The 42,583-nt window shown below is 44.8% G+C and carries 45 protein-coding genes, 1 tRNA gene and 1 rRNA gene; 25 read left to right on the top strand and 22 right to left on the bottom strand.

The features are described from left to right. The 8 genes from L3V32_RS22940 to L3V32_RS22905 all read right to left on the bottom strand — a co-directional run. Positions 1-222 (bottom strand): 16S ribosomal RNA (locus L3V32_RS22940); the annotation flags it as partial. Positions 223-707: 485 nt separating this feature from the next. Then, positions 708-1,961 (bottom strand): HD-GYP domain-containing protein, encoded by a 1,254-nt coding sequence (locus tag L3V32_RS22935; protein ID WP_012841389.1) that lies wholly within the window; start codon positions 1,959-1,961, stop codon positions 708-710. Positions 1,962-2,089: 128 nt separating this feature from the next. Then, positions 2,090-3,088, bottom strand: coding sequence for a LacI family DNA-binding transcriptional regulator (locus L3V32_RS22930; RefSeq protein ID WP_006742369.1), 999 nt, complete (start codon positions 3,086-3,088; stop codon positions 2,090-2,092). 105 nt (positions 3,089-3,193) lie between these two features. Then, positions 3,194-3,949, bottom strand: coding sequence for a chitin disaccharide deacetylase (gene chbG, locus L3V32_RS22925; RefSeq protein WP_006742368.1), 756 nt, complete (start codon positions 3,947-3,949; stop codon positions 3,194-3,196). An 18-nt stretch (positions 3,950-3,967) separates the two neighbouring features. Then, entirely contained in the window at positions 3,968-5,290 is a 1,323-nt protein-coding gene (locus L3V32_RS22920) for a 6-phospho-beta-glucosidase (RefSeq protein WP_237285319.1), read from the bottom strand. 10 nt (positions 5,291-5,300) lie between these two features. Continuing rightward, positions 5,301-5,612, bottom strand: a complete 312-nt coding sequence (locus L3V32_RS22915; protein ID WP_237285320.1) for a PTS lactose/cellobiose transporter subunit IIA — start codon at positions 5,610-5,612, stop codon at positions 5,301-5,303. 51 nt (positions 5,613-5,663) lie between these two features. Next, positions 5,664-6,998 (bottom strand): PTS sugar transporter subunit IIC, encoded by a 1,335-nt coding sequence (locus L3V32_RS22910; protein WP_005397441.1) that lies wholly within the window; start codon positions 6,996-6,998, stop codon positions 5,664-5,666. A gap of 88 nt (positions 6,999-7,086) precedes the next feature. Beyond that, a complete protein-coding gene (locus tag L3V32_RS22905; RefSeq protein ID WP_025767645.1) occupies positions 7,087-7,392 on the bottom strand; it encodes a PTS sugar transporter subunit IIB in 306 nt (101 codons plus the stop codon). A 247-nt stretch (positions 7,393-7,639) separates the two neighbouring features. Here L3V32_RS22905 and L3V32_RS22900 point away from each other — a divergent pair, with 247 nt between their 5' ends. Continuing rightward, positions 7,640-8,923 (top strand): carbohydrate-binding protein, encoded by a 1,284-nt coding sequence (locus L3V32_RS22900; protein WP_046873617.1) that lies wholly within the window; start codon positions 7,640-7,642, stop codon positions 8,921-8,923. 199 nt (positions 8,924-9,122) lie between these two features. Here L3V32_RS22900 and L3V32_RS22895 read toward each other — a convergent pair. Continuing rightward, positions 9,123-9,207: transfer RNA gene (locus L3V32_RS22895), tRNA-Leu, on the bottom strand. 190 nt (positions 9,208-9,397) lie between these two features. Then, complete coding sequence (locus tag L3V32_RS22890) at positions 9,398-10,063, bottom strand: SDR family NAD(P)-dependent oxidoreductase (RefSeq protein ID WP_104969819.1); 666 nt, start codon at positions 10,061-10,063, stop codon at positions 9,398-9,400. A 227-nt stretch (positions 10,064-10,290) separates the two neighbouring features. On the opposite strand from L3V32_RS22890, the gene L3V32_RS22885 reads away from it, so the two are divergent. Both L3V32_RS22885 and L3V32_RS22880 read left to right on the top strand, forming a co-directional pair. Continuing rightward, positions 10,291-11,559: a DUF2254 domain-containing protein gene (locus L3V32_RS22885; protein WP_005397451.1), complete on the top strand. Its 1,269-nt coding sequence runs from the start codon at positions 10,291-10,293 to the stop codon at positions 11,557-11,559. Positions 11,560-11,743: 184 nt separating this feature from the next. Then, positions 11,744-12,223 (top strand): RDD family protein, encoded by a 480-nt coding sequence (locus tag L3V32_RS22880; protein ID WP_074191859.1) that lies wholly within the window; start codon positions 11,744-11,746, stop codon positions 12,221-12,223. Between the two features lie 87 nt (positions 12,224-12,310). Here the strand turns inward: L3V32_RS22880 and lptG are convergent, their stop codons facing one another. Together lptG and lptF are read right to left on the bottom strand one after the other, a co-directional pair. Further along, on the bottom strand, positions 12,311-13,381 hold the full coding sequence (lptG, locus tag L3V32_RS22875; RefSeq protein WP_005397455.1) for an LPS export ABC transporter permease LptG: 1,071 nt from the start codon (positions 13,379-13,381) through the stop codon (positions 12,311-12,313). Positions 13,382-13,384: 3 nt separating this feature from the next. Next, positions 13,385-14,485 (bottom strand): LPS export ABC transporter permease LptF, encoded by a 1,101-nt coding sequence (gene lptF / locus L3V32_RS22870; RefSeq protein ID WP_006742363.1) that lies wholly within the window; start codon positions 14,483-14,485, stop codon positions 13,385-13,387. Between the two features lie 200 nt (positions 14,486-14,685). Here lptF and pepA point away from each other — a divergent pair, with 200 nt between their 5' ends. From pepA to L3V32_RS22845, 5 genes are all read left to right on the top strand, one after another. Beyond that, the gene (pepA, locus tag L3V32_RS22865) at positions 14,686-16,194 is read left to right on the top strand and encodes a leucyl aminopeptidase (RefSeq protein ID WP_005397459.1); all 1,509 of its coding nucleotides are present in this window, start codon (positions 14,686-14,688) and stop codon (positions 16,192-16,194) included. A 115-nt stretch (positions 16,195-16,309) separates the two neighbouring features. Continuing rightward, the gene (locus tag L3V32_RS22860) at positions 16,310-16,759 is read left to right on the top strand and encodes a DNA polymerase III subunit chi (protein ID WP_046873623.1); all 450 of its coding nucleotides are present in this window, start codon (positions 16,310-16,312) and stop codon (positions 16,757-16,759) included. Between the two features lie 96 nt (positions 16,760-16,855). Beyond that, positions 16,856-19,714: a valine--tRNA ligase gene (locus L3V32_RS22855; RefSeq protein ID WP_237285318.1), complete on the top strand. Its 2,859-nt coding sequence runs from the start codon at positions 16,856-16,858 to the stop codon at positions 19,712-19,714. Between the two features lie 202 nt (positions 19,715-19,916). Continuing rightward, positions 19,917-20,321 carry a DUF2061 domain-containing protein gene (locus L3V32_RS22850; protein WP_005397464.1) on the top strand — a complete coding sequence of 135 codons (405 nt, stop codon included), beginning with the start codon at positions 19,917-19,919 and terminating at the stop codon, positions 20,319-20,321. Between the two features lie 115 nt (positions 20,322-20,436). Continuing rightward, complete coding sequence (locus L3V32_RS22845) at positions 20,437-21,342, top strand: bifunctional helix-turn-helix transcriptional regulator/GNAT family N-acetyltransferase (RefSeq protein ID WP_006742361.1); 906 nt, start codon at positions 20,437-20,439, stop codon at positions 21,340-21,342. Positions 21,343-21,361: 19 nt separating this feature from the next. Here the strand turns inward: L3V32_RS22845 and L3V32_RS22840 are convergent, their stop codons facing one another. Beyond that, complete coding sequence (locus L3V32_RS22840) at positions 21,362-22,162, bottom strand: hypothetical protein (protein WP_104974782.1); 801 nt, start codon at positions 22,160-22,162, stop codon at positions 21,362-21,364. 166 nt (positions 22,163-22,328) lie between these two features. Further along, positions 22,329-22,742: a ribonuclease E inhibitor RraB gene (gene rraB / locus L3V32_RS22835; protein ID WP_005381081.1), complete on the bottom strand. Its 414-nt coding sequence runs from the start codon at positions 22,740-22,742 to the stop codon at positions 22,329-22,331. A gap of 583 nt (positions 22,743-23,325) precedes the next feature. Between rraB and arcA the strand changes: the two genes are divergently transcribed. From arcA to L3V32_RS22805, 6 genes are all read left to right on the top strand, one after another. After that, on the top strand, positions 23,326-24,546 hold the full coding sequence (gene arcA, locus L3V32_RS22830) for an arginine deiminase (protein WP_006742359.1): 1,221 nt from the start codon (positions 23,326-23,328) through the stop codon (positions 24,544-24,546). Between the two features lie 156 nt (positions 24,547-24,702). Then, positions 24,703-25,707, top strand: a complete 1,005-nt coding sequence (locus tag L3V32_RS22825; protein WP_012841385.1) for an ornithine carbamoyltransferase — start codon at positions 24,703-24,705, stop codon at positions 25,705-25,707. 99 nt (positions 25,708-25,806) lie between these two features. After that, a complete protein-coding gene (locus tag L3V32_RS22820; RefSeq protein WP_031780631.1) occupies positions 25,807-25,902 on the top strand; it encodes a hypothetical protein in 96 nt (31 codons plus the stop codon). Between the two features lie 87 nt (positions 25,903-25,989). Further along, positions 25,990-26,919: an aspartate carbamoyltransferase gene (gene pyrB / locus L3V32_RS22815; RefSeq protein ID WP_005397473.1), complete on the top strand. Its 930-nt coding sequence runs from the start codon at positions 25,990-25,992 to the stop codon at positions 26,917-26,919. A gap of 15 nt (positions 26,920-26,934) precedes the next feature. Continuing rightward, positions 26,935-27,396: an aspartate carbamoyltransferase regulatory subunit gene (gene pyrI / locus L3V32_RS22810; RefSeq protein WP_005381086.1), complete on the top strand. Its 462-nt coding sequence runs from the start codon at positions 26,935-26,937 to the stop codon at positions 27,394-27,396. Between the two features lie 128 nt (positions 27,397-27,524). Further along, entirely contained in the window at positions 27,525-27,914 is a 390-nt protein-coding gene (locus tag L3V32_RS22805; protein ID WP_005381087.1) for a RidA family protein, read from the top strand. Positions 27,915-27,999: 85 nt separating this feature from the next. Here L3V32_RS22805 and L3V32_RS22800 read toward each other — a convergent pair whose 3' ends face one another. The 8 genes from L3V32_RS22800 to mlaF form a co-directional block, all read right to left on the bottom strand. Beyond that, positions 28,000-28,725 carry a 1-acylglycerol-3-phosphate O-acyltransferase gene (locus L3V32_RS22800; protein ID WP_005381088.1) on the bottom strand — a complete coding sequence of 242 codons (726 nt, stop codon included), beginning with the start codon at positions 28,723-28,725 and terminating at the stop codon, positions 28,000-28,002. A gap of 146 nt (positions 28,726-28,871) precedes the next feature. After that, complete coding sequence (murA, locus tag L3V32_RS22795) at positions 28,872-30,137, bottom strand: UDP-N-acetylglucosamine 1-carboxyvinyltransferase (protein ID WP_053809365.1); 1,266 nt, start codon at positions 30,135-30,137, stop codon at positions 28,872-28,874. A 9-nt stretch (positions 30,138-30,146) separates the two neighbouring features. Further along, positions 30,147-30,401 (bottom strand): BolA family iron metabolism protein IbaG, encoded by a 255-nt coding sequence (ibaG, locus tag L3V32_RS22790; protein WP_005396230.1) that lies wholly within the window; start codon positions 30,399-30,401, stop codon positions 30,147-30,149. 3 nt (positions 30,402-30,404) lie between these two features. Further along, positions 30,405-30,725, bottom strand: coding sequence for a lipid asymmetry maintenance protein MlaB (locus L3V32_RS22785; RefSeq protein ID WP_005396231.1), 321 nt, complete (start codon positions 30,723-30,725; stop codon positions 30,405-30,407). Next, positions 30,725-31,363 (bottom strand): phospholipid-binding protein MlaC, encoded by a 639-nt coding sequence (gene mlaC, locus L3V32_RS22780; protein ID WP_134648101.1) that lies wholly within the window; start codon positions 31,361-31,363, stop codon positions 30,725-30,727. The genes L3V32_RS22785 and mlaC overlap by 1 nt, the downstream gene beginning before the upstream one ends. Positions 31,364-31,365: 2 nt before the next feature. Then, complete coding sequence (gene mlaD, locus L3V32_RS22775; protein ID WP_012841383.1) at positions 31,366-31,854, bottom strand: outer membrane lipid asymmetry maintenance protein MlaD; 489 nt, start codon at positions 31,852-31,854, stop codon at positions 31,366-31,368. Between the two features lie 2 nt (positions 31,855-31,856). After that, entirely contained in the window at positions 31,857-32,648 is a 792-nt protein-coding gene (mlaE, locus tag L3V32_RS22770; protein ID WP_005396234.1) for a lipid asymmetry maintenance ABC transporter permease subunit MlaE, read from the bottom strand. Further along, entirely contained in the window at positions 32,638-33,441 is an 804-nt protein-coding gene (gene mlaF / locus L3V32_RS22765) for a phospholipid ABC transporter ATP-binding protein MlaF (RefSeq protein WP_005396235.1), read from the bottom strand. The genes mlaE and mlaF overlap by 11 nt, the downstream gene beginning before the upstream one ends. A gap of 374 nt (positions 33,442-33,815) precedes the next feature. On the opposite strand from mlaF, the gene L3V32_RS22760 reads away from it, so the two are divergent. The 11 genes from L3V32_RS22760 to mgtE all read left to right on the top strand — a co-directional run bounded on the left by L3V32_RS22760 (position 33,816) and on the right by mgtE (position 42,578). Continuing rightward, the gene (locus L3V32_RS22760) at positions 33,816-34,781 is read left to right on the top strand and encodes a calcium/sodium antiporter (protein WP_005396236.1); all 966 of its coding nucleotides are present in this window, start codon (positions 33,816-33,818) and stop codon (positions 34,779-34,781) included. Positions 34,782-34,810: 29 nt separating this feature from the next. Then, positions 34,811-35,782: an arabinose-5-phosphate isomerase KdsD gene (gene kdsD, locus L3V32_RS22755; protein ID WP_005396237.1), complete on the top strand. Its 972-nt coding sequence runs from the start codon at positions 34,811-34,813 to the stop codon at positions 35,780-35,782. 86 nt (positions 35,783-35,868) lie between these two features. Next, the gene (gene lptC, locus L3V32_RS22750; protein WP_005396238.1) at positions 35,869-36,432 is read left to right on the top strand and encodes an LPS export ABC transporter periplasmic protein LptC; all 564 of its coding nucleotides are present in this window, start codon (positions 35,869-35,871) and stop codon (positions 36,430-36,432) included. Next, positions 36,413-36,907: a lipopolysaccharide transport periplasmic protein LptA gene (lptA, locus tag L3V32_RS22745; protein WP_237285316.1), complete on the top strand. Its 495-nt coding sequence runs from the start codon at positions 36,413-36,415 to the stop codon at positions 36,905-36,907. The genes lptC and lptA overlap by 20 nt, the downstream gene beginning before the upstream one ends. Position 36,908: 1 nt before the next feature. Further along, positions 36,909-37,634 (top strand): LPS export ABC transporter ATP-binding protein, encoded by a 726-nt coding sequence (gene lptB, locus L3V32_RS22740; protein WP_005396240.1) that lies wholly within the window; start codon positions 36,909-36,911, stop codon positions 37,632-37,634. Between the two features lie 50 nt (positions 37,635-37,684). Continuing rightward, positions 37,685-39,154, top strand: a complete 1,470-nt coding sequence (locus L3V32_RS22735) for an RNA polymerase factor sigma-54 (protein ID WP_005396241.1) — start codon at positions 37,685-37,687, stop codon at positions 39,152-39,154. Positions 39,155-39,178: 24 nt separating this feature from the next. Further along, a complete protein-coding gene (gene hpf / locus L3V32_RS22730; protein ID WP_005381114.1) occupies positions 39,179-39,466 on the top strand; it encodes a ribosome hibernation promoting factor in 288 nt (95 codons plus the stop codon). Between the two features lie 2 nt (positions 39,467-39,468). Next, positions 39,469-39,915 (top strand): PTS IIA-like nitrogen regulatory protein PtsN, encoded by a 447-nt coding sequence (gene ptsN / locus L3V32_RS22725; RefSeq protein WP_005381116.1) that lies wholly within the window; start codon positions 39,469-39,471, stop codon positions 39,913-39,915. 14 nt (positions 39,916-39,929) lie between these two features. Beyond that, positions 39,930-40,793 carry an RNase adapter RapZ gene (gene rapZ / locus L3V32_RS22720; RefSeq protein WP_085344291.1) on the top strand — a complete coding sequence of 288 codons (864 nt, stop codon included), beginning with the start codon at positions 39,930-39,932 and terminating at the stop codon, positions 40,791-40,793. Positions 40,794-40,795: 2 nt separating this feature from the next. Further along, positions 40,796-41,071, top strand: coding sequence for an HPr family phosphocarrier protein (locus L3V32_RS22715; protein WP_005396244.1), 276 nt, complete (start codon positions 40,796-40,798; stop codon positions 41,069-41,071). Positions 41,072-41,219: 148 nt separating this feature from the next. Continuing rightward, a complete protein-coding gene (gene mgtE / locus L3V32_RS22710; protein ID WP_006742352.1) occupies positions 41,220-42,578 on the top strand; it encodes a magnesium transporter in 1,359 nt (452 codons plus the stop codon). The last annotated feature ends 5 nt before the right edge of the window (positions 42,579-42,583 follow it).

Genomic DNA, 42,583 nt, shown 5'->3' with positions numbered 1-42,583 from the left:
CCGAAGGTCCCCCTCTTTGGCCCGTAGGCATCATGCGGTATTAGCCATCGTTTCCAATGGTTATCCCCCACATCAGGGCAATTTCCTAGGCATTACTCACCCGTCCGCCGCTCGACGCCGTTATCGTCCCCCGAAGGTTCAGATAACTCGTTTCCGCTCGACTTGCATGTGTTAGGCCTGCCGCCAGCGTTCAATCTGAGCCATGATCAAACTCTTCAATTTAAGATTTTGTCGGCCCAATGAATACTGAACATTACATAAGTAATGTTTGAATTGACTGTGCTGAATCTTTCGACTCAATGGTCACTTCGTATCATTGAAACCTAATTTGAAGCCGAAGCTTCTAATTGGATTATCATCAACGAGTGCCCACACAGATTGATAGGTCTATATTGTTAAAGAGCTTGCTTATCGAGAAGTTTTTCTCTCAAAGCGGAGGTGCATTCTAGCGAGATAATTGAGAGTGTCAAACACTTTTTTTCAACTAATTTTCGTAGAAGCTTTTCACCTCTTCGACTCTGCTGAAGCCTTGTGGCGTCTGCCGTGTCGATGGATGCGCATTATAGGGAGAAGATTTTCTTTGGCAATACTAAAAGTACATTTTTTCTAAAAAAACATGCCAAGTGGATACTTTCCATCCAACCTAAAAATTACCCCGAAATAACACTCAAGATTTCTACAGCTTACCCACAAAAATCTGTGGATAACTACTCATCACTATCGAAGAAGTAAGAAATGCGTGAACGCGGATTAAGATACTCTTTGATTTTCTCCGGCAATTTAGACGGATGAATCGCGTTAACTATCTTTATATCCTTTGATGCAAGATCAATGATTGGTGCCTGCGTCCTTGGCACTGATGGGTCGTAAACCAATACATTTGGGAATAATAGATGCGATGCATTCACTGAGATAACCAAGCCCACCATATTATTGGAAAGCTGAACCACAGTGCCTGGAGGAAACACGCCCATAAACTTAATCAGGATATTCAGGTTTTCTTCTTTATATAGGTGTTTACAGTTCTTATATAAATGAGAGAGTGCGGTATAAGGAATTTTTTGCTCTGAGACTATAGGTGTATGACACAAGTTATCAAATGCGTTAGCTACAGCAATAATTTGAGCAAACTCGTTGATCTCATCTCCTTTCAGACCTTTGGGATAGCCAGACCCATCTCTTAGTTCATGGTGCTGTGCAATCACAACTCTTGCAACTTCGGGAAAACCTTCTATTTGACTCGCAAGGTCTACTCCATATTTGGTGTGCAACTTTAAGTAGTTAGTTTCTGGTTCCGTCAGCGGTGCTTGCTTTCTTAATATTGCGGTAGGAATTTTTATTTTCCCGATATCGTGGAATAGCGCTGAGAATGAAAGCTCTTTCAACTGCGCAGCTGAGTACCCCTTAGCACGGCCAATCATCATGGCGATAACAGCAACGTTCAACGAATGGAAATAAATATCTTCAAACTCATTTTTACCGTTCATCAGGTGTAGAGTGACATTATCATCACACATTAACTTCTCGACGATATCTTCAATAAGAAGCTTCGCTTCATCAACGGCAGCTGTTGGACGATTACGAATTTTCGTCATGACCGAGCGCATACGCGCAAGAGAGCGCTCAAACTCTTTTTCGCACTGGATAACGCGTCGACGATACGCACTTAACTTTTCTATGCGGTTTTGTTTTTCTTGCCAAAGTTTTTGAGTTTCATGATCTAGCGACGCTTCATTCGTTACTCTATCAGCTTGTATCTGGTCGACTGGAAGTGGTGCGGCATCACTTTGCTCTGGATTAAAGTAAACGAACTTTACACCGAGGTGACGGATCATCTCGACTTGTTCTTGATCTTTAATCTTAAAACTATTGAGTAGAAAAGGGTGATCGTTCCACTTTAGCGGAAGACGGATATGTAATCCGGGTTGAATACGATCGACCGTAAGTTTAATGGCTGCCACTTATTCACTACTGATTTACGTTGCCTAAGAGAGTTAGAATACTAGTAAATTTTGTGAATAAATTCATCAGTAAGTATCAAAACATCAGATGGTCATTTCTAATTACTCATTTAATGAGCAAAAGCAAGCTACTTTAAGGTTCGATCTGCTTTGCGTATTTTAAGCTGAGCCTCGAACGTTGGCTTATCTATTATTTCTTGACCTTTGACTAATCCCATTAATGTTTGTACCGCTACACGGGCCATATCACTGATAGGAAAGTGCACTGCCGACACTGTAGGATAAAGGCTTTCACAAAGGTCGACACTGTCAAAGCTAGTTAAAGAGATTTGCTCCGGTACTGAAATATTGTGCTCGTGTAAGTACTGCATTGCACCGACCGTCATTTCCTCACTGCAAGAAAAGACTGCAGTAACTTCAGGGTGTCGTTGTAAAATTGCAGCCATTGCATCATAACCACTTTGCCGACCATAATTCCCTTCTTCACACCAGCTTTCGTCAATATCGATACCTGCGTCCTTCATCGCGTCAACGTACCCAAGCTTTCTTAATAAACTATTATGACGTTGGGATGGACCGGTAATACAGGCGATTTTTCTATGACCACCAGCTAAAAGATGCTCGACGGCAATACGGCTTGCATGATGATGATTAAAAGTAACGCAACGCTCTTCTATTCCTTCAACATAGCGATCCAGAAGAACGAAAGGCGTAGGCTGTTTTGCTAATTCACGTAAATCATCATCTGACAAATAACGACTATGGAGGACATAGCCATCACAACGCAGATCATTAAAACGCTGAATGGCTTCCTTTTCACCTTCTGCAGAATGATGTCCTTGAGCGGTAATCAGAAACTTTTTATGAATATCCAGCTCAGTCTGAACCTGCTCCATCATCTCTCCAAAGAAGCCCCCCGTATAGTAAGTCACCAATAAGCCAACCATATTACTGGATGAGGTTGCGAGTGAACGAGCAATCGCACTCGGGCGATAATTCAGTTGCGCCATAGCTTGCTCTACTTTTTTTCGAGTTTCTTCGCGAAACTTCCCCTCCCCATTAATGATTCGAGAAACGGTAGAGCGATTTACACCGGCGAGTTCGGCGACATCTTTAATCCTTGCCATAATGCTATTGGGTCCAACTGCAATTGTTATTAAATATCCGTTTGTGTAGAACGGCTGCCAGCAATTCGTAAGGTGCTTATAGGGGGCGAAGCTGGCAGCCTTTAATCATACACCGACCATTTGATTGGTAGAAACGAGCTCAGAGTAATCCGTGACAGCTATACCATGTTGAGCTAACTGTTCTTTTAAAATGGGAGAGGTTAGAACTTGTAACTCTAGCTCTCGCTGAAGCGCATAACCACTCTTTAAAATCAGCGCTTGATCGGCCTCTGCCGGGTGGCACATCACCTCAACCAAATCATAGTTTGTCTTTAGACTCAATAAATGCGCCATCAAACCATCTAAACTTACTTTTTGATCGTAAAACTCGTCAGTAAAGACATACCTTGTTGTCATCGATTCTTGACACAAGCCAGTGCCCCGCAGTGGCACTCGGTATTCACTCGCTACCTCTTTAATAACGGGCAAAATTTGAGGGTGAGTATGCGCGTGATGATGGCTATCTAAGTGGCTTAGCTCTAACCCAAGCGATAAAAAATGTTCCACCTGAGCTTTTGCTTCGTCATAAATGACCTGAGTTTCGAAGTCCTGCTTACCCCACAGTTCGTCGTATTTGATAAAATGCGCTCGACCGTTGGTCAAATTAGGGTGCCCAGTTAGAGGCACTCCCGCTGTAAACCTAAGATGAACACCAATTCTCAAGTCTGGATTATGGCGAGCCAACTCTAAAGCATGCTTCTCAGCATCCATACCGACCATCATGGTGGTTGAATGAACAACACCTTGCTGATGAGCTTTTACGATGCCGTTATTTACACCTCTCGTTAAACCAAAATCATCAGCATTAAAAATGACTTTCATTGGCGCCCTTCCTTAGTACTACAACGTCGTTAGTTTAAATTGAGGTAAATACGGAGCGTTCACCGCTAGGATATCATCCAGAATTGACTTGGCACGACCAATGTCTGGCACCAATGGGTTGTTGGTTAATGCCATGAGCGCTTTGTCATAATTACCTTCAACAGCAGCGTCTATTGTCAACTGTTCATATGCTTTGACTTGATAGAGTAATCCTTTGATATTGTTTGACAGCTCACCAACCGCAAGAGGTTTCGCGCCCCAACTACCAATCACCGCGCTACACTCAATCACAGCATCGTCGGGGAGGCCGTTAATCGCTCCGTTATTTAAGACGTTAACAACATGAATACTATTACGATTGTTATAAATTGAATCAACCAAGTTTAGTGATGCATCTGAGTAATAAGCCCCACCCCGCTCTTCTAACTCTTTCGGCTTATGATCGAGATTAGGATCTTGATAGAGCTTGAATAGCGCATTTTCTGTTTCCATTACCTGCTCAGCACGAGTGCCCTTTTCACCCGCGCTTTGTTTCTCTTCAGCGAGCATAGCATCGGTTTGATAGAAATAACGATGGTAAGGACATGGTATCGCCCCCAGCGCTTTTAGAAATGCGGGATCCCACGGTTCTTCCCAGATGTTCTTCATGCTGAAGTTAGCACCATCACCGACTTTCTCTAATACTGTTTGAGTAATATCTTCTCCATTGAGCCATGCTTTGTGCACCCAAACGAGATGGTTTAATCCGGCAAACTCAAGTTGTAGCTCTTTTGGCTCGCACTCCATCATTTCTGCGATCATCATTTCCATCGAAACCGGCACATTACATAAACCAATACTCTTTACTTTGGTGTACTTACTGACGGCTTCAGAGACCAAACCCGCAGGGTTGGTGAAGTTGAGCATCCATGCATTGGGTGCCAACTCTTCAATATCTTTACATATATCAAGAATAACCGGGATGGTTCGTAGTGCTTTAGCAAACCCACCAGGGCCTGTTGTTTCTTGGCCGATGACGTCGTATTTAATTGGAATTCGCTCGTCATTAGCACGAGCAGTAAGGCCACCCACACGGAACTGCGTCATCACAAAGTCCGCATCTTTTATCGCAGCACGACGATCAAAGTCTGCTTTTATCTCAATCTTTGCACCTGCTTTATCAACCATTCGCTGCGCTAGACCTTTGATAATCTCAAGCTTCTCAGCTCCTGACTCAATGTCCACAAAATGAATCTTCTTAACGGGTAAATATTCTAAGCGCTTAATAACCCCTTCAACCAGTTCAGGGGTATAGCTACTACCACCGCCAATAATGGCAAGTTTGATCGCCTCTCTAGACATTTTTCTCCCCTTATTTGTTCGAGATTTTTTTGTTCAGTGCAACGATTTCTACAGCCATTTCTTGAGCCAAAATCGTGGTCATTAAGTGATCTTGAGCATGTACCATCACTAACGTCACCGGGACTTTCCCTTCCCCCTGATCTTCCTCAATCAACTGAGTCTGAATTAAGTGGGCTTTGTTAATGCACTCTCTTGCTTGAGAGAGCTTCTCCTCAGCCGCATCAAAATCTTGTTCTCTAGATAAACGCAACGCCTCGTAGCTCAAACTTCTGGCTTCGCCAGCATTGCAGATGATCTCCATTACAACCAATTCTTGTTCCATCATTTTCTCTCCGAAGATCGGGCCGCGGCAATTACGGCCCATTAAGCACAGTTAAGCAGTAACGCCTTCGCCTGAAGGTTGCGCCTCATCTTTAGTTTCTTTCGTCGTTGGTAGTTCTTGCTCCAACATTTGCTTCTCAAACATTTTGAAGAATGGGAAGTAGATAATTAGATCAAGAATCAATAAACCAATGACGAGCAATACTGGCGCAAAGGTCCAACCGCTACCCCACGAAGCACCTATCAGTGCAGGTGTTGTCCAAGGCGTTGTAGCGACACCCATACCCACAAAGCCGACATGCACAGCAAAGTACGCAATCGTAGCGTTGATGACTGGAGCGAAGACGAACGGGATAAACAAGGTCGGGTTCATCACAACTGGGCTACCGAAGATCACAGGTTCATTGATTTGGAAGAAGCCAGGCACCGCACTCATTCGACCAATACTCTTTAGGTGAACAGAACGGCTAAATGACATCAGCATAACAAGAGCAAGTGTTGCACCAGAGCCACCGATAAAGATGTAAAAATCCCAGAAAGGCTGAGTAAATACGTTTGGAATCGGTTCACCTGCAACAAAGGCTTCGATGTTGGCACCAATGTTGGTCAAGAAAATTGGAGAAAGCAGCCCCACAACAATTGCAGCACCATGGATACCCGCAAACCAAAGTAGTTGGCAAAGCAATAGAGCGCCAATAATGGCAGGCAATGAGTTAGACGCACTAATTAAAGGCTTAAAGACTGCCATGACCGCATCTGGAATCAGCATGTCGTACTGGGTTTGCACGAAAAGGCTAAGTGGGTATAAGGTAATGAATATCGCTAAGACTGGTAACAGCACTTCAAATGATCGTGCAATCGCCGGTGGAACTTGCTCTGGCATGCGAATCGTAATGTTGTGCTTTTTCATAAAACGGTAGAGCTCTACCGAGAAGAATGCACACATCACTGCGGTGAAGATCCCGGTTCCTCCCATGTGTGACATAGACAGCGCGCCATCTTTAGCTGGGGCCGCGATGAGTAAAAAAGACATCAGCGACAATACAGCACTCGTGATCCCATCCATCTTGTAAGCCTTAGCTAAGCTATAAGCAACGCCGAGCGAAACAAAAATGGTCATGATACCCATCGACATGTTGTAGGGCATCATTATGGTATCAAAATGTGTGGTGGCGAAATCGAGCCAAATTCGACCAAAAGTAAAGGTCGTGTCTTCGGCAAATGGTGGGAATGCAAAAATCAAAATGAAACTACCGACAATAATAAACGGCATTGCAACTATAAAACCATCTCTCATTGCTCGAACATGGGGCTGATTCCCCACTTTTGCTGCTATAGGGGCTATATGCTTTTCGACTGCGCCTATAATTGCGTCATAAAGCTTCATAGAATCCATCCTTATTTTAGGCAAAAGAATCCCGCATCAAATATTTATATTTGATGTACAGTTATCTTTTTTAATTTAAAACTATGGTTTAGTTAATTAATTCTAATGCTTGCTCTAGTACTTCCTCTCCCTTCATCATTCCATAATGCTGAGGAGAAATCGCATCAATGTTTTTACCATGCTCTTGCGCCGTTTTTCTTAGCTCTTCTAGCTGAAAACGTACTTGAGGCCCGAGAAGACAAACATCGTACTCTTTAATTGCATCTTCAAATGCATTCACTGACATCGCATCAATTTTGCACTCAATTCCTTTATTTTCAGCAGCTTGCTCCATTTTTTTAACAAGCATACTGGTTGACATCCCTGCGCTACAGCATAAAAGGATCTTTTTCATAGCCTTACTCCCGTTGTGTAAATTTCAACCTGCAAAAACTGTAGCAAAAATAACCAAGACAAAAAAGCGCAACCGGTTGCATTATTCGTGAACACAATCCCAATTTAGAAAATACGACCTGTTTTTTAGTAATTATTTAGGTCTAGGATAAAAACCAGGAAATAAATTAAGACACCACATTAGGTTTCAAATTATCAATATATTACTACTGACAACGTCGTTATTAATTTCTAAAAAGGAATAGAGAATGAAATTTAATAAATTGGCTATTGCAACGCTTGTAAGTGCCGCACTATCACAATACTCATTTGCTCAAACCGACTCTAAAGGCACCATTTATCTAACGTTTGATGATGGACCAATCAATGCGTCTATTGACGTTATTCAAGTACTTAACCAAGAAGATATCAAAGCGACGTTTTACTTTAATGCTTGGCACTTAGACGGAATTGGTGATGAGAATGAAGACCGTTCGCTAGAAGCCTTAAAGCTCGCATTAGACACTGGTCATATTGTCGCGAACCATAGTTACGATCATATGGTTCATAACTGCGTTGATGAGTTTGGACCTAATAGCGCAGCAGAATGTAATGCTACCGGCGACCACCAGCTTAACTCGTACCAAGATCCTGTTTACGATGCCTCAATGTTTACGGAAAACTTATCTGTGTTAGAGAAGTATTTGCCTAACATTACAAGCTACCCGAATTATAAGGCAACAGAGTTTGCTAGACTGCCCTACACCAACGGCTGGCGCGTAACTAAAGACTTCAAAGCCGATGGATTGTGTGCAACGTCTGATGACTTTAAACCTTGGGAACCAGGCTACGTTTGTAATATCAACGACCCATCAAACAGTGTGAAAGCCTCAATTGCGGTACAAAACATTCTGGCTAATAAAGGCTATCAAACACATGGTTGGGATGTGGATTGGGCACCTGAAAACTGGGGGATAGCAATGCCAGCCAACAGTCTAACAGAGGCAGAACCTTTCCTAGGTTACGTAGATGCAGCATTGAACAACTGTGCTCCTACCACCATCAACCCTATCAATTCAAAAGCACAAGAGTTTCCATGTGGTACACCACTCCACGCAGACAAGGTCATTATTCTAACGCATGAGTTTTTGTTTGAAGATGGTAAGCGAGGAATGGGTGCAACCAAGAATTTACCTAAATTAGCGGAATTTATCCGACTAGCAAAACAAGCTGGCTATGTATTCGATACGATGGATAACTACACACCAAACTGGCAAGTTGGTCATAGCTACAACGCTGGCGACTACGTCCTACATTTAGGCACCGTTTACCAAGCAGTGACCAGCCATAACGCACAGCAGGACTGGGCACCTTCCCCAACCTCTAGCCTTTGGACCAATGCTGATCCGGCAACAAATTGGGAAGTGAATGTTTCATATAAAGAGGGAGATGTAGTGACGTACTCTGGCAAACGTTATCTCGTCAACGTCCCACACGTCTCTCAAGCCGATTGGACACCTGACTCACAGAACACCTTGTTCACAGCTCTATAAGCTGTTCCCTACTATTATCATGTAGTAGCTTGCGCGAGGTAATCCCTCGCGCTTTTTTATTTTTAGAAAAGTAAAAATGGAAAGCAGTAAAGAGTGGACTGACTGGGCCTGGCATTCCTGACGCCACGCTGGATTTGAATTCACAAACCCTAGATACAACAAAGCCCCGACTTACGTCGAGGCTTTATCATATGAATTATGGTACCGGTGGGCGGACTTGAACCGCCACGCCCGAAGGCAACGGATTTTGAATCCGTCGTGTATACCAATTTCACCACACCGGCATCTTTGGGCTATTGCCCTTTGATGATTGGCATTATACGGAAGCTTTTGACCTGCGCAAGCAGAAATACCTTAAATAACTATCGTTTGCTGATAATTTCGCCACAAAGTGTGACAAAGCTGTACTGATAAGAAACGTACGCTCCATTTCCTACTACTGATCCAGGTGAAAATGAGTATACGCAACTCTTTTTAAATTCTATTCACTGTAATATCAGAAACATAACCATTCCCAATGCTCGACAAAGCCGTATGGAGCATCTCGGCAGCATCTTCCGCTTGCATGAAGTGACTCGTGTCCATCGTGTTGCCGCTTGTCTTCCAGAATTCCGTATCCATACCACCAGGATAAACCGCGATAATTTTCATCGGCTTTCCTTTTAACTCCAAACGAACCGACTCGATTAATCCTTTGACAGCCCACTTCACAGCACAATACGTAGACTCTTGCGCTTTTGGTTGTTGAGCGGCTGTGGACATGATCATGACCACTTTTATCGGTTGATCTTTGTAACGCTTTACTAACTCTCTTAACACATGAATCGCAGAATTCAGGTTATTATCAATCAGTTTTTGAATCTCTTCCGGCTCCTGCTCTTCCAGTTCGCCAAAATAACCACTTCCTGCACTATGAATGACCATTTCAGGCGGCTGTTTCATCCCATCAAATAGGTGTTTCACATCTTGATGCAGTGAGAGGTTGCAAGCTTGATATCCGACGTTATGAGAGAGTTGTTTAGCTAATGCGGATAGTTTTTCTGTGTTTCTTCCTATGATATACGTCTCTTTGTCTTCCGCATCATAACGCTTTGCCAGCTCTGCCCCTAAACCGCTACTTGCACCTGTAATTACAATCATGGCTACCTCTTTTCTATCACATACTTTTAATGTATCTATCAATTAAGGTAACAGAATCTTGGTAATTCACACCTCAAGAACACCGTTCTTTGAAGCAAGCGGCTTTCTTACTCTCATGATGCATGAAATTCCAAGTAGAACGAGGAAGATTTAACCTATGCTTAAGCAAGAATAACGTTCTGAATTTTCTATCGACTTTCGGGTAAGAACTGAATAGGAGCATGCGAATGACTGGGTCAAAATGGCAATGGTTACTGAAGCAAATGACGCGCAAATTGTGGGTTCGCACATCACTTTATGCCTTACTTGCTGTCGCCACCGCCCTAATATCCATTGTTTTAAACCAGTTCATTACTCTGCCTCCTGCAATCAACGTCAGTAAGGATTTGCTTAACAACATATTAAATATCCTCGCGACTTCCATGCTTGCGGTGACCACATTCTCGCTCAATATAATGGTCTCAGCGTACAGTGCCGCTAGTGCAGGGGTAACGCCGCGAGCGACAAAACTGTTGATGGAAGACAGCACAACACAAAATGCTTTGGCGACCTTTCTTGGCTCTTTTCTATTTAGTTTGGTAGGCATTATCGCGCTAGGCATTGGCGCCTATCATCAACAAGCACAAATTTACCTATTCATCGTTACCATCGCCGTGATCGTGATGATCATACTCACCTTGCTACGTTGGATTCAGCACCTTTCCGTACTAGGGAGAGTCAGTGAAACTACCTCCTACGTGGAACAAGCTTTGTTAGATGCGATAAGAAAACGTGGTCGGGAACGCTGGCTAGGCGCTCACCCATGGAGCCATCCAGAACATAAACCCAGAGGAAGCAAGCCTATTTTCAGCCAAGAAATTGGCTACTTACAGCATGTTGATATGCATCATCTCGATAGTATTGCTGAAGCAAACCAATGCACCATCTATCTTGAACGACAACCAGGAAGTTTTGTGTATGTGAGTCAACCATTGGCTTGGGTTTGTGGAGCGTTGCCAGACGAAAACGAAATAACTGCGGCCTTCACGATTCGAACGGAGCGTTCCTATGATCAAGATCCTCGTTTTGGATTAGTCGTCATGGCGGAGATCGCCTCACGAGCTCTCTCCCCCGCAGTGAATGATAACGGTACCGCGATTGATGTTCTTGGGCGTTCTGTACGAGCGCTTTCATTATGGGGAGAGTTACTCAGCGAACCTCCCACCAAGACTCGATACCCTAGGCTATTTGTGCCCGCATTAAGCTGCCAAGATTTATTTGATGATGTCTTTTTGCCAATCGCGCACGATGGTGCAGCGCAACTCCAAATACAGATTCGCCTACAAAAAGCCTTGCTAGCTCTCTCTAGTATGCACCCCAAGTTGTTTTTATCACCTGCAACCAAGCTATCAGAAAAAGCTTTAGAGCTCTCCTTGAGCCAGCATTATACCGAAGATGAGAAACACCAACTCTCTCATCTGTCTAATCTAGTTACAGACCAAAAAGCTAATGGTTAGGCAAGTAAAATTCAGTTGAAATAGGTTACCGAAAGGCCTTGTACGTCATGGTATATATTCATAACACACAGCAGAAAAGTCACTTCGTTTAAGCATAATTAAAGACTCTGTGCGTTAGGTCTCTTTTCTCTTGGTGAGGGAATCTATATTCTGACGCACAATTTTTAAGGTAAGTGATGGAATAATGACAACGTCTACAACTCTTCCACCTGCTGGTCTCTTTCGTCGACTTGCAGCGTTGATTTACGACACATTGATTATTATCGCAATTGAAATGATGGCCGCAGGTATTGTTATGGCCGTTGTATTTGCACTAAATGCAGCAGGGCTGTTGAGCTATGGCGAGTACGCAGATGCCGCTGATATGCTCGGGAAGCACCCTATATTAAGCCCTCTGTTTACACTGTATCTTGCGGTTGTGTGGATATACTTCTTTGTCTTCTTCTGGACGCGAGCAGGACAAACACTTGGGATGCGCGCTTGGAAACTTCGAGTTCGCAATGCCAAAGACGGCGCGCCGATTACAGTCACTCAAGCCCTGATTCGCATTGCAACATCTGGCTTTGGTTTGGCAAACCTGACTGTACCGATTGATCCCAAGAAACGTGGGTTCCACGACATTTGGGCAAAAACAGAGGTTGTTGTGTTGCCTAAGGCAAACTAACTTATCCGGGAATACAAAAAAGGAAGGCATAATGCCTTCCTTTTACATTTAGTCCGATGAAACATGGTTTATTCGGTGATACTTCAGCTACAGCTTTCTTCTCAGCAGCGCAATCGCAATCGCTAAGAACACTAGGCTCGGGGCCAATGCACCAAACACAGGGGATATGCCATACACCAAGCTTAATGGGCCAAAGAACTCACTGGATATATAAAAAGTAAACCCGGCAACCACGCCCGACAATACCCTTGCCCCCATGGTCACACTTCTGAGTGGACCGAAAACAAACGATAGCGCCATCAACATCATCACGGCAATTGAAAGCGGCTGTGTCAACTTACGCCAAAACGCCAATTCATAGCGAGACGCATCTTGCTCTGATGCTTTCAGATAGGTCACGTAATCATACAAACCGCTCAGTGATAACTCTTCAGGCTTTACCGTCACCACAGCTAGCTTATCTGGAGCCAATGACGTATGCCATTCCATCTGTTCGATGTCTTGCTTCGAAATCACGTTTTCATTTTTCATATCCGTGATTTGTACGTCGCGCATCAACCAGTTGTTATCTTGTTGATAGTCGACTTCTTCGGCGAAAATAACTTTTTGTAGATTCTTATCATCATCAAAACGCCACATATTTAAAGCATAAAGCTTGTCGTCTTCGACTTTACCTATAAAGATAAAGTCGTTTGCGTCACGAGCCCAAACTCCAGAACGAACTGAGACAATACTACCTCCAGATATCGCAAAGGATCGTAGGTCACGAGCCATCTTTTGTGCTTCTGGAGCGCCCCATTGCCCTAACGTCATAACGATAAGCATAAGTGGCACCGCCGTTTTGAGCACGGATAACCCGATATCCAACTTTGAGAAACCAGCAGCTTGCATCACCACCAGCTCAGAGCTTGACGCCAACATACCCAAACCAATCAGGGCACCGAGTAATGCTGCCATTGGGAAGAACATTTCGATATCACGCGGCACACTGAGCAACACAAAGTACAACGCATGAGTGAGGTCATACACGCCTCGCCCTACTTTACGTAACTGTTCTACGTATTTGATGATGCCCGATAAGCCAACAAACGTCGCTAAAACCAAGGCAGTGGTAGAGATGATGGTTCTACCGATGTAAAGGTCTAAGATTTTGAACACAGCTTACGCGAGCCTCTTCTTACGGAATTTGTCTTTTATTCGTCGAGCAGCAACGCTGTCCATCATATTCGCCATGATTGCGACAATCAGTAACATCGCATTAATTGGCCACATGCCGATTGCCGCCGGAATGTCACCATCTTCTAATGCAGATTTTGTTGCACTAATCGCCAGGAAATACGCTAGATAAATAAGAATCGCGGGCCCCATTTTGGCAAATCGTCCCTGACGCGGATTCACCGCCGACAAAGGAATAACCAGCATAGTTAAGAGTGGAATACACACAAATAACGAAATTCGCCATTGCAGCTCTGCTTGTGCTTCTGGGTCTGGGTGTCCAATCAAATCAACCGTTGGGTACGCTTCCCAATCTCGCCCTTTCTTTTTGACCTCACGCTGGCCGATAACGCCTTCGTATTCATCGAATTTTGTGATCATATATTCAACGCGAGTCGGCACACCTTCATAACGCGTGCCTTCTTTCATGGTGATGACCTGACGGCCGTCCGACAGTTCTTTTACTTCACCAGAGGACGAGAACATCACACTCGGCAATACTGAATCTCTCGGGCGCATCTGCGCGACAAAAACGTTGCTCAATGTATTGTCTTTAATGTCATCAATGAACACAACCGATGAACCATCTGGCGTGCCTTGGAATTGCCCTTTCTTTAGCAAGTCAACGCTGTTTTCTGCCGCCACTTGTTCATAAAGTTGCTCTACACGGTCTTGAGACCACGGCGATAACCACAATGCATTGAAAGCCGCTACAGCAGAAGTAATCAGTGCTAAGTACAAGGCCGCTTGTACCAGGAATTTGTTACCAATACCTGTCGCGTTCATCACGACAATTTCGCTCTCTGCATACAGGCGACCAAACGTGATCAATATGCCGATATACAGACTCAAAGGCAGCATTAACAGACCCATTGCTGGCATGTTCAAACCAACAATCGAGAAAATCAATCCAGCAGGAATATCCCCATCAGAAGCATCAGCAAGAACACTTATGAATTTCTGGCTTACAAACACCAAAAAAAGTACGAAAAAAATCGCAAATTGGCTCTTGAGTGTTTCGCGGATCAAATATCTAACAATAATCACGCTGAAATTACCTATACAAAACTTGTTTTTTTGGTCGAATCACTATAGTTTCCCGTTGAACCATTTATTTTTTTAAAAATTATAAACTAGATGTTAGTCGCTTAATCAGCTCTGCATGTAAGCCTGGAGCTAAAATTCAACAAGTAAGCGATCATTATCTAACATTTAGAGCAATTTGTCTTCAGGATGTAGGAGTACGCATGGAGTTCAGTGTAAAAAGTGGCAGTCCAGAGAAACAACGTAGCGCATGTATCGTTGTTGGTGTGTTTGAACCACGTCGCCTTTCTCCAGTAGCCGAACAACTTGATAAAATCAGTGACGGTTACATCAGTTCACTACTTCGCCGTGGTGATCTAGAGGGTAAACCTGGTCAGATGCTGCTACTGCATCAAGTACCAGGTGTTTTGTCAGAGCGCGTTTTACTTGTCGGTTGCGGCAAAGAGCGTGAACTTGGCGAGCGCCAGTACAAGGAAATCATTCAAAAGACGATCAGCACACTTAACGAGACAGGCTCAATGGAAGCGGTATGTTTCCTAACTGAACTGCATGTTAAGGGTCGTGATACATACTGGAAAGTGCGCCAGGCTGTAGAAGCGACTAAAGATGGTCTATACACATTTAATCAATTCAAGAGCGTTAAACCTGAGACTCGCCGCCCACTGCGCAAGCTTGTTTTCAATGTACCAACGCGTCGTGAATTAAACTTGGGTGAAAAAGCAATCACTCATGGTCTCGCTATCGCATCTGGTGTCAAAGCCTCAAAAGACCTTGGCAACATGCCGCCAAACGTAGCTAATCCAGCTTACCTTGCTTCTCAAGCTCGTCGTCTAGCGGACGATTACGAAACCGTAACCACCAAAATCATTGGTGAGCAAGAGATGGAAAAACTGGGTATGACCTCTTACCTAGCAGTCGGTCGTGGTTCTAAAAACGAATCTATGATGTCTATCATCGAGTACAAAGGTAACCCTGACTCAGATGCAAAACCTATCGTGCTTGTAGGTAAAGGTCTAACCTTCGATTCAGGCGGTATCTCTCTAAAGCCGGGTGAAGGTATGGATGAGATGAAGTACGACATGTGTGGTGCGGCATCGGTATTCGGTACAATGAAAGCGCTAGCGAAGCTAAACCTACCAATTAACGTTATTGGTGTTCTAGCAGGCTGTGAAAACATGCCTGGCAGCAATGCTTACCGTCCAGGTGATATCCTAACGACAATGTCTGGTCAAACTGTAGAAGTTCTGAACACGGATGCAGAAGGTCGTCTTGTTCTTTGTGACGCACTGACTTACGTAGAGCGTTTCGAACCAGACTGCGTGGTTGACGTTGCAACCCTAACTGGTGCTTGTGTTATCGCACTAGGTCACCACATCAGTGGCGTTATCTCTAACCACAACCCTCTTTCTCATGAGCTAGTTAACGCTTCAGAGCAAGCGAGTGACCGTGCATGGCGTCTACCAATGGCAGATGAGTACCACGAGCAGCTGAAGAGCCCGTTTGCGGATATGGCAAACATTGGTGGCCGCCCTGCTGGTACTATCACTGCGGGTTGCTTCTTATCTAAGTTCGCGAAGAAGTACAACTGGGCTCACGTCGATATCGCAGGTACTGCGTGGAAATCAGGCGCAGCGAAAGGCTCAACGGGCCGTCCTGTCTCAATGCTTGTCCAATTCCTTTTGAACCGCAGCGGCCAAGAGACAGAAGAGTAATTTCTGAACAAAATCTAAAAGGGCCGCAAGGCCCTTTTTTATTATCCTAATTTTCTAAAATGAAAATGGGATTTAAGATGGTCTTAGGAAGAGACCCAAGGCAAGTGAGAGAATGATGCAAACTGCAACCTTCTACATCATTAACGAAGAGAGCCCGCAAGCAACGGTGGCTGGCTTTGAAGAGTACATTGTGTTTTTGGCGCAGCACTTTGCCCGCCAAGGCGCTAAAGTGTATTTAAACTGCCAAGACAAACCACACGCCGAGCAGCTCGCTGAAGCCTTTTGGCAAGTTGATGCAGACAAGTTCATGGCACATAATCTCGTAGGCGAAGGACCGAAATACGCCACCAATATTGAGATCGGCCATAACGGTGTAAAGCCGTCTTGGAATCGTCAATTGGTAATTAATTTGGCGGAAAATGAGACAACCTTTGCGAACAAGTTTGCTCAAGTGGTAGACTTCGTGCCCTGCGAAGAAAAAGCTAAACAACTCGCAAGAGAAAGATATAAAATTTACCGTCAAGCAGGTTACCAGCTGCAAACGATCGAAATTCAATATCCTTAACGGTCAATCCTTATAGTTAAGGCGATCTTGTTAAGATCCCTCACTTATAAAGATTGACTAAGATTCAACCATCAACGTATCCATTAAAAGAGCGCTATGGAAAAGACATACAACCCAACTTCAATCGAACAAGCTCTGTATCAGACTTGGGAAGAGAAAGGCTACTTTAAGCCACACGGTGACACTACTAAAGAATCATACAGCATCATGATCCCGCCACCGAACGTCACTGGTAGCCTACACATGGGCCACGCGTTCCAAGATACGATCATGGATACGCTTATCCGTTGTGAACGTATGAAGGGTAAAAACACCCTTTGGCAAGTAGGTACTGACCACGCTGGTATCGCAACTCAGATGGTTGTTGAGCGTAAGATCGCTGCAGAAGAAGGCAAAACAAAACACGATTACGGTCGTGAAGCTTTCATCGACAAAATCTGGGAATGGAAAGGCGAATCTGGTGGCACTATCACTAAGCAGCTTCGTCGTCTTGGCGCATCAGTAGACTGGGACCGTGAGCGCTTTACGATGGACGATGGTCTATCTAACGCCGTTCAAGAAGTATTCGTACGTCTATACGAAGACGATCTAATCTACCGCGGTAAGCGTCTGGTTAACTGGGATCCAAAGCTACACACAGCGATTTCAGATCTAGAAGTAGAGAACAAAGACACTAAAGGCAACATGTGGCACTTCCGCTACCCACTAGCAGATGGCGCTAAAACAGCGGATGGCAAAGACTACATCGTTGTTGCAACGACTCGTCCAGAGACCATGCTAGGCGATACGGGTGTTGCAGTTAACCCAGAAGATCCACGTTACAAAGATCTTATCGGTAAAGAAATCATCCTTCCTATCGTTGATCGTCGCATCCCAATCGTGGGCGATGAGCACGCAGATATGGAAAAAGGTACTGGCTGTGTGAAAATCACACCTGCGCACGACTTCAACGACTACGAAGTTGGTAAGCGCCACCAGCTACCAATGATCAACATTCTGACTTTCGACGCGAACATCCGCGACGCAGCAGAAGTATTCAACACTAACGGCGAAGCAAGCGACGCTTACAGCACTGAGCTACCAGCTAAATACCACGGTATGGAGCGTTTTGCCGCGCGTAAAGCTATCGTTGCTGAATTCGACGAGCTAGGTCTACTTGAAGAAGTGAAAGATCACGATCTACAAGTTCCTTACGGCGACCGTGGTGGCGTGGTTATCGAACCAATGCTAACTGACCAATGGTACGTACGTACTGCGCCTCTAGCAAAAACAGCGGTTGAAGCAGTAGAAAACGGCGACATCCAATTCGTTCCTAAGCAATACGAAAACATGTACTTCTCTTGGATGCGTGACGTTCAAGACTGGTGTATCTCTCGTCAGCTATGGTGGGGTCACCGCATCCCAGCTTGGTACGACAACCAAGGTAATGTTTACGTAGGTCGCACTGAAGAAGAAGTTCGTAAGAACAACAACCTAGAATCAGTCATTGAACTGCACCAAGACGAAGACGTACTGGATACATGGTTCTCTTCTGCACTATGGACGTTCGGTACTCAAGGTTGGCCAGAGCAAACTGACGATCTGAAAGTATTCCACCCTTCAGACGTTCTAGTAACTGGTTTCGACATCATCTTCTTCTGGGTTGCGCGCATGATCATGATGACCATGCACTTCGTGAAAGACGAAAATGGCAAACCACAAGTGCCATTTAAGACAGTTTACGTTACCGGCCTAATCCGTGACGAAAACGGCGACAAGATGTCTAAGTCGAAAGGTAACGTACTTGACCCAATCGACATGATCGATGGTATCGACCTAGAGTCTCTAGTAGAGAAGCGTTGTGGCAACATGATGCAGCCTCAGCTAGCGAAGAAGATCGAGAAGAACACGCGTAAGACGTTTGAAAACGGTATCGAAGCATACGGTACAGACGCACTGCGTTTCACCCTTGCAGCAATGGCATCAACAGGTCGCGATATCAACTGGGATATGAAGCGTCTTGAAGGTTACCGTAACTTCTGTAACAAACTATGGAACGCAAGCCGTTACGTAATGATGAACACAGAAGAGCAAGATTGTGGTTTTGGTGAAGGTGAGATCGAGTACTCACTAGCAGACAAGTGGATCGAATCTCAGTTTGAACTCGCAGCGAAAGCGTTCAACAACCATATCGACAACTTCCGTCTAGATATGGCTGCGAACACGCTATACGAATTCATCTGGAACCAATTCTGTGACTGGTACCTAGAGCTAACTAAACCCGTTCTATGGAAAGGTACTGAAGCGCAACAGCGTGGTACTCGCCGTACACTAATCACGGTACTTGAGAAGACGCTACGTCTAGCTCACCCTGTGATTCCTTACATCACAGAAACTATCTGGCAAAGCATCAAGCCACTAGTTGACGGTGTTAAGGGCGAGACAATCATGCTACAAACTCTGCCTCAGTTTGACGAAGCAAACTTCCACCAAGAAGCGCTAGACGATATCGAATGGGTGAAAGCGTTCATTACTAGCATCCGCAACCTACGTGCTGAGTACGACATCAACCCAGGCAAGCCTCTAGACGTTATGCTGAAAGCAGCGAATGAGAAAGACGCCTCTCGTCTAGAAGCAAGCAAACAAGTATTGATGTCTCTAGCGAAGCTAGAAGCAGTACGCGTGCTTGAAGCTGGCGAAGAAACTCCAGCGTGTGCAACGGCACTGGTTGGCAAGTCTGAGCTGATGATCCCAATGGCGGGTTTGATCGACAAAGATGCAGAGCTTGCTCGTCTAGATGGCGAAATCAAGAAGACGCACGGCGAAATCAAGCGTATCGAAGGCAAACTGGGCAACGAAGGCTTTGTAGCGAAAGCACCTGAAGCGGTTGTTGCTAAAGAGCGTGAGAAGCTTGAAGGCTACAAAGAGACACTAGCTAAGCTAGAAGAGCAGAAGACAACGATCGCTGCACTTTAAGCCTCAGTGAAAGAGAAGAACTAACACTTCTCACTTTGAATCCAAAGGTTGGCCATCATGGTCAACCTTTTTTGTATATCTTTCACCAAAAACCATCATCAATAGCTTTCCCCTATCGCAACAATACTCATCATCCATTAGCATTAATGAGAATTATTATCGATAATAAACTCATCGAAACAAACACGATTGAGTAATTATCATGAAAAAGACACTAACTTTCGCAGCACTGCATTTTACTATCGCATTTAGTGTCGCTTACGTACTCACAGGCGACATTTTAATTGGTAGTTTAATTGCCATGATTGAGCCTTCAGTGAACACCGTAGCCTTCTACTTTCATGAAAAGGCATGGGCAAAAGTCCCAGCACTTAAAGCTCGTCAGTGGATGACCAAATTAAAAACCGCAAGCTTTGCGACCGTGCACTTCAGCGTCGCTTTTACCGTGGTTTACTTACTAACAGGTGATGCATTTGTCGGCGGCGTAATGGCGATGCTAGAGCCGAGTTTGAATACGGTGGCTTACTACTTCCACGAGAAAGTATGGATGCGTAAATCATCAGCAAAAACTCCAGCACCGCAGTTTTGTTTACATCACCACGCTTAAACATGGAGGCTCACTACGTCTCCTAACGAGCCAAATGACATTTATCATTGACAAAGTTGCGCACCGCAATTAATTTAATTGCGGTGCGCAACTTTATTTTTAGAGGTAAGTGATAATGAACGCTCGTCAACTCCGACACTACTCCCGTCAAGCCGTCCGATTGCTTGGTATGCTCGATAAACAATGCGGCGATGTCGCTCTTACCCCGGTACAAGCGCACGCATTAGGTGAAATCCAATTGCAGCCATTGACCATCAACCAACTGGCGCAGCAGCTTAGTGTCGACAAGTCCAATGCAAGCCGCACCATTACTGGTTTGATTAAATTAGGTTTGGTTGAGAGCATCGAAAACCCGAAAGATAAACGAAGCCAACTCGTAGTGCTCACAATTCAAGGACAGCAGGCGTTAGCGCAACTAGACCAACAGCAAAACAGCTTTTTTGAGCAGTTGCTTACACAACTTGATGACTGTGAGCAAGAACAACTCAAACTTGGTCTAGAGACTTACCTAAAAGGGCTAACAAAAGTGTGTCAGGCAGAGGAATACACCCTTCGACCTCTTACCAAAGCAGACAATCCGCAAGTGGCAGACGTAATTCGTAAAGTCTCCGCAGAATACGGCTTAACCGCAGACAGAGGTTATGGTGTGGCAGATCCAACGCTTGACGATATGTATTCGGTGTATAATCAAAACGGGGCCGCCTATTGGGTCATTGAACATCGCGGAGAGATCGTTGGTGGCGGTGGCTTTGCCCCTTTAGCTGGTGAGCCAAATGTGTGTGAGCTGCAAAAGATGTACTTCTTACCTCAAACACGAGGACACGGTTTAGCCAAACGCATCGTCGCATTGAGCTTACAACTGGCGAAACAGCTTGGGTATCAGCAGTGCTATTTAGAGACAACAGAATGTCTAAGAGAGGCGGTAGGCTTGTATGAAAAGCTAGGCTTTGAGCATCTCGATGCCCCGCTTGGGCAAACAGGGCATGATGCATGTGAAGTCGTAATGCTTAAGGTACTGTAATAAAAAATATTATCAGACGTTAAAGCACAACATGGGTAACGCAAAGCTCCTGGCTCAATGCAACAGTGAAGTTTTGGCGTTGTCCATCCAATTCAACAGACAACTGATAGAGATCATTTGGATCAGGGTCATTAAGATCAGCATACTTTGGCGCTTCAATCTGAAAGAGTGCGCTGGCGTGATCTGCACGAACGTCAATTGGGATATGGTAAGTCATGCCATTAAACTTTACCGCTGCTGACACTAGTCCTGGTGCAAATGTCTGGTAATACAAATCGACCTTAAATTCACACCCGCCACCATGGTGCCAAATCTGCTCGGTTGCCACGCGCTCTAAACGCACGTTGCGAATAAACTGCAAGTACGGTTCTTGCCACACGCCCAGTCGCTCATCACTTTTCTTATATTGATGTTCAGAAAGCGGGCACAGCTCTGGCTTATCCTCATCGAATAAAAGATCTTCTTCTTCCTCTAGGAACAATATCTCAAAGCGATTACGCCCCATTTGCATGTATGGGCGAATGTCTTTCTTATACACACTTTGCGAGCCATCACAATCAAACACAGCCACGCCGTTCAAACGTACCTCCGCATGGTAATCAACACCACCCATTACCATTTCCACTGCAGGAAATGCCATCATCGCCTCATCCACTTCAATGTCATGCATCAGGTGCCATTCTTGTTGACGGATCGCTTCCTCCGTCAATTCATCAGGCAGGACTAGACTTAAAGGGGCGGGAAAAGTGATGTCATCCTGTGGAATCGAGAGGTCCGTCAGTGGAGAGACTTGCCATAAACCGGCGAGTGAGAGTTGCATATACACCTTGCGCTAGATCAATTTTCACGCATTATAGGGAGAAACCCCCTATAAACTCAATGTGAATTATTTATCACCTCCACATTCATCTGTTGTTGGATGCCATTTTCAAGGTATAAAAAAACCAGCGTTAAACGCTGGTTTTTCTAAAAGAGGTGAGCTTTGATTACTCGTCGTCTTCATCTTCTTCAGGGTAAAGCGCATCTTCGCCTTCGTAGTACGTACCCCAACCGTCGTAGATGATGTCGTATTTTTCTGCCAAGTGAATCAGTTTTTCAACTTGCGCATCAATGGCTTCTGCGTCTAATGCTGATTCCATGGTTGCGTCACAGCAAAGCAACTTGTTGCCATCTTCATCTTCAGTTTCTTCCGCTTCAAGCACTTCAAAACCCATCTTGAATGCTTCAACAACCGCTTTTTCTAGCGTGTCAAAATCTTCTGCAAACAGGTGGTGCTCGATTTCGTATAGCGAATCTGGATCGCTGCCATCTTCTAGCAATGCTGCAATGATATCGCGAGTCTCTTCCTTTTGAATCTCAATTAATTCTTCTACTGATAGATATTCATCTTCGTGAGACATGTTTTGGCTCCAGATTAGTTACTTGATAGAAACACTATACCCGATACTGAGTATGCTGATCCGGTGAAATATGGCATGGATTGCGATGAAAAGCCACAAACAAACATCATACCACCGCGATTCTTATCGGTTATTTGAATATAAATATTAAACCGACCACGCAAAGAAACAAAAAATTAACAAAAAATGGCATTTTTTAATATTCAGAACATCCTAACTGACACTTAATGCGGTTATTTTCTCTTTCTGTGCGTGTTTATGGCGCTTTCTTGAATACACTCACGTGTAAAACGAAGAAGCATAACGAATAAATTCACTTTAACAATGCATAATTGAGAATAAAAATGCACGTTTTATGCACTATGCATGTATTCTTTCTCAACGGGGAAATTAGAATAAAAACGCACGCTCTCCATATTTCACAAAATAGAATTTAAACCTAAACTAAGACTTCATAAGAAAAATACCCAAAACTAAAATCTAAAAAACAATAAAAACTCAGAATATAGACAAAGTGTAGTGATTTGCATCTTTCTAGGAAGCTTGTCATAACTAACGGCTGGAAAATTTGTAAGGATACAAAATGAGCAAGCTGTACGTTGGATCAGAAGTTGGTCAACTTCGACGAGTTCTATTAAATCGCCCAGAGCGCGCCCTAACCCACTTAACTCCATCAAACTGTCATGAGTTACTGTTTGATGATGTTCTTGCTGTAGAAGCGGCCGGTGAAGAGCACGATGCGTTCGCACGCACGCTACGCGATCAAGATGTAGAAGTGCTTCTCCTCCACGATTTACTGGTCGAAACCCTCGCCGTTCCAGAAGCAAAACAGTGGCTGCTAGATACTCAGATTTCTGACTTTCGTTACGGGCCAACCTTTGCGCGAGACCTACGCCAATATTTTTCAGAAATGGATGATGAACACCTTGCCAGCATCTTTTTAGGTGGCTTAGCTTACTCAGAGCTGCCGATCACCTCATCTTCTATGCTGCCAAAAATGAAGCGTCCGCTGGATTTTGTTATTGAGCCACTACCTAACCACCTATTTACGCGTGATACCTCATGCTGGGTTTATGGTGGTGTCTCGCTCAACCCAATGATGATGCCTGCACGCCAACGTGAAACAAACCACTTACGTGCGATTTATCGTTGGCACCCAATTTTTGCTGGCCAAGACTTTATCAAATACTTCGGTGATGATGATCTGCATTATGATAATGCGAATGTCGAAGGCGGTGATGTGTTGGTTATTGGTAAAGGTGCAGTTCTGATCGGTATGTCTGAGCGCACGACCGCGCAAGGTGTAGAAAACCTTGCAGCGAGCCTGTTTAAGGCAGGACAAGCAACCGAAGTGATTGCGATTGATCTGCCTAAACACCGTTCATGCATGCATTTAGACACCGTTATGACCCATATGGATGTGGACACGTTCTCTGTTTACCCAGAGATCATGCGCAAAGATCTCGACACATGGCGCTTAACACCAAAAGGCAATGGTGAAATGCATGTTGAAGCATCTCATAACTACCTACATGCGATTGAATCTGCTCTTGGCTTAGATCAGCTGAAAATCATCACCACGGGTGGTGACAGTTATGAAGCTGAGCGCGAACAATGGAATGACGCCAATAACGTTCTTACCGTAAAACCGGGCGTTGTGATTGGTTACGAACGCAATGTATACACCAACGAAAAATACGACAAAGCTGGTATCAAAGTACTGACAGTCCCAGGTAACGAGCTTGGCCGTGGCCGTGGTGGCGCCCGCTGCATGAGTTGTCCGATAGAACGAGACGATATATAACCAATTCGTCCTTTTACATTAAATGAATAAAAACTAAGGTTGATGTGAATGCATCAACCTTTTTTAGTTTTACATAAAAATAATTATTCACAAACAAAGCATTTATATGTTTTAATGCATTCTATTAATTCAATCACACGTACTAAGGGACGAGCTATGGCTTTCAATTTACGTAACCGCAACTTTTTGAAGCTATTGGATTTCTCAACCAAAGAAATCCAGTTCTTGCTCGAACTGTCTGCAGAGCTAAAAAAAGCAAAATATGCAGGAACAGAGCAGAAGACACTTCAAGGTAAAAACATTGCACTCATCTTTGAGAAATCTTCGACTCGTACCCGATGTGCGTTTGAAGTCGCAGCTTTTGATCAAGGCGCTCAAGTCTCTTACATCGGCCCTTCTGGTTCTCAGATTGGCCATAAAGAATCAATGAAAGACACCGCACGCGTCTTAGGTCGCATGTATGACGGCATCGAATATCGCGGCTTTGGCCAATCCATTGTTGAAGAGCTTGGCACTTATGCTGGTGTTCCAGTGTGGAATGGTTTGACTGATGAGTTCCACCCAACCCAAATCCTTGCCGATTTCCTTACCATGCAAGAGCACGGACGCGGTAAGCAGCTGCATGAAATGACCTTCGCTTACCTAGGCGATGCACGCAACAATATGGGCAACTCGCTCATGGTGGGTGCCGCTAAAATGGGCATGGATATTCGCCTTGTCGCACCAAAAGCGTTCTGGCCTGAAGAAGATTTGGTGGCAACTTGCCAAACTATCGCGCAGCAAACTGGTGCAAAAATCACATTAACTGAAAGCGTGGAGGAAGGCGTGAAGGGTTGTGACTTCCTTTACACCGATGTTTGGGTATCTATGGGTGAATCCGCTGAGGCATGGGATGAACGTGTGGCTTTAATGACACCATATCAAATCAATATGGACGTGATTAAGCAAACGGGTAATCCACATGTGAAATTCATGCACTGTCTTCCGGCTTTCCACAATGATGAGACCACCGTCGGCAAAGAAGTCGCTGAAAAATACGGCATGAAAGGCCTTGAAGTAACAGAAGAGGTATTTGAGTCAGAATACTCCATCGTATTCGACGAAGCTGAAAACCGTATGCACACCATCAAAGCCGTGATGGTAGCGACATTAGGAAGCTAAACTAGCAAGCCAAAACAGCCGCTAAAAACCATGATGTAATCGCTTGCGCTCACGAAAGTTCAGCGTATAATGCTCGGCAATTTGTCTGAGGATTAAGAAATGACCAAGCTAATTGCCGACATGAAAACGCGATTTGCTCTAGCTAAGCGACTACGCTTACGTGGTGTTATTTTCGTTAATTCTATTGAATTTTAAAACCTCCCCATTTGGGGAGGTTTTTTTATGTCCAAAATTCCTTTCGGCAATTTGGATGTAGTCATCAATGTTATAGGGAAGAAGATCATGGCGAACTCGCTTTACCAGAAGCACATCATCTCTATTCCAGAGCTTTCACGTGAAGAGCTGGAACTTATCGTAGAAACAGCAGGCAGCCTTAAAAAAGCACCTCGACCAGAACTGATTAAAAACAAAGTCGTTGCCAGTTGTTTCTTTGAACCATCAACGCGTACTCGCTTGTCGTTTGAAACAGCGATTCAACGCATTGGTGGTGACGTGATTGGCTTTGATAATGATGGTAATACCTCTCTGGCGAAAAAAGGCGAAACACTCGCAGATTCAGTACAGGTCATCTCTTCTTACGTCGATGCCTTTGTGATGCGCCATCCACAAGAAGGCGCCGCTCGCTTGGCCTCTGAATTCTCAAATGGCGTGCCAGTGATCAACGCTGGTGACGGTGCAAACCAACACCCAACTCAAACGCTACTCGACCTATACACCATCGCGGAAACACAAGGTCGTCTAGACAACTTGAACGTCGCGTTCGTCGGTGACCTAAAATATGGCCGCACGGTGCACTCTCTGACTCAAGCATTAGCGAAGTTTAATAACATCCGCTTCTTCTTTGTTGCACCAGAAGCATTGGCAATGCCAGATTACATCTGCGAAGAGCTAGACGAAGCAGGCATTCAATATAGCCTGCACACAGACATGGAGAGTGTGATTCCTGAACTGGATATTCTGTACATGACGCGCGTACAGAAAGAACGCTTTGATGAATCGGAGTACGCGCACATTAAATCGGCGTATATTTTGACAGCGGCATTACTCGAAGGGGCGCGCGAAAATCTAAAAGTACTCCACCCACTACCACGTGTGGATGAAATCACAACCGATGTTGATAAAACGCCTCATGCTTACTTCTTCCAGCAAGCTCAAAATGGCGTATACGCTCGCCAAGCACTGTTGGCGCTTGTTCTAAACGAAACACTGTAATCGAGGAGAAAACCCATGGCTAAAGAAACTCAATTGCAGGTAGAAGCAATCAAAAATGGCACAGTCATCGACCACATCCCTGCGCAAATCGGCATCAAAGTATTAAGACTGTTCGATATGCACAATTCATCACAGCGCGTTACGATTGGTCTGAACTTGCCATCATCGGCACTCGGTCATAAAGATCTACTGAAAATAGAAAATGTGTTTATTAATGAAGAGCAAGCGAGCAAGTTGGCGCTGTATGCTCCTCACGCGACCGTGAACCAAATCGAAAACTATGAAGTGGTGAAAAAGCTCGCGTTAGAGCTTCCAGAGCGCATCAATGATGTCTTCGAATGCCCAAATTCAAACTGTATTTCTCACAATGAGCCAGTAGAAAGCAGCTTTAGCGTATTCGAAAAGAAACAAGAAATCCGCCTAAAGTGTAAGTACTGCGAGAAAGTTTTCTCACGCGAGATCGTAACCGAACGATAAACACACCGTACGACTAGGCGTGATACGTTTAAAATACCCCGCAATGCCGGGGTATTTTACTCTTTACCTACCACGGGTTTAGAGGCAAACTGAGAATCTTTATTCCCTACAACTGATGGAAAAATCAAATGACGAAAGTACTTCACACTGAATCTGCACCAGCAGCAATCGGTCCTTACGTTCAAGGCGTAGATCTAGGTAACATGGTTCTTACTTCAGGCCAAATCCCAGTAAACCCAGCGACAGGTGAAGTGTCTGCTGATATCGCAGAGCAAGCTCGTCAGTCTCTAGAAAACGTAAAGGCTGTGGTTGAATCTTCAGGCCTTAAAGTGTCAGATATCGTTAAGCTAACGGTTTTTGTTAAAGACCTAAACGACTTTGGCACAGTGAACGAAGTTTACGGCAAGTTCTTTGATGAGCACGGCGTAGCAAACTACCCTGCACGTTCTTGTGTAGAAGTCGCTCGCCTACCGAAAGATGTTGGTATCGAGATTGAAGCAATTGCAGTTCGCAAATAATGGCACTTGCTGACAAACATAAAAAAACGGGTAGCTCAGGCTACCCGTTTTTTATTGTCTTTTAGTGATGATATCGCAGCAAAACTTAAGCGGCATTACGCTGTTTGACTTCTTCATCTAACGATTCAAGCTTCTCTTTCATCTGTTCACGACAGATATTTGCTAGCTCGCGAATGCCCTCTTTACCATAGCCTTCAGTACTGATTGGAGGTAGCATTTCAACAATCACATGACCATTGTTCCAACGGTTCAGCTTAATTTTATTCGTCGAGCTACATACGATAGGAATGATTGGTACGCCTGCTCCAATTGCCGCATGAAAAGCACCTGTTTTGAATGGCAGCAAACCACGTCCACGAGAACGCGTGCCTTCAGGGAACATCCACACCGAAACATCACTTTCTTTCATGCTGCTCACTACCTGATCGATAGTACCTTTTGCTTTGGAGCGATTCGCTCTGTCAATCAGAATGTTACCCGTAAGCCAGTAAAGCTGACCAAACAGTGGCATCCAAGCCAAGCTCTTTTTACCTACTGTCACAACTTTCGGAGTCACAGCAGCAGAAACAGTAAACATGTCCCAGTTGTTCTGGTGGTTAGCAATGTAAACATGTTGGCCGCGTGAATACGCATCTTCAGGAATACGCAGCTCTAACTTAATCCCAAATACACGAGACATCTTGGCAAACAAGCGGCCAAAAGTGAAAACGTGCTTAGGGTTTCGGGGGCTTAATAGGCAGTAACCACAACCACCAATAAACATAACAATCGCAAAGATAGCGACAGCAAATACACGTAACAGTGCAATCATTCTTGTTCTCCAGGAACCGGCTTTTGCCAGATACAGCTATTAATTTCTCTCTTTCCATAAAGGATAACTATGGTCATGAGAGTGATATAAAAAAGCCGAAACTCAGGTTTCGGCTCTCTTGATATCCAAGTTACCTGTGGTGCAGTTTAACTTGCCTCGCTCACTCGCTCAATATTTGCGCCAAGTGCAGCCAGTTTATTTTCGATTTTGTCGTAACCGCGGTCGATATGGTAAATACGATCAACGATGGTTTCGCCTTTAGCAATACAGCCCGCAATGACCAAACTAGCCGAAGCTCGTAGGTCGGTTGCCATGACTTGCGCACCACTTAATGACTCAACATCACCACAGATAACGGTGTTGCCTTCAATCTCGGCTTTCGCGCCCATACGCATCAATTCTGGTACGTGCATAAAGCGGTTTTCAAAGATAGTCTCAGTGATCACGCCGCCGCCTTTCGCCATCATGTTTAGTAGCGTAAATTGCGCTTGCATATCGGTTGGGAAGCCTGGATGCGGCGCTGTACGTACACTCACTGCTTTCAGCTCGCGATCAGTCATATCAACTAAAATCCAATCTTCACCCGTTTCAACAAGCGCGCCAGCTTCTTCTAGCTTGGCTAAAACCGCTTCAAGCAAATGAGCGTTAGTGTTACGACATACTACTTTACCACCAGATACCGCGGCAGCGACAAGGAATGTTCCTGTCTCAATACGGTCGGCAACTACGTTGTGTTTACAACCACCTAGGCGCTCAACACCTTCAATCGTGATCGTATCTGTACCTGCACCAGAAATTTTTGCACCAAGCTTATTTAGGAAATCCGCGGTGTCTACAATTTCAGGTTCACGCGCCGCGTTGTCTAGCGTTGTAGTGCCTTCAGCAAGTGCTGCAGCACACATGATGGTGATCGTCGCGCCTACGCTGACTTTATCCATCACGATGTGCGCACCTTTTAGACGACCATCAACCTCAGCTTTAACGTAACCATCTTCAAGCGTAATCGTTGCGCCAAGCTGCTCTAGGCCAGAAATATGCAGATCAACAGGACGAGCACCGATAGCACAACCGCCAGGTAGAGAAACCTGACCTTGACCAAATCGCGCTACGAGCGGGCCCAAAGCCCAAATAGAAGCACGCATGGTTTTCACCAAATCATACGGTGCGCAGTATTCAGTAATGCTACTTGGATCGACGTGAACAGAACCATTACGGCTTACTTTCGCGCCTAAACGCTTAAGCAGTTCCATGGTTGTATCGATATCACGAAGGTGTGGCACGTTTGCCACTTCTACAGGCTCTTCCGCCAAGATAGACGCAAATAAAATCGGCAGTGCTGCGTTTTTTGCACCGGAAATGGTCACTTCACCAACGAGTGGTTTATCTGACCCAATAACTCGAAACTTTTCCATCAATAAACCTTAAAGCGACATCAGTTTCTTATCACGAGCCCACTCTTCTGGTGTGAACGCTTTAATTGATAATGCGTGAATGTCGTTACGCTGGATGTATTCCATCAGAGGACCATAAATTAACTGCTGCTTCTTAACGCGGCTCATTCCATCGAAACAAGCATCAACAGCAACCACCTCATAGTGGCTACCTTCACCTTTTACATGCACTTCTTGAAGGTTTAGTGCTTCTTCTAATAACTGTTGTACTTTTGCGCTATCCACAATTTACCCCTGATAATTCTGTATGTGTTTGGCCACTAAAGATTCAACATTGCTCAGTTGAAACAAAGTGCGCAGTTGCGCCGGCACGAAACTGAGCATTATATGACAGTTTTGCTTTTTTGCATGCTCTAATAAGTGGATTAACATCACCATTCCTGCAGAGTCGACGCGCTCTATCTCTTTTAACGAGCATTCTAGCTCAGCTTGAGCTGGTTGCCATTGCTGAGCATACGCCCACAACGAGGGCACTGTATCTCTATCAAGTGCCCCTGTTAGCTTAAGAATATTTTGATCTAATTGCCACTGAGCGGGAGTCTGAGCCATTATTTCTTCGCCTCAAAGCGAATCGGTTCCGCAGCTAATTTTTCTAGATCTTTCGCGACAGATAGAATGCCTTCTTGACGAATTTTGCTATTCCATTCTGACTGTTTGCTAGAGAGTAAACTGATGCCTTCCGCAATCATATCGAACGCTTCCCACTCACCAGATTTGTTGTCTTTACGCAATTTGAACTCTAGCTTGATGTTTGGACGCGGCGTATCGATGATATCAACTTTAATACTGGTGATACGCTTAGAGTCATCAATGCTAGGCTCAGGACCAAATTCAATTTTTTGGTCACTGTATTGCGTTAGCACTTGGGCATAAGAAGCAATTAAGTACGCGCGAAATGCATCGATAAACTCAAGTACGTCTTCACGTTTCGCTCCTTTTAGGTTTGGACCTAGGAGCTTTAACCCAGCATAGCGGTAGTTGACGTAAGGCATTAGCTCTTCTTCAACAATCACCTTGAGTAAATCTGGGTCTTGTTTGATTTTCGGCTGCTCGGCTTTTAATCTTTCGAACGTGACTTCAGCCACTTGCTTCATCATCTTATAAGGTTCAGTTTTATCCACTTCTGCTGCACTTGTACCAAACGCGCTAAACACAGCACAAACTGAAAGTAATAATCTCGCTAACATAGTTATTCCTTACTTGAATCGTCTGAACCACCTACGCTGTAAAGCACTTGACCAATTAAGTCTTCAAGCACGAGCGCTGATTTGGTGTCTTCGATGGTATCGCCATCGACCAGCATGACTTCATCGTCAAAAACAAAGCCTGGTACTAAACCAATGTATTGCTCACCAATCAAGCCAGACGTCAAAATTTGTACGCTCGACGTTTCTGGGAATTGATTGTATTTGCTATTGATCGATAGAGTTACAACAGGTAATAAGTTATCTGGGTTAAGCGAAATATTGCTTACCCGGCCAATCACAACCCCACCCACTTTTACTGGCGAGCGAACTTTTAAACTACCAATATTATCGAACTCAGCTTTGAGGGTGTAAGTATCACCAGAGCCAATGCTTTTTACGTCAGCAACTTGAAAAATCATCACAAGAATCGCGCAAATTCCCGCTAATACAAAGCTGCCAACCCATAATTCAGTTTTACGTGTTTGTTGCATGATTAATTCCCAAACATCAATGCGGTCAGTACAAAGTCTAGTCCCAGTACTGCTAAAGAAGAATGCACAACAGTGCGCGTAGTTGCTCGGCTGATCCCTTCCGAAGTTGGAATAGCATCATAACCGTTAAATAGAGCGACCCAAGTAACCGTAATTGCAAACGCAAAGCATTTGATCATACTGTTACCAATATCCTGTCCTAGTTCAACTGAGGACTGCATCGCTGACCAAAAACTGCCATGGTCAACACCTTTCCAGTCAACACCAACAAGCTGAGCGCCCCAAATACCCACAGCCATGAAAATCATAGCCAGTAATGGCATTGAAATAGCACCAGCCCAAAAACGTGGCGCGATCACTCTTTTCAAAGGATCTACCGCCATCATTTCAAGGCTAGAGAGTTGCTCCGTCGCTTTCATCAAACCTATCTCTGCAGTTAACGCAGAGCCTGCACGACCAGCAAACAGAAGTGCAGTGACAACGGGCCCTAATTCACGTAGCAATGAGAGCGCCACCATTTGCCCCAAACTGCCCTCTGCGCCGTAATCCACCAGCACAACATAGCCTTGTAGGCTCAAGACCATACCAATGAACAACCCAGATACGACGATAATCGCCAGAGACTGGACGCCTACGGAATAAAGTTGTTTAACGAGCAGAGGAAAGCTTTTGAGCGGTTGTGGCTTAGTAAACAGTGCCCCAATCAGCATGAAAGTCGCACGACCAAATGCTCCGCAGATGGAGAGCGTTCGTCTACCTAGTGAGGCGACAAAATGCATAAAGTTATCGACCATCAAATAAGTCCTTTTCGATACTTTGAGAAGGGAAGCGAAACGGTACAGGACCATCAGCATCACCTTGTAAGAACTGCTGAACGCGAGGGTCAGGATTCTGATTAAGCTCTTCTGGTGTGCCAAAAGCGATAATTTTGCCATCGGCCATCAGATAAACCCAATCGGCAATACTCATCACTTCAGGCACGTCGTGAGAAACGACTATAGAAGTTAAACCTAACGCTTGATTTAGATTACTAATAAGCTCAACCAAGACACCCATGGTGATTGGGTCTTGTCCGACAAATGGTTCATCGTACATGATTAAATCTGGGTCTAGGGCGATCGCACGCGCCAACGCAGCGCGTCTTGCCATGCCACCCGATAGCTCGCTCGGCATCAGTTGTGCCGCGCCGCGTAGACCGACGGCTTCAAGCTTAAGCAATACCATGGTACGAATCAGCTCTTCAGATAAATTCGTATGCTCTCGCAATGGGAAGGCGACGTTATCAAAGACATTCAAATCAGTGAATAAAGCTCCTGATTGAAACAACATGCTCATTTTCTTTCGAGCATGGTAGAGTTTTTTACGCGAGAGAGAGGGAATATTGTCGCCATCAAACCAGATCTCTCCTTGCTCGGGATACAACTGACCACCAATTAAACGCAGCAGTGTTGTTTTACCAATTCCCGATGGTCCCATAATGGCCGTCACTTTGCCCTCAGGAACATGCAGATCAATACCATCAAAGATCTTGCGCTCTCCCCGTGAAAAAGTGAGGTTGTTCACGGTGACTAAATCGTTGTTCGACATATCATCTCTTCTACTGTCGGAGCGTTGCAACTCACGGCATCATCAACCAGACACACAACGGAGTTGAATTTCACGTTTAATAAAGTAACGTCGGTACATTTATTAGGCTGCAATCATAAGCACATTGGCTTTGAATTTAAAGCACTGTTCAATTAAATAAAGTCGAGTATATACCTGCAATTTTTTGTGGATTACGATCAAATCAGCGCAAAGTGTTTAAATCCTAGACAAGAATTGCTGATTTAAATGAACGACATTTGCATACATTTTCGTTACTAACCTTTAATTTATTCGTCGTTTATCTTCCATTTTAGGCCGCAAAAGGTCAAAATTAGCGGTTATTCATTTTACTTATTTAATACTTAGGAATTCTCATGCTCGAAGCCGTAGCGTTGCTTATAGTCGGTCTTGTTTTGCTCGTATGGAGTGCAGATAAACTTGTTTTTGGTTCTGCAGCGATAGCCCGCAACGTCGGTATTTCACCTCTTGTCATCGGCATGACAATCCTTGCGATGGGCTCTTCTGCGCCAGAGATGATGGTTTCTGCAACCGCAGCCTGGGACGGAAAAACCGATACTGCAGTGGGTAACGTTTTAGGCTCAAACATCGCGAACATCGCGTTAATCCTAGGTATTACAGCACTCATAAAGCCTCTGTCGATTAGCTCCGCGGTCATCCGCCGGGAACTGCCATTAATGATTGCAGTAACAGTACTCGCCGGTATTCTGCTTTGGAATAGCCATCTCGGTTTTTATGAAGGTGTCTTATTGTTTGTACTCTTTGGGGCATTTTTATTTGCTATGTTGCAGATCAGCCGCAAAGAACAAAAATCAGGTGATGTTTTTCTTGATGACCAAGAGTCAGAGATCCCAGAAGGCGTCAGCAACCCTAAAGCGATCATGTGGGTGGTTATTGGCCTGATACTGCTTCCTTTGGCAGCAAGCATGCTAGTGGATAACGCGGTGATTATTGCAAAGTATTTTGGCATGAGCGATCTTGTCATCGGTCTGACTATCATTGCCATCGGCACTAGTCTACCTGAGCTCGCAGCATCGCTTGCTGGTGTTTTAAAAGGTGAAGACGACATGGCCGTCGGTAACATTATTGGCTCGAATGTGTTTAATATTCTGGCCGTAATGGGCATTCCTGGCATCATTAATCCATCGGTACTGAGTGAGTACGCGATGGGACGTGACTTCTGGGTCATGTTAGGCGTTTCACTGTTACTTGTCGCGATGTGTTTGGGTAAATCACGCAGTATTAACCGTATTGAAGGTGCAATCTTGTTTGCATGCTTCCTAGGTTATCAAGTGTACTTATTCGCAAACATGGCCGCTTAATTACCACGATAAATAAGTAGAGAACTGATATGTCCAATCAATTTGATTTTCGCGCTGCTGCTAAACAAGTTCTTGATATCGAAGTTGCTGCTCTGCAAGAGCTGGATACCTACTTTGATGATCAATTTGAGAAAGCGTGCGAACTGATCCTTTCCAACAGCGGCAAAGTAGTCGTTATGGGTATTGGCAAGTCAGGCCACATTGGTAACAAGATTGCTGCGACTCTGGCAAGCACGGGGACTTCTGCGTTTTTCGTTCACCCTGGCGAAGCAGCACATGGCGACTTGGGCATGATCAGTCCTGGAGATATTGTGCTCGCAATTTCTAACTCTGGTGAGTCAAACGAAATTCTGTCTCTATTTCCGGTATTAAAACGCCTGAACATCAAGATAATTAGTATGACAGGCAAGCCAGAATCCAATATGGCAAAACTGTCTGACTTGCACCTACAAATTACGGTACCTCAAGAAGCTTGCCCGCTAGGGTTGGCACCGACCAGCAGTACCACGGCCACATTAGTAATGGGAGACGCATTAGCCGTAGCCCTACTCCAAGCGCGTGGTTTTTCTGCCGAAGATTTTGCTCTATCTCATCCAGGTGGCGCGTTAGGGAGAAAACTGCTGCTTAAGTTGTCTGATATTATGCACTTTGGAGAAGCGTTACCTAAAGTTTCTCCAAACGCATTGATTCGCGATGCCCTGCTTGAAATTTCAGAAAAAGGGCTAGGCATGACCGCTATCGTCGATGAACACGATGCTATGCTTGGTATATTCACCGATGGTGATTTACGTCGCACCTTAGACAAACGCATTGATATTCATACGACCGCGATTGGCGAAGTCATGACGACAAATCCAACCACAGCGCACCCTGATATGCTAGCGGTTGAAGGTTTGAACTTGATGCAGAATAAAAATATTAACGCTCTGATTTTATGTAAAGACGAAAAAATTGTGGGTGCACTGAACATGCACGATTTACTAAAAGCTGGCGTGATGTAATATCAGCACAAACATTTAAATCATTTATTACACAAATAAAGGCAATGGTCAGGGAAGTACTGAGCTAAACGATAGGCCTTCATTATATGAGTTTTACTCGCCTTATTTATTTGCTCTTGATCTTCGTTGTCGCATGGTGCGGTTATTACCTACTGACCCCAAAAGGCAACGACGCAATTCAAGTAGCACCAGATTCTGAACTGCCCATGTTCAGTGGTACTGGACTGGAAAACATCACCTATGGTGAAGATGGTGTCCGCAGTTACATCATCCGCTCCACGAACTTAGACCATTATGCTAAAAGTGGAGATACCATTTTTAATAACCCGACTTTGATGGTTTACCGTGAAGGTAGCGTCATTGAATGGAAGGTGACGGCCACAAGAGCCGTGTTAGATGAAGACCAAGTCTTAACGTTATATGACAAGGTCTTAATGCAAAATCTTCTGCCAGGTGCGAGTTTTGATACCATGGCAACAGACAAGTTAGTCATTAATCTAACCAATCGTGATTTTAAAGCTGATCAACAAGTCATGTTGGTTGGGCCACAATTTGAAACTACTGGAGGCGCAATGCAAGGCAACTTAAAGCAGCATACCGCAACTCTGACAGACGAAGTTCAAGGTCGATATGAAACCGTTACACCTTAGCCTACTGGCACTGGTATTGGCGGCGCCTCAAGCGCTGGCACTTAAGTCGGATACTCAACAACCGGTTTACATTAACTCTGACACCCAACAGGTGGATATGAAGAGTAACCAGGTTATCTTTAAAGGCGATGTATCTCTTAAGCAAGGTAGCATCAATATCGGTGCTGATAGAATCGTGGTAACGCGCGATCCTAAAACCGAAGCCATCAAACAGATTCAAGCATTTGGTAAACCTGCCAAGTTTTCTCAGCTGATGGACGATGGTAAGACACTGAGTGGTCAAGCTGTGGAGCTGGATTACCGTATTTCTACAGACGAATTGACCATGAAAGGTCAAGCGCAACTGGCACAAGACAACAACACCATTAAAGGTTCTTCGATTCGTTACCAAATTGGTAAACAAAAGCTAGTCGCTGATAGCTCTAAGGAAGAGCGCGTTACGACCATTTTGCAACCCAATCAGATAGAGAACTAATATGGCAGTACTGAGTGCGAAAAACTTGGCGAAAAGCTACAAAAAGCGCAAAGTCGTAACCGATGTTAGCTTGGAAGTTGAATCTGGTCAGATTGTTGGACTGCTAGGCCCAAACGGCGCAGGTAAAACCACCTCGTTTTATATGATTGTCGGCTTGGTGCCACGAGATGAAGGCACCATTACCATTGATGATAAAGACATCAGTATTCTGCCGATGCACAGTCGTTCGCGTCTCGGGATTGGCTACCTTCCGCAAGAAGCGTCGATTTTCCGTAAGCTGTCGGTGGAAGATAACATCATGGCCGTACTCGAAACTCGTCAAGAAATGACACGTGAAGAGCGCCAAGATAAGCTGGAAGATTTGTTGGAAGAATTCCACATTCAGCACATCAGAACCAGTGCGGGTATGGCACTATCGGGGGGTGAGCGACGCAGAGTGGAAATCGCTCGCGCTTTAGCAGCCAACCCTCAATTCATTTTGTTGGATGAACCTTTCGCTGGTGTTGACCCAATCTCGGTTAATGACATCAAGAAAATCATCGAGCATCTACGCGATCGCGGCCTCGGAGTGTTAATCACTGACCATAACGTGCGTGAAACACTGGACGTATGCGAAAAAGCCTATATCGTAAGCCAAGGGCACCTAATTGCATCGGGAACTCCGGCAGAAGTTCTCAATAATGAACAGGTGAAACAAGTTTATCTCGGCGAACAATTCCGTCTATGATTATATTAGGAACGGTAAGATTCTGAGCATTACAAGGTAAGTAACACTGAATGAAACCTTCATTACAACTCAAGCTAGGTCAACAGTTAGCCATGACGCCACAGTTGCAACAAGCGATTCGCTTACTGCAACTGTCGACACTCGATCTTCAACAGGAAATCCAAGAAGCCTTGGATTCAAACCCATTATTGGAAGTTGAAGAAGGCCAAGATGAGCCTCTAGCAAACGGTGAAGATAAATCAGCGGTCGAGGCTGCTGATAGCAACAGTGCTAACGAACCAGCAGACATTGACGTTCCAGACAGTTCAGACGTAATTGAGAAGTCAGAGATCAGCTCTGAACTTGAAATCGATACCACTTGGGATGACGTCTACAGCGCGAATACCGGTAGCACTGGCTTAGCTCTTGATGATGATATGCCTGTCTACCAAGGCGAAACCACGGAATCATTGCATGACTACCTAATGTGGCAGCTTGACCTGACACCATTCAGTGAAACCGATCGTACGATTGCATTAGCGATTATTGACGCTGTTGACGACTACGGTTACCTAACCCTATCTCCTGAAGAAATTCATGAGAGCTTCGATAACGAAGAGATTGAGTTAGACGAAGTAGAAGCCGTTCGTAAACGTATTCAGCAGTTCGATCCGCTCGGTGTGGCATCACGCAACTTACAAGAGTGCCTACTGCTACAGCTAGCGACTTTCCCAGAAGACACACCGTGGCTTGCTGAAGCCAAAATGATTCTTGCGGATCATATTGATCACCTGGGGAACCGTGATTACAAGCTCGTCATCAAAGAGACTAAGCTGAAAGAAGCCGATCTCCGTGAAGTCCTCAAACTTATCCAGCAGTTAGATCCTCGTCCCGGTAGCCGTATCACACCGGATGATACCGAGTACGTAATTCCAGATGTGTCCGTTTTTAAAGACAACGGCAAATGGACCGTTTCTATCAACCCAGATAGCGTTCCAAAATTAAAAGTAAATCAACAATATGCTCAATTAGGCAAAGGCAATAGCGCGGATAGCCAGTACATCCGCAGCAATTTGCAAGAGGCAAAATGGTTAATTAAGAGCTTAGAGAGTAGAAACGAGACGCTACTCAAAGTTGCAAGATGTATTGTTGAACATCAACAAGATTTCTTCGAGTATGGTGAGGAAGCCATGAAGCCAATGGTACTAAATGATGTAGCCTTGGCAGTGGACATGCATGAATCCACGATTTCTCGTGTAACAACACAAAAATTTATGCATACACCACGTGGCATTTTTGAATTGAAGTACTTCTTCTCTAGCCATGTTAGTACTGACAACGGCGGAGAATGTTCGTCAACAGCAATTCGCGCACTCATTAAAAAACTGGTCGCAGCAGAGAATACTGCTAAGCCATTGAGTGATAGCAAGATTGCTGCTCTTCTGGCTGACCAAGGGATTCAGGTCGCGAGACGTACGATAGCCAAATATCGAGAATCCTTGGGAATTGCCCCTTCAAGTCAGCGTAAACGCCTATTATAAGGCACTAACTGAAAAGGAAAGTCTATGCAAATCAATATTCAAGGCCATCACGTTGATCTTACCGATTCAATGCAAGACTATGTAAATTCTAAGTTTCAGAAGCTCGAAAGGTTCTTCGACCATATCAATCAAGTACATGTTGTACTAAAAGTTGAAAAAATCACTCAAATCGCGGAAGCTACGCTTCATATAAATCAAGGCGAAATCCACGCATCAGCTGATGACGAAAATATGTATGCCGCGATCGATTCGCTGGTAGATAAATTGGTTCGCCAACTCAATAAGCACAAAGAAAAACTAAACAGTCATTAATCATGCAACTGAGCGAAATACTGTCATTGGACTGCACCAAGAGTGCGGTCCACTGCACGAGTAAAAAACGCGCCCTTGAAATGATCAGCCGCATCGTGGCTGATCAAACGGGCCAAGATTCTACCGAACTGTTCGAGTGCATGCTCAACAGAGAGAAAATGGGCAGTACTGGTATCGGAAACGGTATTGCGATCCCACACGCTAGAATGCAATCGAGCGACAAGGCTATTGCTGTCTTGCTGCAATGTGATGAAGCCATTGAATTCGATGCGATTGATAATCGACCTGTCGACCTTCTTTTTGCGCTCCTTGTACCAGAAGAACAGTGCAAAGAGCACCTCAAGACTCTATCCTCTATGGCAGAACGTCTGAGCGATAAGCAAGTATTGAAACTACTGCGCAATGCTCAGAGTGATGAAGAACTTTACGACATCATGATTCACCAATAAGCAGGACGGACATCATGCGACTAATCGTGGTTAGCGGGCACTCAGGTGCCGGTAAGAGTATTGCGCTGCGCGTACTGGAAGACTTAGGTTATTACTGTGTTGATAACCTCCCAGTGAATTTGCTGGACGCATTTGTTCATTCTATTGCTGACAGCAAGCAGAATGTTGCGGTAAGCATTGATATTCGCAATATCCCTAAAAAGCTAAAAGAACTGACTGGTACACTGGAGCAGTTGAAAACAGAGCTTGATGTGACCGTGCTTTTCTTGGACGCCAATAAGGAAACGCTACTCAAACGCTACAGCGAAACACGCCGAATCCACCCTTTATCTTTAGGTGGCACCTCTCTCTCTCTTGACCAAGCCATCGAGCGTGAGAAAGAAATTTTAACGCCACTTAAAGCACATGCCGATCTTGTACTGAACAGCAGCGGACAATCTTTGCATGAGTTGAGTGAAACCGTGCGTATGCGTGTTGAAGGCAGAGATCGCAAAGGGCTTGTTATGGTATTTGAGTCTTTTGGCTTCAAATATGGCCTGCCTTCCGATGCCGATTACGTATTCGACGTTCGCTTCTTACCCAACCCACATTGGGAACCAGCGTTGCGCCCACTTACGGGTTTGGATGCCCCTATCGCCGCATTTTTGGAGCAGCACCAATCGGTGTTAAGTTTGAAATACCAAATTGAAAACTTTATAGAGAATTGGTTACCTCTGCTCGAGAAAAATAACCGCAGCTATTTGACCGTTGCAATAGGTTGTACCGGAGGTAAACATCGTTCGGTGTACTTAACTCAGCAAATCGGTGAGTACTTCGCCAATAAAGGACACCAAGTGCAAATTCGTCATACCTCACTAGAGAAAAACACTAAGGAGTAGCTGTGGAGTTAAGTCGTAAAGTATTGATTCAAAATCGCCTTGGCTTACATGCTCGCGCAGCCGTCAAACTGGTCGAACTGGCCCAGAGCTTTGAAGCGGTCATCACTATCGACAATGAAGAAGACAAAACCGCCACAGCAGACAGCGTAATGGGTTTATTAATGCTTGAGTCTGCTCAAGGACAGTACGTCACAATCCACGCTGCGGGTGAGCAAGCAGAAGAAGCACTGGATGCCGTTTGCCACTTAATCGAAGATAAATTTGATGAAGGCGAGTAATTTACTCGCTTTTTTATTACCTCTCACTCTCCTTCCCCTCACTGCTCCAATAAATAAATTTGCTTAGTATCATAAGTTGTTATTAAAAGGCGCCTAGAATTAAGTTATTATTCAACGCATTGTAAATATCAGGAATTGGGAGGAATGAATGGCAGAGCAAATTGAATTCGACCAAGCTCACCAAGCCCTCCAAGAAGTCACAGAAGCGCTAGAAAATGGCCGCTTCGTCCATGTTCGTCGTCAGTTACAGGACATGGAACCTGAGGATATCGCTCACCTTTTAGAAGCCTCTCCACGCAAAAGCCGTGAAGTTCTCTGGCAACTCACCGACCCTGAAGACTACGGTGAAATCCTCGACGAACTGAACGAAGACGTCAAAGATAGTCTCGTATCCAAAATGGCACCAGAAGCGCTTGCAGAAGCGACAGAAGGCATGGATACCGATGACGTGGCTTATGTACTGCGTAGCTTGCCAGACAACCTGTCACGCGAAGTCCTGTCGCAAATGGACTCCTCTGACCGTCTGCGTGTCGAAACCGCCCTGTCCTACCCAGAAGACACTGCAGGTGGACTGATGAACACCGACGTTATCACGATTCGTGGTGACGTAGATGTGGACGTGGTTTTACGTTATCTGCGTATGAAAGGTGAACTACCAGAAGCAACGGATGCACTTTATGTCATTGATGAAGAAAGCAAACTGATTGGTGAACTACCCATTACTCTGCTGATCACGACCCAGCCTGATGTCAAAATTGTCGACATCATGGAAGATGCTGACGAAGCGATCACTGTCGATACCAGTGATTCAGATGTTGCTAGTCTGTTCGAACGTCGTAACTGGGTCTCTGCTCCTGTCGTAGACGAGAATCAGCATCTCGTTGGCCGTATCACTATCGATGACGTAGTTGACGTTATCCGTGAAGATGCCGAGCACTCGATGATGAGTATGGCAGGTATGGACGATGACGAAGATACCTTCGCACCCGTTGTAAAATCAGCTCGCAAACGCAGTATCTGGCTTGGGGCCAACGTGTTGGCCGCACTCGCTGCCGCTTCTGTTTCTAACATGTTTGAAGCCACGCTAGACCAGATGGCGGCCATTGCCGTATTGATGACGATTGTTCCTTCCATGGGTGGTGTCGCTGGTAACCAAACCGTCGCACTAGTGATTCGTGGTCTTGCTCTTGGTCATATCGGTGACTCGAACAAACGAGAACTGTTGATGAAAGAAGCCTCGATCGGTTTACTCAACGGCATCATGTGGGCGCTGATTATTGGCGGCATTGTTGTCGCTTGGAAAGGTAACTGGATGCTAGGAGGAATCATTTCCGCCGCGATGCTGACTAACTTATTGGTCGCTGGGGTTGCCGGAGTAACGATTCCAATCCTCTTAAAGAAAATGAACATCGACCCAGCTTTAGCTGGTGGTATGGCGTTAACGACCGTAACGGATGTAATTGGTTTATCAGTATTCTTAGGGCTTGCCACAATACTGATTACCTAACTGCA

Source organism: Vibrio sp. J2-4, from assembly GCF_021728155.1.
Classification (GTDB): Bacteria; Pseudomonadota; Gammaproteobacteria; order Enterobacterales; family Vibrionaceae; genus Vibrio; species Vibrio diabolicus.
The sequence above is the reverse complement of the archived record's forward strand: the minus strand, read 5'-3'. Positions and strand labels throughout refer to the sequence as shown.

Coding starts and splice junctions, on each gene's coding strand:
- lptA (WP_237285316.1), top strand. CDS start 36,413: ATGAAACCGTTACACCTTAGCCTACTGGCACTGGTATTGGCGGCGCCT.
- rraB (WP_005381081.1), bottom strand. CDS start 22,742: ATGTCTCACGAAGATGAATATCTATCAGTAGAAGAATTAATTGAGATT.
- murA (WP_053809365.1), bottom strand. CDS start 30,137: ATGGAAAAGTTTCGAGTTATTGGGTCAGATAAACCACTCGTTGGTGAA.
- pyrI (WP_005381086.1), top strand. CDS start 26,935: ATGGCTAAAGAAACTCAATTGCAGGTAGAAGCAATCAAAAATGGCACA.
- pepA (WP_005397459.1), top strand. CDS start 14,686: ATGGAGTTCAGTGTAAAAAGTGGCAGTCCAGAGAAACAACGTAGCGCA.
- lptB (WP_005396240.1), top strand. CDS start 36,909: ATGGCAGTACTGAGTGCGAAAAACTTGGCGAAAAGCTACAAAAAGCGC.
- L3V32_RS22800 (WP_005381088.1), bottom strand. CDS start 28,725: ATGATTGCACTGTTACGTGTATTTGCTGTCGCTATCTTTGCGATTGTT.
- hpf (WP_005381114.1), top strand. CDS start 39,179: ATGCAAATCAATATTCAAGGCCATCACGTTGATCTTACCGATTCAATG.
- pyrB (WP_005397473.1), top strand. CDS start 25,990: ATGGCGAACTCGCTTTACCAGAAGCACATCATCTCTATTCCAGAGCTT.
- mlaD (WP_012841383.1), bottom strand. CDS start 31,854: ATGCAACAAACACGTAAAACTGAATTATGGGTTGGCAGCTTTGTATTA.
- mgtE (WP_006742352.1), top strand. CDS start 41,220: ATGGCAGAGCAAATTGAATTCGACCAAGCTCACCAAGCCCTCCAAGAA.
- L3V32_RS22910 (WP_005397441.1), bottom strand. CDS start 6,998: ATGAAGCTTTATGACGCAATTATAGGCGCAGTCGAAAAGCATATAGCC.
- arcA (WP_006742359.1), top strand. CDS start 23,326: ATGAGCAAGCTGTACGTTGGATCAGAAGTTGGTCAACTTCGACGAGTT.
- L3V32_RS22900 (WP_046873617.1), top strand. CDS start 7,640: ATGAAATTTAATAAATTGGCTATTGCAACGCTTGTAAGTGCCGCACTA.
- L3V32_RS22920 (WP_237285319.1), bottom strand. CDS start 5,290: ATGTCTAGAGAGGCGATCAAACTTGCCATTATTGGCGGTGGTAGTAGC.
- L3V32_RS22885 (WP_005397451.1), top strand. CDS start 10,291: ATGACTGGGTCAAAATGGCAATGGTTACTGAAGCAAATGACGCGCAAA.
- ptsN (WP_005381116.1), top strand. CDS start 39,469: ATGCAACTGAGCGAAATACTGTCATTGGACTGCACCAAGAGTGCGGTC.
- L3V32_RS22785 (WP_005396231.1), bottom strand. CDS start 30,725: ATGGCTCAGACTCCCGCTCAGTGGCAATTAGATCAAAATATTCTTAAG.
- L3V32_RS22820 (WP_031780631.1), top strand. CDS start 25,807: ATGACCAAGCTAATTGCCGACATGAAAACGCGATTTGCTCTAGCTAAG.
- L3V32_RS22905 (WP_025767645.1), bottom strand. CDS start 7,392: ATGAAAAAGATCCTTTTATGCTGTAGCGCAGGGATGTCAACCAGTATG.
- mlaC (WP_134648101.1), bottom strand. CDS start 31,363: ATGTTAGCGAGATTATTACTTTCAGTTTGTGCTGTGTTTAGCGCGTTT.
- L3V32_RS22760 (WP_005396236.1), top strand. CDS start 33,816: ATGCTCGAAGCCGTAGCGTTGCTTATAGTCGGTCTTGTTTTGCTCGTA.
- L3V32_RS22915 (WP_237285320.1), bottom strand. CDS start 5,612: ATGGAACAAGAATTGGTTGTAATGGAGATCATCTGCAATGCTGGCGAA.
- L3V32_RS22880 (WP_074191859.1), top strand. CDS start 11,744: ATGACAACGTCTACAACTCTTCCACCTGCTGGTCTCTTTCGTCGACTT.
- L3V32_RS22735 (WP_005396241.1), top strand. CDS start 37,685: ATGAAACCTTCATTACAACTCAAGCTAGGTCAACAGTTAGCCATGACG.
- L3V32_RS22850 (WP_005397464.1), top strand. CDS start 19,917: ATGAAAAAGACACTAACTTTCGCAGCACTGCATTTTACTATCGCATTT.
- L3V32_RS22840 (WP_104974782.1), bottom strand. CDS start 22,162: ATGCAACTCTCACTCGCCGGTTTATGGCAAGTCTCTCCACTGACGGAC.
- rapZ (WP_085344291.1), top strand. CDS start 39,930: ATGCGACTAATCGTGGTTAGCGGGCACTCAGGTGCCGGTAAGAGTATT.
- chbG (WP_006742368.1), bottom strand. CDS start 3,949: ATGAAAGTCATTTTTAATGCTGATGATTTTGGTTTAACGAGAGGTGTA.
- L3V32_RS22845 (WP_006742361.1), top strand. CDS start 20,437: ATGAACGCTCGTCAACTCCGACACTACTCCCGTCAAGCCGTCCGATTG.
- L3V32_RS22890 (WP_104969819.1), bottom strand. CDS start 10,063: ATGATTGTAATTACAGGTGCAAGTAGCGGTTTAGGGGCAGAGCTGGCA.
- mlaF (WP_005396235.1), bottom strand. CDS start 33,441: ATGTCGAACAACGATTTAGTCACCGTGAACAACCTCACTTTTTCACGG.
- L3V32_RS22825 (WP_012841385.1), top strand. CDS start 24,703: ATGGCTTTCAATTTACGTAACCGCAACTTTTTGAAGCTATTGGATTTC.
- L3V32_RS22805 (WP_005381087.1), top strand. CDS start 27,525: ATGACGAAAGTACTTCACACTGAATCTGCACCAGCAGCAATCGGTCCT.
- kdsD (WP_005396237.1), top strand. CDS start 34,811: ATGTCCAATCAATTTGATTTTCGCGCTGCTGCTAAACAAGTTCTTGAT.
- L3V32_RS22860 (WP_046873623.1), top strand. CDS start 16,310: ATGCAAACTGCAACCTTCTACATCATTAACGAAGAGAGCCCGCAAGCA.
- L3V32_RS22855 (WP_237285318.1), top strand. CDS start 16,856: ATGGAAAAGACATACAACCCAACTTCAATCGAACAAGCTCTGTATCAG.
- mlaE (WP_005396234.1), bottom strand. CDS start 32,648: ATGGTCGATAACTTTATGCATTTTGTCGCCTCACTAGGTAGACGAACG.
- L3V32_RS22930 (WP_006742369.1), bottom strand. CDS start 3,088: ATGGCAAGGATTAAAGATGTCGCCGAACTCGCCGGTGTAAATCGCTCT.
- lptC (WP_005396238.1), top strand. CDS start 35,869: ATGAGTTTTACTCGCCTTATTTATTTGCTCTTGATCTTCGTTGTCGCA.